24 protein-coding genes and 3 tRNA genes (2 of these 27 only partly in view) are annotated in these 57,671 nt (G+C 46.9%); 12 read left to right on the top strand and 15 right to left on the bottom strand.

All coding sequences use genetic code 11. The features are described 5' to 3' along the window. On the top strand, positions 1-482 hold the end of the coding sequence (locus TSUB_RS08745; RefSeq protein WP_159064845.1) for an Ig-like domain-containing protein. It extends 17,026 nt beyond the left edge of the window; only the last 482 of its 17,508 coding nucleotides appear in the window; the start codon falls outside the window, past its left edge; the stop codon is at positions 480-482. Positions 483-686: 204 nt separating this feature from the next. Here TSUB_RS08745 and alr read toward each other — a convergent pair whose 3' ends face one another. From alr to TSUB_RS08730, 3 genes are all read right to left on the bottom strand, one after another. Further along, a complete protein-coding gene (gene alr, locus TSUB_RS08740) occupies positions 687-1,907 on the bottom strand; it encodes an alanine racemase (RefSeq protein WP_087018426.1) in 1,221 nt (406 codons plus the stop codon). An 81-nt stretch (positions 1,908-1,988) separates the two neighbouring features. Beyond that, positions 1,989-3,623 carry a methyl-accepting chemotaxis protein gene (locus TSUB_RS08735; RefSeq protein WP_087018424.1) on the bottom strand — a complete coding sequence of 545 codons (1,635 nt, stop codon included), beginning with the start codon at positions 3,621-3,623 and terminating at the stop codon, positions 1,989-1,991. A gap of 472 nt (positions 3,624-4,095) precedes the next feature. Beyond that, on the bottom strand, positions 4,096-4,944 hold the full coding sequence (locus tag TSUB_RS08730; protein WP_087018422.1) for an SDR family oxidoreductase: 849 nt from the start codon (positions 4,942-4,944) through the stop codon (positions 4,096-4,098). 107 nt (positions 4,945-5,051) lie between these two features. On the opposite strand from TSUB_RS08730, the gene TSUB_RS08725 reads away from it, so the two are divergent. The 6 genes from TSUB_RS08725 (at position 5,052) to TSUB_RS08700 (ending at position 9,068) form a co-directional block, all read left to right on the top strand. Continuing rightward, on the top strand, positions 5,052-5,951 hold the full coding sequence (locus tag TSUB_RS08725; RefSeq protein WP_087018420.1) for a LysR family transcriptional regulator: 900 nt from the start codon (positions 5,052-5,054) through the stop codon (positions 5,949-5,951). Positions 5,952-6,533: 582 nt separating this feature from the next. Continuing rightward, positions 6,534-6,740 carry a hypothetical protein gene (locus TSUB_RS08720; RefSeq protein ID WP_159064844.1) on the top strand — a complete coding sequence of 69 codons (207 nt, stop codon included), beginning with the start codon at positions 6,534-6,536 and terminating at the stop codon, positions 6,738-6,740. A 212-nt stretch (positions 6,741-6,952) separates the two neighbouring features. Beyond that, positions 6,953-7,576 carry a class I SAM-dependent DNA methyltransferase gene (locus TSUB_RS08715; RefSeq protein ID WP_087018416.1) on the top strand — a complete coding sequence of 208 codons (624 nt, stop codon included), beginning with the start codon at positions 6,953-6,955 and terminating at the stop codon, positions 7,574-7,576. A gap of 2 nt (positions 7,577-7,578) precedes the next feature. Beyond that, entirely contained in the window at positions 7,579-8,076 is a 498-nt protein-coding gene (locus tag TSUB_RS08710) for a hypothetical protein (protein WP_087018414.1), read from the top strand. A gap of 247 nt (positions 8,077-8,323) precedes the next feature. After that, entirely contained in the window at positions 8,324-8,548 is a 225-nt protein-coding gene (locus TSUB_RS08705; RefSeq protein ID WP_159064843.1) for a hypothetical protein, read from the top strand. A gap of 76 nt (positions 8,549-8,624) precedes the next feature. Next, on the top strand, positions 8,625-9,068 hold the full coding sequence (locus TSUB_RS08700) for an exoribonuclease R (protein WP_087018410.1): 444 nt from the start codon (positions 8,625-8,627) through the stop codon (positions 9,066-9,068). Between the two features lie 45 nt (positions 9,069-9,113). On the opposite strand, the gene TSUB_RS08695 is transcribed toward TSUB_RS08700, so the two are convergent. After that, positions 9,114-11,099, bottom strand: a complete 1,986-nt coding sequence (locus TSUB_RS08695) for a tetratricopeptide repeat protein (protein WP_087018408.1) — start codon at positions 11,097-11,099, stop codon at positions 9,114-9,116. 441 nt (positions 11,100-11,540) lie between these two features. Here TSUB_RS08695 and TSUB_RS08690 point away from each other — a divergent pair, with 441 nt between their 5' ends. Beyond that, entirely contained in the window at positions 11,541-13,106 is a 1,566-nt protein-coding gene (locus TSUB_RS08690) for a hypothetical protein (protein ID WP_087018406.1), read from the top strand. A gap of 61 nt (positions 13,107-13,167) precedes the next feature. Here TSUB_RS08690 and TSUB_RS08685 read toward each other — a convergent pair whose 3' ends face one another. The 8 genes from TSUB_RS08685 to TSUB_RS08650 form a co-directional block, all read right to left on the bottom strand. Then, positions 13,168-13,734 (bottom strand): hypothetical protein, encoded by a 567-nt coding sequence (locus TSUB_RS08685; protein WP_087018492.1) that lies wholly within the window; start codon positions 13,732-13,734, stop codon positions 13,168-13,170. Positions 13,735-13,887: 153 nt separating this feature from the next. After that, complete coding sequence (locus tag TSUB_RS08680) at positions 13,888-16,491, bottom strand: ATP-binding protein (protein ID WP_087018404.1); 2,604 nt, start codon at positions 16,489-16,491, stop codon at positions 13,888-13,890. Positions 16,492-16,576: 85 nt separating this feature from the next. After that, on the bottom strand, positions 16,577-18,709 hold the full coding sequence (locus tag TSUB_RS08675) for an ATP-binding cassette domain-containing protein (protein ID WP_087018403.1): 2,133 nt from the start codon (positions 18,707-18,709) through the stop codon (positions 16,577-16,579). Continuing rightward, positions 18,702-20,282 (bottom strand): ABC transporter transmembrane domain-containing protein, encoded by a 1,581-nt coding sequence (locus TSUB_RS08670; protein WP_087018402.1) that lies wholly within the window; start codon positions 20,280-20,282, stop codon positions 18,702-18,704. Before TSUB_RS08670 ends, TSUB_RS08675 begins: the two co-directional genes overlap by 8 nt. Continuing rightward, entirely contained in the window at positions 20,275-21,597 is a 1,323-nt protein-coding gene (locus tag TSUB_RS08665; protein WP_159064842.1) for a TolC family protein, read from the bottom strand. Before TSUB_RS08665 ends, TSUB_RS08670 begins: the two co-directional genes overlap by 8 nt. Before the next feature lie 31 nt (positions 21,598-21,628). After that, on the bottom strand, positions 21,629-23,809 hold the full coding sequence (locus tag TSUB_RS08660; protein ID WP_087018398.1) for a response regulator: 2,181 nt from the start codon (positions 23,807-23,809) through the stop codon (positions 21,629-21,631). A 2-nt stretch (positions 23,810-23,811) separates the two neighbouring features. Next, complete coding sequence (locus tag TSUB_RS08655) at positions 23,812-25,152, bottom strand: HlyD family type I secretion periplasmic adaptor subunit (protein ID WP_087018396.1); 1,341 nt, start codon at positions 25,150-25,152, stop codon at positions 23,812-23,814. 15 nt (positions 25,153-25,167) lie between these two features. Beyond that, positions 25,168-25,497 (bottom strand): Hpt domain-containing protein, encoded by a 330-nt coding sequence (locus tag TSUB_RS08650; RefSeq protein WP_087018394.1) that lies wholly within the window; start codon positions 25,495-25,497, stop codon positions 25,168-25,170. Positions 25,498-25,665: 168 nt separating this feature from the next. Here TSUB_RS08650 and TSUB_RS08645 point away from each other — a divergent pair, with 168 nt between their 5' ends. Together TSUB_RS08645 and TSUB_RS08640 are read left to right on the top strand one after the other, a co-directional pair. Then, positions 25,666-52,623: a tandem-95 repeat protein gene (locus TSUB_RS08645; protein WP_087018392.1), complete on the top strand. Its 26,958-nt coding sequence runs from the start codon at positions 25,666-25,668 to the stop codon at positions 52,621-52,623. Positions 52,624-52,704: 81 nt separating this feature from the next. Further along, complete coding sequence (locus tag TSUB_RS08640; protein ID WP_221274510.1) at positions 52,705-54,414, top strand: response regulator; 1,710 nt, start codon at positions 52,705-52,707, stop codon at positions 54,412-54,414. A gap of 113 nt (positions 54,415-54,527) precedes the next feature. Here TSUB_RS08640 and TSUB_RS08635 read toward each other — a convergent pair. From TSUB_RS08635 to TSUB_RS08625, 3 genes are all read right to left on the bottom strand, one after another. Next, positions 54,528-54,603 (bottom strand) — tRNA-Val (locus tag TSUB_RS08635). 47 nt (positions 54,604-54,650) lie between these two features. Then, a tRNA-Val gene (locus TSUB_RS08630) sits at positions 54,651-54,727 on the bottom strand. 35 nt (positions 54,728-54,762) lie between these two features. Further along, positions 54,763-54,839 (bottom strand) — tRNA-Val (locus tag TSUB_RS08625). 247 nt (positions 54,840-55,086) lie between these two features. On the opposite strand from TSUB_RS08625, the gene TSUB_RS08620 reads away from it, so the two are divergent. Then, positions 55,087-56,880, top strand: coding sequence for a sensor domain-containing diguanylate cyclase (locus TSUB_RS08620; protein ID WP_087024958.1), 1,794 nt, complete (start codon positions 55,087-55,089; stop codon positions 56,878-56,880). Positions 56,881-56,894: 14 nt separating this feature from the next. Further along, positions 56,895-57,671, top strand: partial view of a glycerol kinase GlpK gene (gene glpK, locus TSUB_RS08615; RefSeq protein WP_414718377.1) — the 5' portion only. 726 nt of this gene lie beyond the right edge of the window; the window shows 777 of its 1,503 coding nt (coding positions 1-777); it begins with the start codon at positions 56,895-56,897; its stop codon lies beyond the right edge, outside the window.

Here is a 57,671-nt window from a genome sequence, read left to right as displayed (position 1 = left end):
CCTCTTCACTGGCAACGAGCTATACCTCAGATAACACAGGCACGCTGTTGTCGTTCGGTGTTGGTTACCAGTTTAAACCCGATTTAGGATTGACACTTCGCTATATCGATATGGGAGAGGGCAGTGCAACATTGCGCCAAGCAACGGCATCGCCAGAGGTATACCATCAGCGCGTGTCCGAGGTTTCACCCTTATTAGTGAGTGGCGTCGGACTCGATGTTGGCTATACCTTGTTACGTTACCATGGCTGGTCTGGGGCGTTGACCTTGGGGGCGATACGCTGGGAGGCAGACATTGACAGTGATTATCAAGGCACGCACTTATCGACACGCTATAAAGGTGTGGACCCGTATTTAGGGTTAGGGATTGACTACACCATTAATGAAGAGTGGCAGTTAGGCGTGCAAGTTTCACGCTACTTTATTGAGCATAATGATGTTGATAGTGCGATTTTGAGTCTGAAGTATACGTGGGCAGATTGAACCCACTGACGACTGGCTGACCTGACGGTGTGCTGCGCTAGCGAATGACCGATACGCCTTTTTGTATCCCCTAGCTTATTAACGATGCGAGAGGATAGCATCATGAGCGTATCGGTCTTGCTCTTTGATGTGAAGTCAATAAGCTGTCACAAAAGTCGCGAGCCTAGAAACATTGCTTCATGGAAGCTTTGCTTTGGTCTCCACTTATTCGACATAGTGTCGTGGGTTTGAATTCCCCCAAAGTGTGTATATTTCTGGGAAAATCATATCCGTGTGTGTTTCTAGCTCGCTGATCGTCACGGCATTCTCTTTTTGTTGACCAAAGAGCACCACTTCTGTATCAGTGGAAATTCCCACGATATCCGTCACATCGACCATGGTAGTATTCATCGAAATTTTTCCCACAATCGGTGCACGTTGGCCTTGAATCAGTACCTCACCTTTATTGCCCAAGCTGCGGTTATAACCGTCAGAATAACCAAGGGGAAGGTTAGCAAGTACAGTATCGCGCTTGGTGACAAATACGCTGTCATAGCCCACGGTGCTGCCTGCCGGCAAGCGATGAAGAGACGCTACTTTGGTTTTATAGCTCACAATACTTGGGTATTCAGGGTGCCCAGGTAGATCGCCATAAAGTACGCCTCCTGGACGAACCATATCAAATTGGGCTTCAGGTACATTCAGTGAGGTAAACGAGTTAGCGGCATGCAGTGTGACATCATCACGGTCGAGGTCTGAGTGTTCAATAATCCATAGCGCACTTTGCTCGAACTGCTGCGCTTTGTCTCTGATATAGTCAACCTCATAGTTTGGGAAGTGGGTCATGATACCCACGACGTCGAGGTTATCTAACGCAGTGATGGCAATCGCGTGTTGTTGCGCAGTAGTGGTCGACATGTCGAGGCCATTGCGCCCCATACCACCAGAATTCAACGCTAAATGTACAGCGATGTCTGTGCCGTGCGCTTCAGCAATATTGGCAATACGCTGCGCTTTTTCAAGCGAACCGACGAGTTCTTCAATGTCGTAGTCGATGGCTGCGGCAATCTCCGCATCACTCGCAGCGCGAACGCGCATCAGTTGGCCGTTAAACCCTGCCTCACGAACGATGCGTGCCTCTTCATTGCTGGTAATCGCAATACAAGGAATGTTGTGCGCCAAAATAGTTGGCATTAGCCCTTGAATGCCATTGCCATACGCGTCGGCTTTCATCACGGCACAGATCTCCGTACCGGCATTCACATGGCTTTGGAACCGCTGAATGTTATCAGCAAACTGAGACAAACTGACTTCAAGCCATGCGTTACTTGTACTGTGTACTTGGCTGTGTTGGCCTTCGATACCAGACAAGAGTGGGGCACTGATAGCACTGGTTGTCAGTGTGGCAGCGAGTGCAAAAGCGACGGCGGTGAGTTTGGTTTTCATGAATAACTCCGTGTTCCCTTATCAAAGTGAGCGATAAGGGAGTTGTTGACAATATCTTAGGTAACGCGGTTTAGACTGAGGTTATTTCAGCCTGAATTTATTGACAGATTGCTGCAGTGACTCAGCCAACATGTCGAGTTCGGTACAGGCGTTGGCGGTGGTTTGCGCCCCCGAAGCGACTTGTTGAGAAGAGTGCTGCATGTTTTCAACTTGTGTGGTCAAGCTGCTGACCACACTGGACTGCTGGCTACAGGCACTCGCAATCTGCGTGCCCATGTCAGAGATGTCGGTGACCGCGGTCTGCACCGCCGCCATGGTTTGCTGTACTTGCTGGCCAACTTCGAGGCAACGTTCAGTGCTGCGTTGACTATCGATTGATACCGCTTTGACACTTTGTGTACTGGCTCGAAATGCTTCAATGATGGTGCTGATTTCGCCTGTTGATTCTTGAGTGCGCCCCGCGAGTGACCGTACTTCCGAGGCAACAACGGCGAAACCTCGACCACTCTCGCCGGCGCGCGCTGCTTCTATCGCGGCATTGAGTGCGAGTAAATTGGTTTGCTCTGCAATGTCTTGAATCACATCGACAAAGACATGAATTTGTTGCGAGCGTTTTTCGAGTTCTGCGACCGTCTCATCGGAACGGCGGTTGTATTGTGCGACTTCTTCCATCGCGGTGACCATCGACGCGACTTGTTGATTACCTGAATCGACGAGGGTCATTGCTGAATGTGTCCCTTGCGCCGCGTTTTCAGTGTTTTTTGAAATATCTGAGATGACCGCATCCATCTCGGTCATTGCCACAGACACTTGGTGAGTCTCGTTTTGCTGTGAATGCATATCTTGCGCAGATTGACGCGAGACAGCGCTGACTTGGTTAATGGAACTATTGAGTTGTGTGACTGCGTTCGCGATATGTTCAATAAGCTGCTTCAAGTTGCTTTGCATTGTATCCACAGCGCTCGCTAAGCGGCCAAGTTCATCTTTGCCGAGTTTGTCTGTATCGATTGTCGAGGAGAGATCACCATGGGCAATGCGATTTGCCAATCCAACAACTAAATTGAGTGGGCCGCAGATAGCTTTGGTCAATAAAATAGTGGCTGCTAACATAATGAAAAGCATGAAGGTATTACTTACCCATGTCTTTGTTTCAAGATCACTGATTTCACCAATAATACTGTTACGATTGCCCTGCATTGCCTCATTTAAAATTCTAATAAGGGTTGTAAATGACACATTCATACTGTCCGCAGTTTCTTGATTATTTACCACTAATCTTTGCGCTTCAGTTTTACTGTGTGTCATCAATAAAGATTGATATTTTTCACTGAGTTGCAAATAGGTGCCCCAATCAGCCATTAAACGATTAAATGTCTCTTGTTCTTCACCGGGCCATACCGTTCGACCATAGGTGTTGAGAGCTTGTGTTAGTGCAACTTTCTGTCTGTCGTTTTGGCTGATTTCATCGATCAGCTCACTGTGAGAATCGAAATTTTTCAATAGCTTATATTGAGACAGTCGTAGTGTGGCAAACTGGTTCTGTAGTGATACGACAGACATGACTGCAGGCAAGGTGTCATCGGAATAATTGATAAGTTCATCGTGGATTTTTTTTAATCCACCAAATGAAAAGAAGGCAAAAACGAGGTTAATTACAGCGATGAGTGCAAACGTTATGGTTAGTTTTTTTCTCACAGCTAAGTTACGAAAAAACATGTGATCCTCTGATTATATTTTTGGCTTTTGTTTATCCTTAATGCTGTCTAGTTCTCCGATCCATGAGGTGGGTGATTCTATACCAATAATTATATTAATAAATAGTTTGAAATATTTTGTTACATCTTGCGTGGTGGTTTTTACGATGATTTTTTTATTCACTTAGGAAGTATTTAAAACGGAATTTCCTTAGCCATTAAATATCGTCTTTGATATATCTTGATATGTGAATATTGGCACTATTCCTACTGGTGTTGACATCATCTAAGCCGGAGCGTGAATATTTGATGTCCATTTCAGTGAACATAACGATTTTGTTATTAAGTTAGGTGTACCGTAAGTTGATGAGTAAAGTGACTAATGAAATTCTTCAACTGGTTGATTAATCGCCATGGTGACTTGAGTCTACAAAGTGACACTCTTGAGTACAGCGAGTATCGAAACACTCGCTGCGCGTTGGGGCGTCATGGTTTTACTGTGTGGCGGAAATGGATGACTCTAGTATCCATTGATCGACATTGGTTTGCGTGCAAATGCTGTGAGCACCTCTTTTTTCGCCATGTTTCTCATAATGGGTGAGCAAGTCGGTGATATCTCTAAGCGATTCGTCGCGAATTACCCAGCTTAGGAGATTGGCTAACCAAGCGGGCATGCTTTTGAGCGCCAAATCATGTTGCTGCGCATATTTCTCTAACACGGCCCGCATTGGCAGAGCATGAGGGCCATAAATTGTCAGGCGCTGATTACGGCATTTCGAGTCTTGGTAGGCCTTACTGACTTCTTTCGCGTAATCTGCGGCGGCTATCCAGGGTATTTCTCTCTTTGAGGCGCCGATTTGCACCAAATTGTCTTTTTGAATAAACAGAGGGATTGATTCGAGAAACCAGCTTGGTAAAAACGCGAGATAGGGGTGACCGCTTTGCTTGAGTATTTGCTCACCCTCCCATTTGTAGCGGTTATCCCAGCGGCTACTGAACTCAGGATATGCTGAGGCATTGGAGATCATCGATATCAAGGTGTCAGGTTGATCGCGTAATGCTTCGACAACATTTTGGGTGCCGACGACATGGTTGGCGTAATAGGTTTTTTTACTCTGACCACTGAGGTTTAAGTGAACGGCATCAATGTCATGCAATGCGGCTTTGAGGCTGTGGACATCGAAGATATCTGCCTTTGCGTACTGAAATTTCTCTCCGAGTGTTTGGCGTGCTTTTTGTGGATTGCGGCTGAGTACGCGCACATTATAACCATCAACCAAGAGCTGCTTGGCTACAGGTGCACCCAACATGCCTGTCGCACCAATAATAGCGATGTTTTTCACGAAACTGTCCTTCTTCTTTTGATGTGTTTAAGAGAGCATAGAGGGGTTCTACTCATGTTATTAGTGGGTTAATATGGGTTTAAATAGTGCATAAATGGGATAAATGTATGGACATTGAAGCGGTCGTTTGGTTTGAAGCTGTAGCAAGATTCAATTCTTTTGCGGCTGCTGCCCGTTTTCTACGTCAGCCAAGCAGCAATGTGAGTCGCCGTATTGCCAAACTAGAGCGCGAGTTAGGCTATAAGTTAATGCAACGGAGTACGCGATCGTTAACCTTGACTGAGCAAGGCCGCCAATTGTTACCCATGGCAGAAAAATTGGTCGAAGTGAAAGCGCAGGTAGAGGATTGGCATCAAAGCCAGCAAGATGAACCCGCGGGCTTATTGCGTGTGACTGCTCCCGGCAGCTTTGCGCGTGGCCCTTTGAATGATTGGCTCATTGCTTATCGTAAAAGCTTCCCGAAAGTAAAAACAGCAGTCATCCATAGCAATGACTATTTAGACTTTCATCAACATCAACTCGATGTTGCCTTTCGACAAGGGCCACTCGCAAGCTCCAACCTGATTGCCAAGCGGTTGTTCAGTATTCAATATGGTCTGTTTGCTAGCCCCGACTGGTTAGCAACGCAAACGGTAATTAAAACGCCTGACGATATATTGGACATGCCACTTATTTGCCTCAGTGTGAAAGGGCAAACATTACCTTGGTATTTTCAAGGCCAGACGCTTCATCCCAAAGCCCCTGAAATGCTCTTTGATGCCTCTGAGCAGTGCATCAGTGCCGCGATTGCGGGGTTAGGATTGGTTTATTTAAATCGCTATGAAGTGAACGCAGCGATTGAAGCGGGCGAGCTAGTCGAAGTGTTGCCTGAACATAAAGCGCATCCCGTTGACTTTTACATGGTCTATACCGAGCGAGAGTTTCTTTCCAAGAAAACAAGAAGCTTCCTGCAGTTTATTGAAAAGAAGGTGAAAGCGTTTGAGATGGCGGAAGGGTTGATATTGTAATTGGCCAAAAATTTTATGAAACAAACGTGTTTGTTATCGTCATGCTCAGATACTCATCGTATTTTTTCCTACATTAATCTGCAATATAAAACAAAGCCTTTCAGTTGTCGGCGCGCTATGCTGTGATGCTCAAACATCTTGAAGTGTCTTGAATATACCTTTTGTCTAGCGTGAGTTTTTGCGTGCGGTAGCTATGCCGTAATTCAACATTATTCAGGATAAGGGAGGCGTTAAAAACGCGACTTACCCATTATTTATTGTTGCCAAAAAGTGTAGGGATTAACCATGTTTACCATTTCACAATCAGTTTTAACGATTAGAAAGGATATTATAGTCAGCGTGCTGGTTTTACTGCTATCGTCGCAACTTTACGGGGGATACGTGGCGGCTTTTGCTGGTACTTTCTACCTAGTTCCTCGCATCGTACATAGTTTGTATTGTGTGATAAGGAAGCGTGTATCAATAGGCGTTGAGTTGTTTCGGTTTTCGGTTTGGGTGATTGCCTTGTCGCTGTGTTTTTCGATTCATCAATATCGCGGTTGGAAGATGCGAATATACGCCGACGAGGTTGTGATGAGGATAATGGACTATAAAACGCTCAATGGTGAATATCCTTCCAGTATCGAAACTGTTGGTATCACAATACAGCAATTACAAGATAATTTAGGGACATCGTATTACAGTTTGCATGATGAAAAGGCAACATTAGTTTATGTCGTGCCATATATCGGTTTTGATACTTATCACTATGACTTCGAGAAAAACGTCTGGGTATACTTCTACAGTTAATGGTCTCTTTGATATTTCGGAAGGGTGATGTTGTAGTTGGCCAAAAAGTTTATGAAAAAAACGTGTTGATTGTCGTCATGCTCAGATACTCATCGTATCTTTTATTACATTAATCGACAATAAGAAGCAAAGCGCTTCAGTTGTTGACGCGCTATGGTGTGATGCTCAAACTTCTTGAGGTACGCTATTTGTTGCGAAAAGGAACAAGTTAAATGGATGGCTACTTTGATAGTATCGCTGACAAATGGGAACAGTGCCCTGATAAAATAAACCGAGCACGAGCCACCGCTGATAAAATTCATGAGTTGGCCTTCGATAAGGCAGAAACTATCGTTGATTATGGTTGTGGAACTGGACTGCTTGGGTTGCAACTTTGCTCGTCTTTTAAACATGTTACCTTGGTTGATGCTTCAGAAAACATGCTGAAGATTGTAAATAGAAAGTTGTCTGATAGTGAAATTAAAAATGCTGATACACAGCAATGTACCCATTTAGCTGAACTGAAAGGTAAATATTCCATTATCGTAACTTCAATGACGTTGCACCATGTCGCTGACGTTAACGCATTCTTTGAACAAGCTTTTCAATGTTTGTCGACCCAAGGCCGCTTAATCGTTGCCGACTTGTACCTGGAAGATGGTTCGTTTCACGCACACAATCCGAAATTCAATGGCCACAACGGTTTTGACCCGGTTGCCTTGTCTAAAGTGGCTGAGCGTATTGGGTTTCCTGACATTACCATCGAACCGTATTACAACATTATTCAGGATAAGGGAGACGTTAAAAACGCAACTTACCCATTATTTTTCTTTGTTGCCAAAAAGGGCAGGGATTAAACATGTTTACTCTTCCACAATCGGTTATAACGATTAGAAAGGACATTATAGCTAGCCTGCTTGTTTTGCTGTTATTGTCGCAACGTCTCATGGGATTCCTGGCGGTTTTTACTGTTTTCTACTTAGCCCCTCGCATCGTACAAAGCGTGTATTATGTGATACGAAAGCGTGCGTCGTTACGCGTTGAGTTGTTTCGGTCTTCGGTTTGGGTGATTGCCTTGTCGCTGTGTTTTTCAATTCATCAGTATCGCGATTGGAAGATGCGAATATACGCCGACGAGGTAGTGATGAGGATAGTGGATTATGAAACGCTTAATGGTGAATATCCTCCCAACATCGAAGCACTTGGGACAACAAATAAGAGTTTGACAGAGAACTTAGGATTCTCAGGGTATACCTTGTTTGATGAAGGCCCAGTGCTATTTTACAGTGTTCCATATATCATTTTTGATACTTATCACTATGACTTCGAGAAAAATGTCTGGGTATACCATGATTGACGCCCTGCTTTAGCTCTCATGTATCCTTCGTTGTTACAAACGTAAAGATAATAGGCAGTATGTGATGGAAAGAAAGATACAAGTTTGTATACGAAAAATGGTGCTGGGAAGTGTCATCAATCTAATCTCTGTGACAATCTACCTCTGGTGGATCCACACCTTTAGCCCCTCACTTTTCATATTGCTCTCTGTTTGTGCGTTGGCTGTAAGTTGTCGCCTCTTCCTGCACTACTGCGAACGATCTCGATTGGATATTGTTATACGGGAAGACACTTTGTATCTCAATGGGTTTGCTACGGAAACCGTGCTGGTTACGCCGAGGTTATCAAGCCAGTATGTGCTGATTCATTACGCGGCGGGTCAGTTTGAGGAGCGCATTAGATTGAATCAATCGATGGTCAACCGTGCGGATTGGGATGCATTACTTAAGTTAGCCAAAATGGCGCATTGCGGCGATAGGGCTGATGGGTAAGCTTCCCACTAAGGTTGCTATTTTGATGGTTCGACCTAGAATAGGCGGCCCAAAATAAGACTAAAGGCAATGTACAATGGAACGCGATTATCAATACAACTGCTTACTGACCATGCCGCGCCATGAGCTTGAAGAGTTCAGTCTGCGTATGATTGGCCGCATGGTGCCAGAAGAGACCATGACTGAGTTGTTCACCTTTGAACAAGAAGAAGTTGAAAATGATGATCGCCTGCGCGCTGCTCAGCTTGATGCCTTGTTACGCATGTCTGCTATCGCATTGAGCGAAGTCCAACAAGCGTTTGAAGATTCAAACAATGCCAATCAAAATACTGTTCGTATGACCCGTTTATTGCTGTGGCACTTTTATGCGGTTTCTTTTCGTCTTGAAGAGGCGGTGAGCTTAGAAAAGCACTGTGAAATGGTAGAAGCCCTCGTCGTGGATGCACCGAAAGATGTCTTTAGCTGGGTCAAAACCTTAACCGAACTGCTGCATCAATACGCCAAAGAAGCCGAAGCGTGATATTGAACATCGATAAGCGATAGAAGTGCCTGTCGTTATGCGCCGTTAACTGGCCGGCTCAGCTAAGACATATCCAAGCGATTCATAGACTTGTGCCATGGCGTCTTTGTCATTAGAGATTGCCATGGCTTCAAGCAAGAAACGGTTGGCGTCTTTATCGCTCTCGTTGTAATGCAAACAGATGCCGTAATTAAAGAGAACGATGTCATAGTCTTGTTGGATTCGTTCAGCGAACATCTTATTTGTTTCGTCGACGTCATCACCGTCTGCTTCAATGCTGTTCACGTCATCGAGGTGTTGAATAAGTGCTTCGTAGAGGGCTTCAGCGTTGTCATACATGCCTAGATTCATTAAGAATCGTGCAACGAGGATCGTCGCTCGGTATTGATCCGTGCCTTCCCCATGTAGCGCGTGGCTAGCGGCATGAAAGCCAAACTCATTAAATTTGAAGTGTGCGCAGATTTCAGCGATGTCTTCATAGGCTTTACCGTTTAGGTCAGCTTGGTTTGATTCATTGAAGAGTGCTTCCATCAGTGCGTAACTTTGCTCTGATATTCGTGTTAAAACCGTATCGTCTTTGCTGAGTGATAGTGCTGTCCTGAAATGGCTGAATGCGAGTGGATACTGCTCAAGTTGTCCATAACAGAACGCGATTTCTGAGAGTAAATCATCGTGGTTCTCTTTGTGCTTGTTGGCGTGCGCGTAGTATTTAAGTGCTTCTTCAAAGTTGCCAAGCGATTGATGATACCAACCCACATTGTTGTAAACACGATAGTTGTCTAACCCGAGCGTAATGGCTTGAATCCCGCTTTCAACTGCCTCTTCGAAACGGTTTAGCTCTCCGAGAATAAACGAAGCTTCGCAATGGGTATAGGCGTTTTGGTTATCAATCTTTAAGGACTTTTCGCAATAAGTGAGAGCAGTATCGTAGTCCTCAAGCTGATTCAAGTTCCAAATCAGATAGCGATAAAGCTCAACGCTTTCACGCTCATTGAGATCGAGCGCTTCACATTCAAAAAGAACGCAGATTGACTCAGTGTGCGCTTTATTGTCTGAGAACTGTTGACCTAAGGCGATTCTGTATTTACTTTCCTGTGGAATTTCTGCGCGCAAGGCGTCGAGAATGGCCAGTGCATCCTCGCTGTTCCACGCAAGGCGCTGAGCCTTCGCTAAACAGAGTTGCTGAGCGAAACGTTCTTCTGCATCGTTTACGGCACAGCTTTCTAATGCTGGGATAAACGCGTTGATGTAGCTAACACGTTCAATTAGGTCAACAAACCGAGTGATTGTTCTGACATCGTTCAGTGCTGCCAGAATTTCCGTGACTGCGTCATAGTTTTCAAGGGCAAAGTGGTTGCGTATTTTGGTGCGAGTGATGGAAAGCGCGAGGTTATCATTGTCGATATCAACAGCGCGAATGAGCCAACTGAGAGATTCTTGATAGTCGCCTAGCTTGTTGTAGGCGTATCCCATAGCGTCTATGGCATCGTTATCAATACGGCCTTGCTGACTGATGTAAGCAAAAAGAGACTCGATAGCGTTATCATACTGGGCGAGCTTTATCCGCAATAAGCCTTCACGAAGGTCGATGTCGGCTTGATGAGGTTCGGCTTCACGCGATTTATTTAGATAGTCGAGTGCATTGGTGTCGTCATGAGTGATGTCGTAGAGGTGCGAGATGTTGTTATACAGCCAAGCATCACGTCTTCCGAACTGCTCAGACTTCAACAGGGCAGTCAGCGCATCATGAGGATAACCCGCTTCAAAGAGTAAGTGACCAAATAACGCCGTATTATCGGCATACTCGTTATACTGAGTTGACGTATCAGCGGCGCTGATTGCGGCTTTAAAATCACCTAAATAGTAGTGTGCTTCCGCTTTTCTGAAATAGAGGTAGCTAATATGCTGAGCGTAGAGATGAACATCTTGTTCAGTAAGAATAGCTTGTAGCGTGGCATCGATCGCAACAAGCGCCTCTTTGTAATTCTCTTGGTCAAGTAACGTCTCGATTTCTTGATACGGGTTGCTCATTTCATCATCCTTGATTGCGTAATTTACCTCAGCGCACCCTCGAACCATTTCAACACTACTTTTGCTCGTGCACGCTATTTCACTCAAAGGGAACTATAAAAATAACAAGCTATTCATCTGAAGTTCAATACTGTTTAGAAAATGCGTGATACTTCTAAATTTAAGAAGGTCGTCGGCGGCATTGATGATTGTTATTTTCTACCAACAGGTGGGTTGATTTCGTGATAGTAACGCGTTTGGTTTTGTGGTGGTTTGAGTTTAAATATGCGATCAAGGTCACGTTTGAAATTATTATGTTGGTACTTGATTTCGAGGTTTCTTGGTGCGACGCGTATATGTGAGACTTAACTCTCTGAGATCGCAAAGGAATGTTGCACGCGGTTCCGAGTACATAAAACATAGTGTCTTCTCAGGTTAGGTAAAACAAGGTGGAAAAGCACTGTGATCTTTATCATTCAGCTTTTTAAGAAAAGAGGATTTGGTGGTGCATTTTGCAGATCCAATTTCTGGGTTGTGGCGGCATTTTTGGTACTTTTAAATGGCTGCGCTCATGTAAATAAGCCCACTGCCGGGGTAGAAAAACGTTATTGGATCTACATTGATACTCATGAACTTTATGATGGTGAAACTTATGCAGAGCAATACGTCACGGCATTGTTAAACTATAAGGTTATTGACGTCGACGAATCGGTGAAACTCCATATTTACGCAGAACATTTCGAGTTTGACGTGGATGGTAAAGGGTATAATAGCTTGAAGTACCGCCGTCAGGAGGAGTTTAAAACGTTAATGACCCAAGGCTTTGACGTTGATTTCAATCCTACTGATGGCAGTATTCTAGCGATTCACGGCCGCGCTACAGAACTATGGGACGAACTTCTTGATTCGCCGATGCAAAAATTACTGGACATGTTGACCGCGCCCCTTGTTTATCCTGCTTTACCTGAGAGTCTTCCTGTTATTTCTCAACAGGATGCCCTTGCTGCAACACTCTTTGGCCACAACGTTGCGATATCGGTACAAGCGAATGATGCGAAGTATGTGTCAGGTTTGGCCAAGGGAAAAGGGGTAGTAGGGCAAGTAACAACACGACACGATTCGACTTGGATTGAACAACTTTCTTTGATCGTTGAAGAGAGCGATGCAAGTGACTCGTTGACATGCACAATTCACACTTATGTTATCAGGCCTGCAAACTTACCCGCTGTGTTAATGGATAACCGTTGGATACTCCGCTATCAAGAGACGATTAACTGGTTCGATATTAGACCGATAGCACAAGCGATTATGGATGCCGAAGAGAAGGCAGATTCATCAATATTAAAACGAGAAATAGGTGAGATTCATTTTGATGATCGTGACGGTGAGCTGACCCTTGCTTACCAGCATAATTTGGAAAGCTTACAGAGCCTTTCGTTGGCGTTACGTGATATCGAGCTGGTTACGGAAAATAATGAAGCGGTCAATTTAACCGCCTTAGCTGGGATAGATCAACATTTCACCAGTGCAGACACTAGCTATTTCCCTGTGCGCGTGTATGGTTGGTCGAGCCGTCCGTTTGACAGGCAAATTAGTAATATAAGTGCGACATTAGACTATTTTCCAAGTGAGTTAACACAGACAAGTTTTCAGTGGCAACCTGATGTTGTAGAGCAGCATATTGACGTAGCAGGGTTAAATCTTAAGATTGTAGCTACTGAAAGAAAAGGGGAATACTTATTAACCTACTCACCGGCATCAGGGAAATGGGTCGAGCCCTATTTTGAAGGGTTAAATGGCCAATACTCTTTTGTTATTGGGACTTACGATATTGACGGTCTAACGCATGAGCAAAGTGTTCAATTATCTAAACTTAATCAAGATGGACTCCAAATAGCGAGTGAACCGGTGCGATTTGGGTATTTGTTCAAGCTTTCTGAAGTGCCAGAACAGGTCTCTCTGTTAATTCGTGAGCGAGCCACTCAGCCTAAAACATCGAATAAGGTCACATTCAATAGAATGGATTAAGGGCACAGAGCAAAGCAACCAAGTTTGCTTTGCTCTGTTAAACCGCCATTCTGAAAGCGTGTTACACCAGCGTTATCTCACCTTCATGTGCGTTAAGCAGCATTTTCTGAATATTGAATCCACAAAGCATTAAAACGAGGCACCAGTTAAGAAAAGGCAGACGACCATTTTCTAAGCTCTGCTCTAACTGTGCTGGTTTCCATTGAAAGGTCTCGCAAAGGCTTTCAATTGTCATTCCTGTGAAGGCGTTTTCGCCAATGATCCGTTTGAATTCTTTCGCGTTTGGCATTTCAAACTGCTGGTTGTTTTTGAAAGCAGTTGGTTTAAAGGCGCGCATCACTTTTCGCGCATCGACCTCAAGAGGCTTACCCTGATTGTGAATGTTGGGTCGATTAACGAGAGCAGCAAGAAAACACCATACTGGGTATGGTACCGTTGAGATTATCTCGGGCTCACGCTTGTAGCGAGAGGTCCACTCAGAGAGCTTCTTTTCCGGTAAGCCCGTTAAACGCGCGATAGTGGCTGCATCGTACCCATGCTCTTTGAGTAAGTTGATGATTTCTGCCACTTCAGCCACAAATGGTTTGCTCCAGTGCTGGGCTGGGGCGAAGGTCGTTTCTCTGATCATAGGTAACTCATGGTCTGGCTCATGCGCTTGCATGGCGGCTGGGTAATAGGTCGAGGTGCGCAAGCTTATGCCAACAGGATCGAGATGTCCAATGAGGATAGCGAACGCGAGGGTAGCGCTATGAGAACAAAGCGTGCATTCAGTGTTAACCGATCAAATGGCTAGCGATTCCAGCTTGCGCATTAAAACTTCAGTTTTAAAGGGCTTAAGCACATAGTCATCCATGCCTGAATCCAAACAGCGTTGGATGTCGTCGTCGAGTACACTCGCAGTGAGCGCTATGATAGGGAGCCTTTTGAGTTGAGAGTCCTTCTCTATTTCACGAATGATGGTAGTGGCAGTAAATCCATCCATGACTGGCATCATGCAGTCCATTAACACAAGCGAGTAAGTGTTACCTTCTCTTATTTTGTTAACCGCCTCCTCGCCGTTGTTCGCCACATCAAAATGAAAGCCTTCGTTACGAAGAATTAACGTTGCGACTTTTTGATTGATAGGGTTGTCCTCTACAAGCAGGATTGGGGCCAGTGACAACAGTTCATCCGTTTTATTTTTGTTAGCCAGCGATGGTGCTTTGTCTTGCAATGCTTGCTTGACGGCCTCAAAGAACCGAGAGCCTAATAGTGGATAAGTGACGATACCCGCCAGATTATCACGGGTGTGATCCTGCTTGCGATGTTTGTCTTGGCACAAGATCACGTTCACATTTGGTTGGGTTTCACATTGAGCGAGCAAGGGTTGAATTTTGTCTTCATCATCAGAAACGATGAAAAGAACCGCGGTTTCTGCATCGATTTGACCGACATCAGTAATGAGCGTGGGTTTTAATCCCCAATAGAGGCACTCTTTTTCAATTGAATCAAAGAATTCACTTTGATGATCTATGAGGTAATAGCGTGCTGTTGGTAGTAAACTTGATTCTTGTTTAGCTACCTTCACTTCCGTTTCTATTGAAAAAAAGAATCGACTTCCGGCACCTTTTTCTGACTCCAGCTTGAGTTCACCTCCCATCATCGCAACAAGCTGCTGGCATATTGCAAGGCCTAGCCCAGTGCCGCCAAATTGACGCGTTGTGGAGTCGTCTTCTTGCGCAAAAGGTTTGAAAATCTTTTCTTTTTTGGATTCTTCAATACCTATTCCCGTATCGATCACGGAGAAGTGGAGGTTCACCCTGTTTTCATCTAGATGGTCATAGGTTGCTTTGAGCGTAACACTACCTTGTTGGGTGAACTTCACCGCGTTGGATAGCAGATTCATCAGCACCTGTCTGAGGCGGTGATCATCCAGTTGTAGCGTGTGGGGGAATCCGTCTTGAATGTCTATGTGTAAATCAATATCAGATTCTTTTACTTTAGGAAAAACAATGGTTGCCATGGCAAACATCACTTCACGGGCATCTGTTTCGATAGGGGTAATGGTAAGGTTACCCGACTCAATTTTAGATAAGTCGAGGATATCGTTAATCAGCACGAGCAAAGTCTGGGAAGATGTTTCGATTGTCTTTAAATAATCAAACTGTACAGGGTTTAATTGCGTTTGAGAGAGCACATTTGACATGCCAATGATGCCGTTGAGCGGAGTTCTGATCTCATGAGACATGTTAGCAAGGAAGGCACTTTTAGCGGAGTTCGCTTTCTCAGCTTGCTCTTTGGCTTGGAGTAACCGCTGGCTCGTTTCAAGCCTATCTTGAATAACGCTATTGAGTTGATAGGCAAACAAGGAAAATTCATCTTTGCCATCAATGACAAGCTTTCTTGGCATGATATAGGTGTCTTCACTTGACAGCGCTTTCATCGCACCGATTGTGCGCGCTAACTGCTTGATAACTCGTGATGATACATTTCCGCCGACGATGATTAAGACCGTTATGATGCAAGCTGCCAGCAGTGAAAGGGCGATAGCGGTGTATCTTGCCATCACGCTAGTGCGATGGATTTGATATTCAAGTTGATGATTAATGGTATCGACAATGTTATCTATTTCATTAAACCGGACATCGAAATAGTGAATTCGCTCGCGTATGTCTTTAGGTGAAATAGCATCATTGAGAATGTTCTCGCGTAAGTCATAAGTATTGAGGACGTCTTCGCTTCCAAAAGCAGAACGTAATAAATCAACTTGTGTTTCTGTTGCACTGATAAACAGAAATCGGTCAATGATCTGTTGTTGATAAGCAATGGTTTGATACAGCTGAGCGCGAGTATCTGCGGCTTCACCAGAGGCGATAAGGTGAATCAGCCAGCTTTCATGTTGGGAATGTATTTGTAGCGCAATGAGTTGATGCATGATCGCAATTTGTTGGTCGACATCAGGTTGGCCACTTAATGGAACGCGCTTTTCTGTTAGGGTGATTTTGTGATCAATTAAGCTGAAAACCCAACTCGACCAGTCGAGGATCCCCTCGCGGCCAAATGAGGAGACTTCATTGAGGGATTGACTGAGCTCATCAATTGAATCTAAAAAGGATTGGTCTTCCTCACTGATTTGCTTTTGTATTTCCGAAAGATGCTTTCGCGCCTCTGACAGGGTTTCAGGAGCGATGGGTTTGTCCTCTAGCACGTTGGTACGAATGCGATGCAACGCTTGCGACATATCTGAAATCGCATTGATTAAATGTATGTTTTTATCGATTTCTTCTAGCACTACCGCCTGTTTAATTTGATGGATGATGGTAACGCTACCTATCAATGCAAGCAAAAAAATGGGGACGGCAACGAGAAAGATCAACCTAGCTTTGATAGACGTTTTATTGAGCATAAGAACTTTACTTTAATTATGAAATCAGTTGCATTTTAGGTCATATGCAGAGCAAGGGCGAGGAAAAATCATTTTACTGAAACGCTTATGCTTGGATGACTTTATCGGGCGCACCATAGAATTTCTGGCTGCCATCTTTGTCAAGCAACAGACAGTGGGATGCATTGGCAATCAGGTTCTTGTCGGATGTGACATAGATAACCGTGGAGCTAGCAAATTCTTCGTGAAAGAGTTTGGAGAAGAAACGGCTGAATTCATGCTCGACACCCAGTAAGGGTTCGTCAATTAAGATGATATTGTTGCTACTCCCGCTTAACCCGATACAAAAGCGCAATAACTGCAATGCACCGTTCGGTAGCATGTTTATTTTGTTATACGTTAACACGCTGTCGATCCCCTGAGTGAACCAGCGCTGCAACCCAAGAGAATGAAACAATTGCGTGACACGCTCTCGGCTACAGTAGCCGTTATAAATTATGGCGTTGTAATAAATACTGCTATCAAAATAGTGGATCTCTAAGGGAATATAGTTAACGGACTTGCGGTATCGATAGTTATTGAACTGTTTAATGTTCTGACCATCCACATAGAGTGCACCTTGGTAGCGCTCTTCGATGCCCGCTAAGATCGAGAGTAATGTTGTTTTTCCTGTCCCTTGCGCGCCTGATATTGCGACTTTGTCGCCCGGGTTGATGTTAAAAGAGAGGTTGGTGAGGCCAATGGGTGCCCCAGGGTATCGATGGCTGATGCCGGCCAAACTCATGTGGCCCGCAAAGGACTGTATTGGTGGGCTTTTTTCTAATCGCGATGAGTCATCATTCAAAGACATCAAGGCGTTGATTTGATTAGCCGCAGCGACGATCGATTGATATTTGGTTAACGAATTATAGATGCCCATGATGGGGCCAAGTGCTTTCCAGACAAGGATAACAATGGCTAACATTGACCCCGCATCAGCGGTGCCGCCCATCACACCGTATACGGCGGTCACAATACTGGTTGTCCCTATTACCTGTATGAGACTTTGCCCGATGGCTTGAATTTTACCGTTGGTGACGGCGACTTGTTTCGCGTCATCAATACTTTGATCGACGGCAGCAGAGAAGCGGGCTTTTAATACCCTGACAACGGGCAGTCCTTGTATAAAAGGAATACCACGCAACAACTCATTCCATTGGTATGAGACCATGGCGTTAGCACGCGAACTTTTGGAGGTCGCTTGCGCATAAAAATAGCGAGATATCATACAAAAGCAGAGCATCACGGCGATGCCGGCGATGACGGTCAAGGCGGCCGTGCCAGACATGGCCAGAATAGCAACCACAAACACCACCACGAACGGGAGGTCAAAGTAGCTTAAGGTTGATTCAGCCGTAACGAGCTTGCGAAACTGGTCGATATCTTTTAAGCGTGCAATTTGTGAAGAGACCCCAGCTGTCGATGTCATGGAATAGGGTAACCAGAGGAGTTTTCCAATCACCTTGGCAGAAATAAAGTGGGCAAGATCTTTGCCTGACGTATTTAGGATCCGCATTCGGAAACGTTTGAAATAGAACTCGATGATCGCGACGAGAATGGCAAAGCTTGTTATCCAAAACAGTGTTGACGTTGAACTCGCCGTTAAGGCGAAGTTGTAGACACTCATAATGAAAAAGGGTTGAAGTGTGCCCAATAAGTTAATGATCAAACTAAGAATGACCAGTGAACGTATCTCGTCATTGTATTTGTAGAAAGCGTATTTCAACCAGTTGCTTTTATCTTGGGATTCTGGCGGTGGTTCACGAAATATTTGTGAGTAGATTGTCGTGGCGCAGATTTCGCAACGGGTGTTTAACTCATCTTGCTCAAAATAGTTGTCGTTTTGATAGTCATAAAGAAATAGGGTGTTATCACGTTTGGCTAGCGCAATCGCACTGATATTGTTAAAGGTAATTAAACAGGGAAATTGGTCATCTTGGATACGAGAGAGTGAATCAAATTGCTCAATATGGCAGCGATAGCCGAGTTTAGATAGGGTTGCGTGAAAGCTATCGAGGTCGGTATTTTTGTTGATATAGGCGTCGCTCAAAATGCTCGCCGTACCTTCCCATTTTAAGGTAATGAGCAGATAAGCGAGACCGCGAAGTATGGGTGACATATGGGCTTGATCAAGAAAAGCATGATCTGAAAAGTCGGCGAGACGCGCTTCAACATCTGAAAAATCAATCATGTTATTCATGGGTAAGCTCCATCTCAAAGGTGTGCGTGACGACATCAACGGCGGGTGGGGTAATTTTGTTGGAGATCAAAACAAACAGTTTCTGTCGGCAACGTGGAATACAGACATTGAGCAAGGCATCTTCAAACTTTTTGTCGTGTACCATGTCGATATCATCAATGATGATGACGCGTTTACTGCTCAGTAAAGCGCGAATGATGAACAGGGTAAACATGACCTGTCGTGAAAATGGAATCAATGCGGTTGAAGAGAGGTCAGTGTAAAAGCCGTTTTTGAGTTCATCGATATTGGTACGGATGTTCAGTGCTTCACAGAGCGTAATAGCGCTTTTGTTGAGTTCCGGACGAAATGAGGTGAGGTTATCGATGATAGTGCCATCAATGAATTGGCTGTTGGTATCTACCGCGATCACTGTGTTGCGAATATGGTGATAGTTAAAGTGATGGATCTCGGTATTGTTGATGAAAATATCGAAAAAGCCGGTATTGGTTTCCATCGAAATATGTTTAGCGAGAAAACTTTTTCCACTAGAAGATGGCCCTTGAAACAGGTGTACTTTGCCAATGTTTAAATCGATTTCTCTGTCTGAGGAGATATGGATACGCTCAATATTGATGATTTCGTGTTCGTAGTTGCTCTCATTTTCCAGTTCGATGATCTCTTCGACTTCTTTTAAGCGAATATTGACCATCTTCCAACGACTAATAAATCGCATGACTTGTTGGTAAGGTGAAAAATAGCGGTTAGTGAGGAGTATTACGGCAGCCATGACCCCTTGGCTGATTTCTAGATTGATGGTTGCCATGGCACAGACGACAACGACAACAGCGACGGAAAGCTGTTGAATGAACGCAAGAATAAGATTGAATGACGCATCGATAGATTCAAACTCCACGCTCTTATCTTCACGGTCTTCGACGATCACATCCATATAGTTTTCAACACGATACTCCATTGAACGAGATTTAATGGCTAGCGGGTTGGAGACAATCTCTATAACACGTGAGTTGGCTTCCGATTCGATGTCATTGCGAAGTTTGATGAGTTTGACTCGCCGATTAGAAAGATAAAGCGCAGCGATAAGAAGGACGATCGACGCAGCAATGAGTACCATTCCCGCTTTCGCGCTGATTAAAAAAATCAATGCTACGGTAACGGCTGAAGTAAAAAGGTTTATCCATGCTTTGATCGATTCGCCACTATGAAAGTCTTTTATCTCTGGTATTGACGCGACACGTTCGAGTAGCGAGCCAATGTTATGCTGTTTGTAGCGGCTAAGATCAGTCTTACACACAGCATTAAATAAGCAGTCAATGATCCGCTTTTCAGTACGAGAGGCAATTCGAGAGACTAATGATTCTTCACTTTTCTTAATGAGGTAGTCGACCACTATCGAAGAAAGAATGATGATGTAGAGAAAAATCAGCGAATTAGTGGATGAGTTTGGCAGTATTCGGTCGAATATGATCAGTATCGAAAAAGGTAGTACGAGTCCCAGTAGGGTAGTGACAAGCGTGGAGATAGTGATGTACACCGTATCCCAACGGTGAATTTTAGGGATGAGATTACTCATTCTCAAACCCCGCGATCACGTCGGTGATAGCCGCTTTTTGTTGGCGCGCAATCATGGACGCATTGAGTGTTTGAATTGTACTGAAGTTTAGGCTACCTAACAGGGTGTAGAGCTTTATTTTCTCCAATTGATAGTTGTAGAGGTTATCGTTATAGTCGCGAATACTCGAGTAGAGCTTAGTCTCGGAAGAGAGCACGTCGGTGAGCGTGCGCGTACCTAAGCTGTAAGCTCTTTGAATGCCTTGAAAGGAGTTATAGTTAGCTATCACAATTTGCTTAAGGGCTTCATTGGCTGCGACAAAGTGGTTTAATGCCTCAATGATGTTTCTTAGCTCAGTCTCATTGTTATGAAGCGATTCTCGTAAGGTCACTTGTTCATTTTCTAGCTCCATCATGGTCTTCTTTAAGGTGGCAATGTTCGAGCCGCCCGCGTATATCGGCATGTTGAAATTTAGGGCATAAACGACTTGATCGTTTTTGCCTGTATCGGGCAAGACCATGCCTGATTCATTGTTGCTGTCGTCATGACTGTAGGAAACAGAGGCACTTAAGGTAGGGGCAAAGCTGCTTTTGGACTCTCTGAGGTCGGTGCGTTTTTTCGCAATTTGAATTCTCGCAATGATCAAATCGAGGTTGGTGTTGTTCAGTTGGTTAATCAGTTTATTCTGTTCCGCGATTGATATGGCTTGAGGGGTAAACTCTCCGGGAATATCAAAAGTGGGTTCAAGATGGGTGTAGGTCAGGTCATAGATTCGTGCGAGCGACTTGCGCATGTCGCTTTCTATTTGTAGTAGACTGTTTTCGATTTTTATCTTCTGTGAACGTACTTCATAGATCTCATTGGCCGCTGTATTACCGAGTTCAATGTTTCGCGTTACTTGCTTTAGTCGCTGTGTTGCTGACTTTAATTCTAGTTGTGTCGATTCATACTGCGAGCGGGTTTTTAAATAACTGATATATTCATTGGCTAGTTGAGAGAGGGTCGTTTGCGTTTTTTGTTCTAGCTTAATAGCTTCTATGTCTATATTCATTAAGCTGTTCTTGTATTTAAAATACGTCGATGCATTAAAGATTGTTTGGCTCAATGAGATGCTGTAGCCATGAGATTGGTACTTATTTTTTACATCCGCACCGACGACTTGATCTTTGTAACTGCTGTTGTAAGTGGTGTTTGCTGACAGTGATAGTGATGGTAGTAGTCCAGACCGCGTGACATCAGCATCGTATTCCGCTGCCGTTATCGCACCATTAGCAACATAGATCCCCAGATTTTTTTCAAGTAACACCGTTGCCGCGTCTTCAAGGCTAGATGCCATTGACGCAGTAGGTAAGAGAAAAAGTAAAAGGCTAACTAATTTTCTGTAAAGCCGCATACTTTTTAATGACCTTGAAAATCTGTTCTGCGTTGTAAGGTTTACTAATGACATAGTCCATCCCTGCGTCAATACACGCTTTATGTTCACTATTACTTGAAAGTGCCGTTGCTCCGATGATAGTCACGGCGCTTACGCGTTCATCTGCTTCAAGTTGGCGAATGCGTTTTGTTGCTTCAAATCCATCAAGTCCGGGCATAATGCAATCCATAAACACAATATCGAAAGCTTGTTCTTGGATAATTTTTACTGCTGATAGCCCATCATTGGCACACACACAGTCGTACCCTTGTTTTGTGAGCATTTGCTTGAGAATAAACTGTTGTACTTTGTCGTCCTCGACAATAAGTAGCGGGCGGCTATCGGCTTCTTGTTGGTCTTCGACTTCTGTGAGTACTTGTTCTACTTTTTGCGCAAACTCGATTGTGGTGAAAGGGTGTTGAATGATTTTATCAACCATTTCATAACCCTCTTCAAAGGGTTGAGGATCCGAGATGGAGAGGATCAATTTAGTATGACCTGCTTTTTCTAATCGAGATTTGAGGGTCTTACAAAACGAGCGTAACTTAATGCCGTTCATCGTATCTGAAATAATGATCGCATCTAATGTCTGAGCGCTTTTTAAAGTGCGGAATATCTCGTTAGGTGTGCGCACCACGCTGGTGGTGATTTTGAGGTCATCGAGGACTTGATTAATGATACTGGTTTGAATGTTGTCATCACCACATATCAACACGCGTTTATCTGCGAACTGGTCGTTGGTACTGAAGTAGCGTTTCGGTGTGGTTTCGATGGAGATCGAAAGCATTTTTCCAGCAGATGACGTAGACCAGAGCTGTTGTGGTGCATGGCGATGGTCGATGAGCTGAACCGCTGCATTGTTGGTCCCGTAGCTTTCAGTGGTGGATTGCCAATTTATTGCTTGAAGTTGAGCATAAGAAAAGGCCGCGGAGGTTAAGAACGTGAGCTGAAAGCTGATGCGGATCGACTCTATACTTTCACTTTCTTCCAATTGACAGGTGAGCAATGCGCTGCTGTGTTCAACGCTTTGAATCGCATTGGAAAAACTTAATAGCAGAGACCAAAAAATTTTGGTGAAATTGCCTTGCGCGAATTCAGGAAGACCGACGGGTAAGTAACAGTCAAACGAGCAGGCATTTTCTTTTGCTTTGTGAGAAAGGTTAACACCCAGGCCAATGAATAACTTACCAATATCGATGATTTGGCCGCCATCGTGAGCACCAACAGAGAGTAGCTTATTATAGTTGTCGGCAAGATCAGAGAGTGCATCGGTGGCGGTGGTAATGTCTTTTGCGAGGACAACGCTCGATTCATCCGTTTCTTGAATAAGGAGTTTTACGCCACCGTTAATGGTATTGCTGATACTGCGAATCTCATAGCCAATAAATCCATAGAGTTGGCGAAAAATATCTTCATTTCGGCGCGATGCTTCAACTTCAGTGAGTAGTTTATTGAACGATGTATAGATCCCACGTTCAACAGGCGTAATTTCAGAATCTATCGTATTGTGAGCTATTTGTTCTGCGTCACTTTCACTGCAATGATGTGACATTGAAAGTAACGAGCGTTCTAGTCTTTTTTGTTCACGATTGGCGAGCTGTGTATAGTGAAACAGCAGGGTGATTAGCGAAACAAAGAGCGCCAAAATGCAGAGGCCCAGTAGATAAACGCGATGAAGTAGATCTGTGACATTGTCATGCGATTCACTCTCTGCGTTTTCTCGCAATGTGGCAGCGAGGAGCGCTATCTCATTGGTTAAGTAGTTGGTTTCCAATAATAAAGTGGGGCGATCTCGGGTATTGTTATAGCGGATTATGGCGAGCTTTAGCATCTGAAAAGCGCTGCTGCCAACCGTGCTTAGTGATTTTTTTTCATTAGCGATGGCTGATTCAACGGCTTTTAAACTGGCTTCGACGTTTTCGATTTCCTTGGTGATTTCACACACACTTTGGTCGCAGGCAAGGAGCTGAGAGATAAGCCGATGATTATCTGCAAGGTTGGCCTCTATTGCCGTAGATAAATCACTTTTAGAAACTTGTGTCTGTTTTTCGACGGTCAACAGTAAAGCGGCCAAGACGATGGCAACACCGATAAGGAGGGTAAATAAGGTGACGAGTACAATACGACGATACACAATCACCTCTCGTCAAAGGAGTCTTCAATCGCGGACATGACAGGTTTCATCGCGTAATCGATCACTTTACGGTCGCCTGTTTTGATATCTGCCGTGAACTCCATGTGCGGAGAGAGATTGTATTTAACACCAGCACGTTCTAAGTAATCGGTTTGTAGTGCAATTTTAGCGATGTAGAACTCTTCTTCTTCTTCTTCATAAGATGTGCGAGAAATAGAATAAATGGTGCCCTCGATAAACCCATACTTAGCAAAATTATAAGTATCGAGTTTCACTTTTACGGTTTGGCCTATTTCGATAAATCCGAGATCTTTGCGCGAGATTTGCGCTTCGCCGTGAATGTTGTTTTCTATCGGTGAAATATCCGCAATACTATCGCCGGGTGATATCACTGCAGAAATGTAATTGTAGTTAACCTTATCTATGATGCCATCAACAGGTGAGAGCACGGTCAAGCGATTAACTTTATCCGCGAGTTGGGGCACTTGCTCGAGTTTGAGTGCGAGATCTTTTTGATTCTGATTGAGCCGAGCAAAGTATTCTGAATTGCGGTTGTAGCGCAAATCCTCAAGTTGAATCTCCATTTTTTGCAATTGAAAATTCTCATTCATTATACTTTCGTGAAGGTTTTCAATTTCTCTCACCATGTTGCTCTCTTGCACTTTCATGTTGAGTACTTCTAGGTAGGACGCCATCTCTTCTTTGTAGAGTGTGTTTTTTATCGTTAGCTGCTCGCGTATGAGAGCGAGTTGAGCGTTAGAGCTTTTAACGCGTCGTTTCATCGAACTAATGAGTGTCGTTTTATGCTCGATGTCATGAATAATCAGCGCTTCATTTGATGTGTTTTTTTGGCTCTCTTTTTCCCATGCTTGTTGATACTTGTTGATTAATTCAGGGGTAACGCCGTCGATGGTGTCGAAAACAGGCGCGCGATTATCTATCAGGGCATGGAACTTCTCGATTTCTAGTGCAAGATTCACAATTTCAAGGTTGTTTGTGGCAAGTTGAGACTGGCGATCAAGGGATGTGATGGTGGCGATTTCTTGGCCCGCATAGACAATATCGCCCGGTTTGACTAGGAGGCTTTCAAGCATGCCGCCTTCGAGGTGCTGGACTTTTTCGACATCGCGTTCAAGCAGAATCTCTCCTCGCGCTGAAACGACAATATCGATAGTGGCTTGGGACATCACTATGATGATGAGGATAGTAAAGATGAAGGCCGATAGCAGTACTTTTTGTGTGAAGGTGACATGTGATTGTGTTGAAAATTCGGGACGCGAAATACCGTCTTTCTCATCTTTGTGAGAAATAGCGTGTTTGATTGTTTCTTCGAGCGTCGCCATATTCTTAACCAATCTTTATATAGTAAGCTGTTGGTTTAGTTGATCTTTTATTTTTCCTAACCCGGTAATAGCGGATTGTAAAAGGTCAGGGTTAGGCAGTTGACCACTTTTAGTGAGTACTTCGATGTTATCGAGTATTTCGGCGGTTTCGGATTCGCACATAGATCGCAACGCACCTTTTAGGGTATGTACGGTATGGAACATGTTTTCAACGTCGCCGGTGTCTAGTTGCTGTATTAAAAGTTGCTCATCACTTCCATGCTCTTCGAGGTACATGCCAATGATGGCGTGAAGAATGTCATCATCTCCCCCTGTGATTCCTGCTAGTTCTTCAAAATTTATCATTTTCCAACCTCGTATATCCCTACCTGGAATTTTTTCAGCGTTTCAACTGATGTATTGCACATTATCTTTTCCGTTAATGCCTACAAAAAATAGCACAAAATCGATTGCAACCAACATCATATGCACTAAGTTTAGTAGTGTTTAAACTTATTTCAAAGGGACAAGGCGATGGCTGACAACAACGACAATCAGAACCCACTCAACGATGCAAAAGAGAATATTGTAAGCCGCGACGGTGCCACTGACTCGACTTCTGCCCAGGAACGACAGAATCAGCAAAATACAGCGGCGAGTACAGTTGCAACGGGCGCTGAAACGTTGCAGGACGACATCGCTGCGGGTGGAGCGCCTGGAGAAGAGTCGGGTGGCGGTAGTGGGAGCGATGCGGCTTCAAGCCAAGGAGGCGGTGGGACGGCCGCTTCATCAGATTCGTCGAATGCGAGTGATAGCAACGCTCAGTCAAACGTTGTCCCAAGTAGTGCTGCCGCGGGTGAAGATAGCGGTGTTCCAGACAGTGGTTCATCTGGTGGTGGTAGCGCGCCGCAAAATGTTGGTGGTGATAGCCAAGAGGCTGCGTCCGGTGAAAGTGAAGGTGATACGAGCGCTGAAGCACAGAATCAAGCTGGTGGTGTTGCATTAGGTAGCAACCAAGAAACGCCAACCTTAGACGAGTCGGAATTTGATACAGAGACGGTGAGTGAAACGTTTGAAGTCAATGTCGAAGATGCACTTGATCCTTCAGTGGCCGTTGAAGATGATTTTGACACAGAAACCGTCTCTGAAACATTTGAAGTCAATGTTGAAAACACGAATGATGGTCCAGAAGCAGAGGATGTTTCATACACCATTGAAGAAGATGGCTCGTTAACCTTTACAACCGAACAATTGCTTGCTGGTGCAAGTGATATTGATGGTGATGATCTTTCTGTTGAGTCGGTGACTTATTCTGGCACCGAGGGTATATTTACTGATAATGGCGACGGTACTTTTACATTCGCACCAAACGACAATTTTAGTGGTCATGTCGATCTTAGCTTTACCGTTTCTGATGGTACTGAAACAGTCGATGCAAATATCGACATTACCGTGCTTGAAGTTAATGACCCGCCAGTGGCAGGTAGTACCACTTATACGGTTGATGAAGATAGCGTTTTAACGTTAACAGCCGAGCAGTTACTAGCGAATAGTTCGGATGTCGAAGGCGATGTGGCTGTAGAGAATGTCAGTTACTCCGGTAGCGACGGCATCTTCACTGACAATGGTGATGGCACTTACAGCTTTGCACCGAACGAAAACTTCGACGGTGATGTCTCACTTGAAGTCACCGTGGTGGATGAAGATGGCGCAACGGCGGAGACCACCGCTGGCATTGATGTATTACCACTCAACGATGTACCAGTCTCCGGTGACTTGGCCTACAGCGTTGATGAAGACGGTTCCATCACCCTTAGCCAAGAGCAGTTGTTGTCACAAGCCTCAGATGTGGAAGGGGATACCTTAACCGCTTCAAACCTCTCGGTTGATGGCAATGCCGAAGTCACGGTAAATGACGATGGCAGTTTCACCATTACCCCAGACGCGAACTTCAATGGCGACATCGATATCAGCTTTGATATCTCTGATGGCACGGATACGGTCGTCGCGAATGCCGACCTCACCGTTAATCCTGTCAACGACTTGCCTTCAGCGGAAGATCAAGCCTTCACCATGAACGAAGATAGCTCGCTGACCTTTACTGATGCGCAGTTGCTTGAGGGTTCAGCAGACATCGATGGTGATGACCTCTCTGTTGAATCTGTGTCGTACACGGGCGATGAAGGTGTGCTCACCGAAAACGGTGATGGCACTTATACCTTTGCGCCAAACGAGAACTTCTCTGGCGATGTCGATATGAGTTTCACGGTCAGTGATGGCACTGATACGGTCGACGCCAGCATTGATATTGCTGTGGGGGAAGTGAACGATCCGCCAGTGGCAGGAAGCACCAGCTATCAAGTCAATGAAGACAGCGTCATCACTATCTCTAACGAGCAGTTGCTTGCCAACAGCAGCGATGTTGAAGGTGACGTCGCAGTAGAGAACGTCAGTTACTCCGGCAGCGACGGTATCTTTACCGACAATGGTGACGGTACGTATAGCTTTGCCCCGAACGAAAACTTCGATGGCGATGTCAGCCTTGATGTCACTGTGGTGGATGAAGATGGCGCAACCGCCGAGACCACGGCAGGCATTGATGTCTTGCCACTCAATGATTTGCCAGTCTCCGGTGACTTGTCCTACAGCGTTGATGAAGATGGTTCCATCACCCTTAGCCAAGAGCAGTTGTTGTCACAAGCGAGCGATGTGGAAGGAGATAACCTTACTGCCTCAAATCTTTCGGTTGATGGCAATGCTGAAGTGACGGTTAATGACGATGGTAGCTTCACGATCACTCCTGATGCGAACTTCAACGGTGACATCGATATCAGCTTTGATATCTCCGACGGCACCGACAGCATTGTTGCCAACGCTGATTTGACCGTTAACCCAGTTAATGACTTGCCTTCAGCGGAAGACCAAGCCTTCACCATGAATGAAGATGGTACGCTGACCTTTACTGATGCGCAGTTGCTTGATGGCTCAGCGGACATCGATGGTGATGACCTTAGCGTCGAATCTGTATCGTACACGGGCGATGAAGGTGTGCTCACCGAAAACGGTGACGGTACTTATACCTTTGCGCCGAACGAGAACTTCTCGGGCGATGTCGACATGAGCTTTACCGTCAGTGATGGTACGGATACGGTCGATGCCAGCATTGATATTGCTGTGGGTGAGGTGAACGATCCACCAGTGGCGGGTAGCACCAGCTATCAAGTCAATGAAGACAGCGTTATCACCATCTCAAACGAGCAGTTGCTCGCCAACAGCAGCGATGTTGAAGGGGATGTGGCTGTAGAGGATGTTAGCTACTCTGGCAGCGACGGTATCTTCACTGACAATGGCGACGGCACTTATAGCTTTGCCCCGAACGAAAACTTCGACGGCGATGTCAGCCTTGATGTCACCGTGGTGGATGAAGAAGGTGCAACCGCCGAGACCACGGCAGGCATTGATGTCTTACCACTCAACGATGTGCCAGTCTCGGGCGACTTGGCTTACAGCGTTGATGAAGATGGTTCCATCACTCTCAGTCAAGAGCAGTTACTCTCGCAAGCGAGCGATGTGGAAGGGGATGACCTTACCGCTTCGAATCTGAGCGTTGATGGCAATGCCGAAGTCACGGTTAACGACGACGGTTCATTCACCATTACCCCTGATGCGAACTTCAACGGCGATATTGATATCAGTTTCGATATCTCTGATGGCACGGATACGGTCGTCGCGAATGCCGACCTTACGGTTAATCCGGTCAACGACCTACCAAGTGCTGAAGATCAAGCCTTCACCATGAACGAAGATGGCACGCTGACCTTCACCGATGCGCAGTTGCTTGACGGCTCAGCAGACATCGATGGTGATGATCTCTCGGTTGAATCTGTGTCGTACACGGGCGATGAAGGCGTGCTCACTGAAAACGGTGATGGCACTTATACCTTTGCGCCGAACGAGAACTTCTCTGGCGATGTCGACATGAGCTTCACGGTCAGTGATGGCACGGATACGGTCGATGCCAGCATTGATATTGCTGTGGGCGAAGTGAACGATCCGCCAGTGGCGGGTGCGACGTCGTACCAAGTCAATGAAGACAGCGTCATCACTATCTCTAACGAGCAGTTGCTTGCGAACAGCAGCGATGTGGAAGGGGACGTCGCTGTAGAGAATGTCAGTTACTCCGGCAGCGACGGTATCTTTACCGACAATGGTGACGGCACTTACAGCTTTGCGCCGAACGAAAACTTCGACGGCGATGTCAGCCTTGATGTCACTGTCGTTGATGAGGATGGTGCAACCGCTGAGACCACCGCAGGTATCGATGTATTACCACTCAACGATGTGCCAGTCTCCGGTGACTTGGCCTACAGCGTCGATGAAGATGGTTCCATCACCCTCAGCCAAGAGCAGTTGTTGTCACAAGCCTCAGATGTGGAGGGGGATAACTTAACCGCTTCAAACCTCTCTGTTGATGGCAATGCCGAAGTCACGGTTAACGATGATGGCTCATTCACCATTACCCCAGATGCGAACTTTAATGGTGACATTGATATCAGCTTTGATATCTCTGACGGTACCGACAGCATTGTCGCCAATGCCGACCTCACCGTTAATCCAGTCAACGACTTGCCTTCAGCGGAAGATCAAGCCTTCACCATGAATGAAGATGGCACGCTGACCTTCACTGATGAACAGTTGCTTGACGGCTCAGCAGACATCGATGGTGATGATCTCTCGGTTGAATCTGTAAGTTATACCGGCGATGAAGGTGTATTGACCGAAAACGGTGACGGTACTTATACCTTTGCGCCGAACGAGAACTTCTCGGGTGATGTCGACATGAGCTTCACGGTCAGTGATGGCACGGATACGGTCGATGCCAGCATTGATATTGCTGTGGGTGAGGTGAACGATCCACCAGTCGCTGGCGCGACGTCGTACCAAGTTAATGAAGACAGCGTCATCACTATCTCTAACGAACAGCTGCTCGCCAACAGCAGTGACGTGGAAGGGGATGTATCGGTTGATAACGTCAGTTACTCCGGCAGCGATGGTATTTTCACCGATAATGGTGATGGCACCTACAGCTTTGCCCCGAATGAAAACTTCGATGGCGATGTCAGCCTTGATGTCACTGTTGTTGATGAAGATGGCGCAACGGCGGAGACCACCGCAGGCATTGATGTCTTACCACTCAACGATGTGCCAGTCTCCGGCGACTTGGCTTACAGCGTCGATGAAGATGGGTCAATTACCCTCAGCCAAGAGCAGTTGTTGTCACAAGCCTCAGATGTGGAAGGGGATACCTTAACCGCTTCAAACCTCTCGGTTGATGGCAATGCCGAAGTGACGGTCAATGACGATGGCAGTTTCACCATTACCCCTGATGCGAATTTCAACGGCGACATCGATATCAGCTTTGATATCTCCGATGGTACCGACAGCATTGTTGCAAATGCCGACCTCACTGTTAATCCAGTCAACGACCTACCAAGTGCTGAAGATCAAGCCTTCACCATGAACGAAGATGGTACCTTGACCTTCACTGATGCGCAGTTGCTTGATGGCTCAGCTGACATCGATGGTGATGACCTCAGCGTTGAGTCGGTGAGTTATACCGGCGATGAGGGTGTCTTGACTGAAAACGGTGATGGCACTTATACCTTTGCGCCGAACGAGAACTTTTCGGGCGATGTCGACATGAGCTTTACCGTCAGTGATGGCACGGATACGGTCGATGCCAGCATTGATATTGCTGTGGGTGAGGTGAACGATCCGCCAGTGGCGGGTGCGACGTCGTACCAAGTCAATGAAGACAGCGTTATCACTATCTCTAACGAGCAGTTGCTTGCGAACAGCAGCGATGTTGAAGGGGATGTATCGGTTGATAACGTTAGCTACTCTGGCAGCGATGGTATTTTCACCGACAATGGGGATGGTACGTATAGCTTTGCCCCGAACGAAAACTTCGATGGCGATGTCAGCCTTGATGTCACTGTGGTGGATGAAGATGGCGCGACTGCTGAGACCACAGCAGGCATTGATGTCTTACCACTCAATGATGTGCCAGTCTCTGGTGACTTGGCCTACAGCGTTGATGAAGATGGTTCCATCACGCTCAGCCAAGAACAGTTACTCTCGCAAGCCTCAGATGTGGAAGGGGATGACCTTACCGCTTCGAACTTGAGTGTTGATGGCAATGCGCAAGTGACAGTCAATGATGACGGCTCATTCACTATCACCCCTGATGCGAACTTTAATGGTGACATCGATATCAGCTTTGATATCTCTGATGGCACGGACAGTATTGTTGCCAATGCCGATCTTACGGTTAATCCGGTCAACGATCTACCAAGTGCTGAAGACCAAGCCTTCACCATGAATGAAGATGGCACGCTGACCTTCACCGACGAGCAGTTGCTTGATGGTTCTGCCGACATCGATGGTGATGACCTCTCTGTTGAATCTGTGTCGTACACGGGCGATGAAGGTGTCTTGACGGAAAACGGTGACGGCACCTATACCTTTGCGCCGAACGAGAACTTCTCTGGCGATGTCGACATGAGCTTCACGGTCAGTGATGGCACGGACACGGTCGATGCCAGCATTGATATTGCTGTCGGTGAGGTGAACGATCCGCCAGTCGCGGGCGCGACGTCGTACCAAGTCAATGAAGACAGTGTCATCACTATCTCTAACGAGCAGCTGCTTGCTAACAGCAGCGATGTGGAAGGGGACGTCGCTGTAGAGAATGTCAGTTACTCTGGCAGCGACGGTATCTTTACCGATAATGGTGACGGCACTTACAGCTTTGCGCCGAATGAAAATTTCGACGGTGATGTCAGCCTTGATGTCACTGTTGTAGATGAAGATGGCGTAACCGCGGAGACCACTGCAGGCATTGATGTCTTACCACTCAATGATGTGCCAGTCTCCGGCGACTTGGCTTACAGCGTCGATGAAGATGGTTCCATCACCCTTAGCCAAGAGCAGTTGTTGTCACAAGCCTCAGATGTGGAGGGGGATAACTTAACCGCTTCAAACCTCTCGGTTGATGGCAATGCGCAAGTGACAGTCAATGATGACGGTAGCTTTACGATCACTCCAGATGCGAACTTCAATGGCGATATTGATATCAGCTTTGATATTTCGGATGGCACGGATACGGTCGTCGCGAATGCCGACCTCACGGTTAATCCAGTCAACGACCTACCAAGTGCTGAAGATCAAGCCTTCACCATGAACGAAGATGGCTCCTTGACCTTCACTGATGCGCAGTTGCTTGAGGGTTCAGCAGACATTGACGGTGACGACCTCAGCGTTGAGTCGGTGAGTTATACCGGCGATGAAGGTGTCTTGACGGAAAACGGTGACGGCACCTATACCTTTGCGCCGAACGAGAACTTCTCTGGCGATGTCGACATGAGCTTCACGGTCAGTGATGGCACGGACACGGTCGATGCCAGCATTGATATTGCTGTCGGTGAGGTGAACGATCCGCCAGTCGCGGGCGCGACGTCGTACCAAGTCAATGAAGACAGTGTCATCACTATCTCTAACGAGCAGTTGCTTGCTAACAGCAGCGATGTGGAAGGGGACGTCGCTGTAGAGAATGTCAGTTACTCCGGCAGCGACGGTATCTTCACTGATAATGGCGACGGCACCTACAGCTTTGCCCCAAATGAAAACTTCGACGGCGATGTCAGCCTTGATGTCACTGTGGTGGATGAAGAGGGCGCAACGGCGGAGACCACCGCAGGCATTGATGTCTTACCACTCAACGATGTGCCAGTCTCTGGTGACTTGGCCTACAGCGTTGATGAAGATGGGTCAATTACTCTCAGTCAAGAGCAATTGTTGTCACAAGCGAGCGATGTGGAAGGGGATAATTTAACCGCTTCAAACCTCTCTGTTGATGGCAATGCGCAAGTGACAGTCAATGATGACGGCTCATTCACTATCACCCCAGAAGCCAACTTCAACGGTGACATCGATATCAGTTTTGATATCTCTGACGGTACCGACAGCATTGTTGCCAATGCCGACCTTACGGTTAATCCTGTCAACGACTTACCAAGTGCTGAAGACCAAGCGTTCACAATGAACGAAGATGGTACGTTGACTTTCACTGATGCGCAGTTGCTTGAGGGTTCAGCAGACATCGATGGTGATGATCTCTCTGTTGAATCTGTGTCGTACACCGGCGATGAAGGTGTCTTGACCGAAAACGGTGATGGTACTTATACCTTTGCGCCGAACGAGAATTTCTCTGGCGATGTCGACATGAGCTTTACCGTCAGCGATGGCACGGATACGGTCGATGCCAGCATTGATATTGCTGTGGGTGAGGTGAACGATCCGCCAGTGGCGGGCAGTACCAGTTATCAAGTCAATGAAGATAGCGTGATTACCATCTCCAACGAGCAGTTGCTTGCCAACAGCAGCGACGTTGAAGGGGATGTGGCCGTTGATAGCGTTAGTTATAGCGGCAGCGACGGTATCTTCACTGACAATGGCGACGGCACTTACAGTTTTGCGCCAAACGAAAACTTCGACGGTGATGTCTCACTTGATGTCACCGTGGTGGATGAAGACGGTGCAACGGCCGAGACCACAGCAGGCATTGATGTCTTGCCGCTCAACGATGTGCCAGTCTCCGGTGACTTGGCTTACAGCGTTGATGAAGATGGTTCCATCACCCTTAGCCAAGAACAGTTACTGTCGCAAGCCTCAGATGTGGAAGGGGATGACCTTACCGCTTCAAACCTCTCGGTTAATGGCAATGCGCAAGTGACCGTCAACGATGATGGCTCATTCACTATCACCCCAGATGCGAACTTCAACGGTGATATCGATATCAGATTTGATATCTCTGATGGCACCGACAGCATTGTTGCCAATGCCGACCTTACGGTTAATCCGGTCAACGACCTACCAAGTGCTGAAGATCAAGCCTTCACCATGAACGAAGATGGCACGCTGACCTTCACTGATGCGCAGTTGCTTGAGGGTTCAGCAGACATTGATGGTGATGATCTCTCGGTTGAATCTGTGTCGTACACGGGCGATGAAGGCGTGCTCACTGAAAACGGTGATGGCACCTATACCTTTGCGCCGAACGAGAACTTCTCGGGCGATGTCGACATGAGCTTCACCGTCAGTGATGGCACGGATACGGTCGATGCCAGCATTGATATTGCTGTCGGTGAGGTGAACGATCCGCCAGTGGCAGGAAGCACCAGCTATCAAGTCAATGAAGACAGCGTCATCACTATCTCTAACGAACAGTTGCTCGCCAACAGCAGTGACGTGGAAGGGGATGTATCGGTTGATAGCGTCACCTACTCTGGCAGCGACGGTATTTTTACCGACAATGGTGACGGCACTTACAGCTTTGCCCCGAACGAAAACTTTAATGGCGATGTCAGTCTTGATGTCACTGTAATCGATGAAGAGGGCGCAACGGCGGAGACCACCGCAGGTATTGATGTCTTGCCACTCAACGATGTGCCAGTCTCTGGTGACTTGGCCTACAGCGTTGATGAAGATGGTTCCATCATCCTCAGCCAAGAGCAGTTACTCTCGCAAGCCTCAGATGTGGAAGGGGATGACCTTACCGCTTCGAACTTGAGCGTTGATGGCAACGCGCAAGTGACCGTTAACGACGACGGCTCATTCACTATTACTCCTGATGCGAACTTCAATGGTGACATTGATATCAGTTTCGATATCTCCGACGGCACCGACAGCATTGTTGCCAATGCCGACCTCACCGTTAATCCAGTCAACGACTTACCAAGTGCTGAAGATCAAGCCTTCACCATGAACGAAGATGGCACCTTGACCTTCACTGATGCGCAATTGCTTGAGGGTTCAGCAGACATTGACGGTGACGATCTCAGCGTTGAGTCGGTGAGTTATACCGGCGATGAAGGTGTCTTGACGGAAAACGGTGACGGCACCTATACCTTTGCGCCGAACGAGAATTTCTCGGGTGATGTGGCTATGAGCTTTACCGTCAGCGATGGCACGGATACGGTGGATGCGAGCATTGATATTGCTGTGGGCGAGGTGAACGATCCGCCAGTCGCGGGCGCGACTTCGTACCAAGTTAATGAAGACAGCGTCATCACTATCTCTAACGAACAGCTGCTCGCGAACAGCAGTGACGTGGAAGGGGATGTGGCTGTAGAGGATGTTAGCTACTCTGGCAGCGACGGTATCTTCACCGACAATGGCGACGGTACTTACAGCTTTGCCCCGAACGAAAACTTCGACGGTGATGTCTCACTTGATGTCACTGTCGTTGATGAAGACGGTGCAACGGCGGAGACCACGGCAGGTATCGATGTATTACCACTCAACGATGTACCAGTCTCGGGCGACTTGGCCTACAGCGTTGATGAAGATGGGTCAATCACTCTCAGTCAAGAGCAATTGTTGTCACAAGCCTCAGATGTGGAAGGGGATAATTTAACCGCTTCAAATCTCTCGGTTGATGGCAATGCGCAAGTGATCGTCAACGATGATGGCTCATTCACTATCACTCCAGATGCGAACTTCAACGGTGATATCGATATCAGATTTGATATCTCTGATGGCACCGACAGCATTGTTGCCAATGCCGACCTCACCGTTAATCCAGTCAACGACTTACCAAGTGCTGAAGACCAAGCCTTCACCATGAATGAAGATGGTACGCTGACCTTCACTGATGAACAGTTGCTTGAGGGTTCAGCAGACATTGATGGTGATCACCTCAGCGTCGAATCTGTGTCGTACACGGGCGATGAAGGTGTATTGACCGAAAACGGTGATGGTACCTATACCTTTGCGCCGAACGAGAACTTCTCTGGCGATGTCGACATGAGCTTCACGGTCAGTGATGGCACGGATACCGTCAATGCCAGCATTGATATTGCTGTCGGTGAGGTGAACGATCCGCCAGTCGCGGGCGCGACGTCGTACCAAGTCAATGAAGACAGTGTCATCACTATCTCTAACGAGCAATTGCTTGCGAACTCTTCGGATGTGGAAGGTGACGTCGCAGTAGAGAACGTCAGTTACTCAGGCAGCGACGGCATCTTCACCGACAATGGCGACGGTACTTATAGCTTCGCCCCGAATGAAAACTTCGATGGCGATGTCTCACTTGAAGTCACCGTGGTGGATGAAGAGGGCGCAACGGCGGAGACCACCGCAGGTATTGATGTCTTGCCACTCAACGATGTGCCAGTCTCGGGTGACTTGGCCTACAGCGTTGATGAAGATGGGTCAATTACCCTTAGCCAAGAGCAGTTGCTCTCGCAAGCCTCGGATGTAGAAGGGGATAATTTAACTGCTTCAAACCTCGCAGTTGATGGCAATGCGCAAGTGACCGTTAACGACGACGGCTCATTCACTATTACTCCTGATGCGAACTTCAATGGTGACATTGATATCAGCTTCGATATCTCCGATGGTACCGACAGCATTGTCGCCAATGCCGACCTTACGGTTAACCCAGTTAACGACTTACCAAGTGCTGAAGATCAAGCCTTCACCATGAATGAAGATGGCACGCTGACCTTCACTGATGCGCAGTTGCTTGAGGGTTCAGCAGACATCGATGGTGATGACCTTAGCATTGAATCTGTGACGTACACGGGCGATGAAGGTGTACTCACTGAAAACGGTGATGGCACCTATACCTTTGCGCCGAACGAGAACTTCAGCGGCGACGTCGACATGAGCTTTACCGTCAGTGATGGCACGGATACGGTCGATGCCAGCATTGATATTACCGTGGGTGAGGTAAATAACCCGCCAGTGGCGGGGGCAACGTCATATCAAGTAGATGAAGATGGTGTCATCACCATTTCTGACGGACAGCTGCTGGCGAATTCTTCCGATGTGGAAGGGGATGTCTTTGTTGATAGCGTGAGCTATGGCGGGGATGATGGCACATTTACCGACAATGGCGACGGCACCTATAGCTTCGCACCGAATGAAAATTTTAATGGCGTTATTAACCTCGAGGTCACTGTTGTTGATGAAGAGGGTGCGAGTGCAGATACAACCGCCGGAATACAGGTGATTGCCGTCAATGACGCACCTGAAACATCGGGTATTACTGCTCAGGTCGATGAAGATAACACCATCACCATTTCGCAAGAGCAACTGCTAGCTAATGCTTCTGATATCGATGGTGATTCACTAACAGCGATTAACCTAGAAACCAATGATCCAAATGCGACGGTAGAGTTGAATGAAGACGGCAGCTATACCATTACTCCTGCTGAAAATTTCTATGGTGAAGTAGAGTTCACGTTTGATGTGACGGATGGCGAGGACATAGTCGCAACTCAACTAGACCTAACCGTCAATCCGGTTAACGATGCTCCCGACGCGGGTGAAGAGATCTTCATTCAAGCGGAGGAAGATCAGACTGTTGGCGTTTCATTGCGAGAAGAACCCACGCTGCGTCTAGATCAAGCGCCAGAACACGGCATTATCGAAGCTAACCTCAATGATGAGTGGGTAGAGCTGGATGTCGGAGTAGAGATCCCAATTGATACTGAAGTCCGCTTTGTCGCAGATGAAGAAGCATTGGCAAATGGTACACACACAACACAGATAGGCACTTTTGATGACAATGCGAGTGTTGATGACTGGGGTGTTGAAGTGGATTCCCATACTCGCGAGTTTACAGATGGTGATCTAACTGTCACGGTGCAAAGTAATGATGGTCCTTTAGGGGCGTGGAACGGCAATACTCATATTGGACACGGCATTGGTGATAACGACAGACAGGGCTTAAGTGGAGACGAAAAACTTACCATTTCCGTCGAAGGGCAAGATATCAACGAAATAAACCTTCACCTGGATGGCGTGGGTGGCTGGTTTATGGAGGAGTCCAAGCACTTTACTGAAGTCGAAATCAAAGCCTTTAATGATGACGGTGAACTCATCGATTCGATGACTTATCACAAAGATGACCGTCATAGCTATGAGACTGATTATACCCTAACAGTTGATGAACCCGTTTCTTATTTTGAGTTGGGGACAATTCAAGGTAACGGCACTTATGTCGTACAGAACATGACAGTGTCACAAACTTGTCCAGATGAGGCCATTTTCACATCCTTGGGTGTTGACGGGACCGAAGTCACTGAAACCGTGTCACTCAACCTGCACCAAGGCGACACAGAGATAGACTTAACAGCAGATTTGCCAAGCTTAGAAGTCGATGGTGAAGCGGCAAATCAGTTTGCGTCAGTTGTGATTACGGAAGAAGAGTTACTTGCACAAGCTACGGATATTGATAGTGACGAACTTGATATAGAAAACCTCGAACTCGTCGGTGAAAACGCTGAACACGCGACACTCACTGACAATGGTGACGGTACTTGGACAGTAACTCCAGAAGCTGATTTCCATGGTGAAATTGAGTTAGGTTACCAAGTCACTGATGGTGAGTTGACTGACAGTAATATCATCAATATTAACTTTGAATCGGTGAATGACGCCCCTATCGTTTCTGGTCCTATTGTTCTGAGTACGGATGAAGATAACTCTATTACATTGACGGACGAGGATTTACTGGCAAATGCCACTGATATTGAAGGTGATGACCTTACTATCAGCGAGGTGAGCTATGGTGGTGATGATGGTCAGTTAACTGACAACGGTGATGGCACATATACCTTTGTTCCCAACGAAAATTTCAATGGTGAAGTGGACCTCGATTTTGCCGTTTATGATGGTACAGATATAACTGACAATCATATTGACCTAACTGTTGTGCCTGTCAATGACGTCCCTGACCCAGGGGCTAGCCTATCTGCAGAAATGTTGATGAACGGTACCATGGTCATTGAAGCGAAAGACTTACTCGCGAATGCCTCGGATGTTGACGGCGATATTCTTCATATCGAGAACCTACTACTCACTGATCAAACACAAGGTTCCCTTGTCGACAATGGCGATAACACTTTCACTTTCACTCCCGCTGAAGATTTCTCTGGTGACGTTAGTTTGAGCTTCGATGTGAGTGATGGTTTGGCGAGTGCGTCGAACACGATGGACATTGAAGTTGTATTAACCAACGAAGGGCCAGACGTTAGCGGCCCTATTGAAGCGACGGTTGAGGAAGATGGGACCATTACGTTAACGCAAGAGACATTACTTGCGAATGCTTCAGATGCAGACGGTGACGATCTTGCCGCGACCAACCTAGTGACTAATGACCCAAATGCGGCAGTTGTGCAAAATGATGATGGCAGCTTCACAATTACGCCATCTCAGGACTTTAATGGAGATATCGACTTTACCTACGATGTCACTGATGGAATTGAAACCGTTGTCGCTGATCTAGCGCTGACTGTCACCCCGGTTAATGACCTGCCTGATGTACCAGATCTTGTGTTTAATACCCAAGAAGACGAGGCGTTAGTGGTCACCGAAGAGCAGTTGTTAGCGCAAGCAACGGATATCGAAGGGGATGATCTCTCCGTTGTTAACTTAACCTCAAATGACCCGAATGCGACAGTTGAAGACAATGGTGATGGGACGTACACCATAACACCAGCTCAAGATTTCTATGGGCAAGTCGAGTTGAGTTTTGACGTCAGTGACGGTACTGACGTTGTTGGTGCCAATATCGATCTCAATGTGGAATTTGTTAATGATGCTCCGCAAGCCGAGCCGGTAAGCGCTGAAGTGGAAGAAGATGGCACTATTCTCGTCACTCAAGAGATGTTGTTAGAAAATGCCACTGATGTTGACGGCGATTTCATTATTGCAGAAAACTTGGCAACGAACGATCCCAATGCGACTGTCGTTGATAACGGTGATGGTACCTTTAGTGTGACGCCGTCACCGGATTTCAACGGTGAGATTTCCTTTAGCTATGATGTGAGTGATGGCGAGGCATCGACGCAGACGTCACTGAATTTAAGTGTGACGCCTGTTAATGATACGCCTGTTGGTGAAGACCAAGCCTTTACGATGAACGAAGACGGCACATTGCTCTTTACTGACGAGCAACTTCTCGCAGGCGCATCAGATATAGACGGAGACACGCTATCGATAGAAAGTGTGTCATATAGCGGTGAAGATGGTGCGCTTGTCGCAAATGGGGATGGAACCTATACCTTTACACCTACGGAACATTTTAGTGGCGAAGTGCAGTTAGACTTCACGGTTACTGATGGTATTGAGACCGTTGCACAGACTCTTGATGTTAATGTTGAAGCGATTGCAGACCGACCAGATTTAGAGATCACGGATGGTGAGGGCAATGCGATTCCAGAATCAGGCATTGTGACTGACCCCGATGAGTCAATCGAGTTAAACATCAGTGCTGCCTTGGTCGACCAAGATCTTTCTGAAACCTTAACGGTAGAAGTTGGCGGGGTGCCAGAAGGATCGGTAATCAGTTACGATGGCGATGCAGTCCTTGATGCGCAAGATAACGGCTTAACCAGTTACGCCGACTCCGAAGTCACTGTAACCTTCCAAGGTGAAGGTGCCGGGTTCCTCAATACAGTCGGTTACTACAAAGTCGATGAGAGCGGTGAAATAAAAGACGTTGAGCTTGTTTATGAAAACGCTTCTCAGGGCGCAGATGGCGACTTGGTACCCGGTGAATCGTCATTTACCTTTGACTTAGAAGAAGGCGAGAGTTTTAACCTCTTTATCGTGCCAAATGGTTTTAGTCATAATGATTTCGATGCAATGGAGAACGGCCAGTTTGTTTTCCGAGATCAAGACGGCAATCCGGCGACCATGGACTCGACCGACCCTCAACTTATTTTTGTAGGAGAGGATGGGAGTGAAACGGTTGTACAAGGCCAATTTGGTGATGCTGTTTTCCATGGTGGAACAAGTGAAAACTTGAACCAAGATGGTATCGAGCATACTCGTACGTCTTTAAATGAAGATGGAGAAATCGTTTACGGTATCGAGGACCTCTACAATGGTGGAGATATGGACTTCGATGATTTCAATTTCACGATTGATATGGGTGAAGTGAACACCCAAATCTACCAAGGTGAAATTGAAGTCGGTGAAAGTGGTGCATTTACATTGCCAACAGTCGCCATTGATCAAACCATAACACTCGATTTGCCTGAAGACTTTAGTGGTGAGTTTGATATTGTGGTCAATGCCACAGCGACAGAACTGTCCAATGACGATCAATCTGCCAATGTCCAAACGATTCATGTAGATGCTCGCGAACATGCGCCAGAATCAGACTCTGTTTCTGCTCAAGTGGAAGAAGATGGTTCTATAACGATCACTCAAGAAGCGTTGTTGGCTAACGCCACCGATTTGAATGGCGATGACCTTACAGCAACAAATCTTTCAACTAATGATGAAAATGCCACTATTCAAGATAATGGCGATGGTAGCTATACAATTACACCATCAGCGGATTTCAATGGTGATATTGAGTTTACATTTGATGTGACTGATGGTGAATTCACTGTTGCTACCGACCTGAATCTTACAGTCACACCAGTGAATGATGCTCCTGAAGCACAAGATCAAGCCTTCACCATGAACGAAGATGGTACGTTGACCTTTACTGATGCGCAGTTGCTTGACGGCTCAGCAGACATCGATGGTGATGACCTTAGCGTCGAATCTGTATCGTACACGGGCGATGAAGGTGTCTTAACGGAAAACGGTGACGGCACCTATACCTTTGCGCCGAACGAGAACTTCTCGGGCGATGTGGATATGAGCTTCACCGTCAGTGATGGTACGGATACGGTCGATGCCAGCATTGATATTGCTGTGGGTGAAGTGAACGATCCGCCAGTCGCTGGCGCGACGTCGTACCAAGTCAATGAAGACAGTGTCATCACGATTTCTAACGAGCAGTTGCTTGCGAACGCTTCGGATGTTGAAGGGGATGTAGCCGTTGATAGCGTTAGTTATAGCGGCAGCGACGGTATCTTCACTGACAATGGCGACGGCACTTACAGTTTTGCGCCAAACGAAAACTTCGATGGCGATGTCAGCCTTGATGTCACCGTGGTGGATGAAGATGGCGCAACGGCGGAGACCACAGCAGGTATCGATGTCTTGCCACTCAACGATGTGCCAGTCTCGGGCGACTTGGCCTACAGCGTCGATGAAGATGGGTCAATTATCCTCAGCCAAGAGCAATTGTTATCACAAGCGAGCGATGTCGAGGGAGATGACCTTACTGCTTCGAATCTGAGCGTTGATGGCAATGCTGAAGTCACGGTAAATGACGACGGTTCATTCACTATCACCCCAGATGCGAACTTCAATGGCGACATCGATATCAGCTTTGACATCTCCGATGGCACCGACAGCATTGTTGCCAATGCCGACCTTACGGTTAATCCAGTCAACGACTTACCAAGTGCTGAAGACCAAGCCTTCACCATGAACGAAGAGGGTACGCTGACCTTCACTGATGCGCAGTTGCTTGAGGGTTCAGCAGACATCGATGGTGATGACCTCAGCGTTGAATCTGTGTCGTACACCGGTGATGAAGGTGTCTTGACGGAAAACGGAGACGGTACTTATACCTTTGCGCCGAACGAGAACTTCTCTGGCGATGTCGACATGAGCTTTACCGTCAGTGATGGCACGGATACGGTCGATGCCAGCATTGATATTGCTGTGGGTGAGGTGAACGATCCGCCAGTGGCAGGAAGCACCAGTTATCAAGTCAATGAAGATAGTGTCATCACCATTTCTAACGAGCAATTGCTTGCGAACTCTTCGGATGTTGAAGGCGATGTGGCTGTAGAGAATGTCAGTTACTCAGGTAGCGACGGCATCTTCACCGACAATGGAGATGGTACCTACAGCTTTGCGCCAAACGAAAACTTCGACGGCGATGTCTCACTTGAAGTCACTGTGGTGGATGAAGATGGCGCAACTGCTGACACCACCGCAGGTATTGATGTCTTACCACTCAACGATGTGCCAGTCTCCGGTGACTTGGCTTACAGCGTTGATGAAGATGGGTCAATTATCCTCAGCCAAGAGCAACTGTTATCACAAGCGAGCGATGTCGAGGGAGATGACCTTACTGCTTCGAATCTGAGCGTTGATGGCAATGCTGAAGTCACGGTAAATGACGACGGTTCATTCACTATCACCCCAGATGCGAACTTCAATGGCGACATCGATATCAGCTTTGACATCTCCGATGGCACCGACAGCATTGTCGCCAATGCCGACCTCACCGTTAATCCAGTCAACGACTTACCATCGGCTGAAGACCAAGCCTTCACCATGAATGAAGATGGTACGTTGACCTTCACCGACGAGCAGTTGCTTGAGGGTTCAGCAGACATCGATGGTGATGATCTCAGCGTTGAGTCGGTGAGTTATACCGGCGATGAGGGTGTCTTGACTGAAAACGGTGATGGCACCTATACCTTTGCGCCGAACGAGAACTTCTCGGGCGATGTCGATATGAGCTTCACCGTCAGTGATGGCACGGACACGGTCGATGCCAGCATTGATATTGCTGTGGGTGAGGTGAACGATCCGCCAGTGGCGGGTAGCACCAGCTATCAAGTCAATGAAGATAGTGTCATCACCATTTCTAACGAGCAGTTGCTTGCGAACGCTTCGGATGTTGAAGGGGATGTGGCTGTAGAGAAGGTCAGTTATTCCGGCAGCGACGGTATCTTTACCGACAATGGCGATGGCACCTACAGCTTTGCCCCGAACGAAAACTTCGACGGCGATGTCAGCTTTGATGTCACCGTGGTGGATGAAGAGGGCGCAACGGCGGAGACCACCGCAGGCATTGATGTCTTACCACTCAACGATGTGCCAGTCTCAGGTGACTTGTCCTACAGCGTTGATGAAGATGGGTCCATCACCCTTAGCCAAGAGCAGTTGTTATCACAAGCCTCGGATGTAGAAGGTGATGACCTTACCGCTTCGAACTTGAGCGTTGATGGTAATGCCGAAGTCACGGTAAATGACGACGGCTCATTCACTATCACCCCAGATGCGAACTTTAATGGCGACATTGATATCAGCTTTGATATCTCTGATGGCACGGATACGGTCGTCGCGAATGCCGACCTCACCGTTAATCCTGTCAACGACTTACCAAGTGCTGAAGACCAAGCCTTCACCATGAACGAAGATGGTACGTTGACCTTCACCGACGAGCAGTTGCTTGAGGGTTCAGCAGACATCGATGGTGATGATCTCAGCGTTGAGTCGGTGAGTTATACCGGCGATGAGGGTGTCTTGACTGAAAACGGTGATGGCACCTATACCTTTGCGCCGAACGAGAACTTCTCTGGCGATGTGGATATGAGCTTTACCGTCAGTGATGGCACGGATACGGTCGATGCCAGCATTGATATTGCCGTCGGTGAAGTCAACGATCCACCTGTGGCGGGTAGCACTAGCTATCAAGTCAATGAAGACAGCGTGATTACTATCTCCAACGAGCAATTGCTTGCGAATAGCAGTGATGTTGAAGGCGATGTATCGGTTGATAACGTCAGTTACTCCGGCAGCGACGGCATCTTTACCGACAATGGCGATGGTACTTACAGTTTCGCACCGAACGAAAACTTCGACGGCGATGTCTCACTTGAAGTCACTGTGGTCGATGAAGAGGGCGCAACGTCGGAGACCACCGCAGGTATTGATGTCTTACCACTCAACGATGTGCCAGTCTCCGGTGACTTGGCTTACAGCGTTGATGAAGATGGGTCAATCACTCTCAGCCAAGAGCAATTGTTATCACAAGCGAGTGATGTCGAGGGAGATGACCTTACCGTTTCGAATTTGAGCGTTGATGGCAATGCCGAAGTCACGGTTAACGACGACGGCTCATTCACTATCACCCCAGATGCGAACTTCAACGGTGATATCGATATCAGCTTTGATATCTCTGATGGCACCGACAGCATTGTTGCCAATGCCGACCTCACCGTTAATCCAGTCAACGACCTACCAAGTGCTGAAGATCAAGCCTTCACCATGAATGAAGATGGTACGCTGACCTTCACTGATGCGCAGTTGCTTGAGGGTTCAGCAGACATTGACGGTGATGACCTCAGCGTCGAATCTGTGTCGTACACGGGCGATGAAGGCGTGCTCACTGAAAACGGAGACGGCACTTATACCTTTGCGCCGAACGAGAACTTCTCGGGCGATGTCGACATGAGCTTCACCGTCAGCGATGGCACCGATACCGTCGATGCCAGCATTGATATTGCTGTGGGTGAAGTGAACGATCCGCCAGTCGCTGGCGCGACGTCGTACCAAGTCAATGAAGACAGTGTCATCACGATTTCTGACGAGCAGTTGCTTGCCAACAGCAGTGACGTGGAAGGGGATGTGGCTGTAGAGAATGTCAGTTACTCCGGCAGCGATGGTATCTTCACTGATAATGGCGACGGCACCTACAGCTTTGCCCCAAATGAAAACTTCGATGGTGATGTCAGCCTTGATGTCACTGTCGTTGATGAAGAGGGCGCAACGGCGGAGACTACCGCAGGCATTGATGTCTTACCACTCAACGATGTGCCAGTCTCTGGTGACTTGGCCTACAGCGTTGATGAAGATGGGTCAATCACTCTCAGTCAAGAGCAATTGTTGTCACAAGCCTCGGATGTAGAAGGTGATGACCTCACCGCTTCGAACCTGAGCGTCGATGGCAATGCTGAAGTCACGGTAAATGACGACGGTTCATTCACTATCACCCCAGATGCGAACTTCAATGGCGACATTGATATCAGCTTTGACATCTCCGATGGCACCGACAGCATTGTCGCTAACGCTGACTTGACGGTTAATCCTGTCAACGACTTACCAAGTGCTGAAGATCAAGCCTTCACCATGAATGAAGATGGTACGTTGACCTTCACCGATGCGCAGTTGCTTGAGGGTTCAGCAGACATCGATGGTGATGATCTCTCGGTTGAATCTGTGTCGTACACGGGCGATGAAGGCGTGCTCACTGAAAACGGAGACGGCACTTATACCTTTGCGCCGAACGAGAACTTCTCGGGCGATGTCGACATGAGCTTCACCGTCAGCGATGGCACCGATACCGTCGATGCCAGCATTGATATTGCTGTGGGTGAAGTGAACGATCCGCCAGTGGCGGGCGCGACGTCGTACCAAGTCAATGAAGACAGTGTCATCACGATTTCTGACGAGCAGTTGCTTGCCAACAGCAGTGACGTGGAAGGGGATGTGGCTGTAGAGAATGTCAGTTACTCCGGCAGCGATGGTATCTTCACTGATAATGGCGACGGCACCTACAGCTTTGCCCCGAATGAAAACTTCGATGGCGATGTCAGCCTTGATGTCATTGTTGTTGATGAAGATGGCGCAACCGCGGAGACCACCGCAGGTATCGATGTATTACCACTCAACGATGTGCCAGTCTCGGGCGACTTGGCCTACAGCGTTGATGAAGATGGTTCCATCACCCTTAGCCAAGAGCAATTGTTGTCACAAGCCTCAGATGTAGAAGGGGATAACTTAACCGCTTCAAACCTCGCTGTTGATGGCAATGCCGAAGTCACGGTTAACGATGATGGCTCATTCACCATTACCCCAGATGCGAACTTTAATGGTGACATTGATATCAGCTTTGATATCTCTGACGGCACGGATACGGTCGTCGCGAATGCCGACCTCACCGTTAACCCAGTCAACGACCTACCAAGAGCTGAAGATCAAGCCTTCACCATGAACGAAGATGGCACCTTGACCTTCACTGATGCGCAATTGCTTGAGGGCTCAGCAGACATCGATGGTGATGACCTTAGCGTCGAATCTGTATCGTACACGGGCGATGAAGGTGTGCTCACTGAAAACGGTGATGGCACTTATACCTTTGCGCCGAACGAGAACTTCTCTGGCGATGTCGACATGAGCTTCACGGTCAGTGATGGCACGGATACGGTCGATGCCAGCATTGATATTGCTGTGGGCGAAGTGAACGATCCGCCAGTGGCGGGTAGCACCAGCTATCAAGTCAATGAAGACAGTGTCATCACTATCTCTAACGAGCAGTTGCTCGCCAACAGCAGTGACGTGGAAGGGGATGTAGCTGTAGAGAACGTCAGTTACTCCGGCAGCGACGGTATCTTTACCGACAATGGCGACGGCACCTACAGCTTTGCCCCGAACGAAAACTTCGACGGCGATGTCAGCCTTGATGTCACTGTGGTTGATGAAGATGGCGCAACCGCTGAGACCACCGCAGGCATTGATGTCTTACCACTCAATGATGTGCCAGTCTCGGGCGACTTGGCCTACAGCGTTGATGAAGATGGGTCAATTACTCTTAGTCAAGAGCAGTTGTTGTCACAAGCGAGTGATGTGGAAGGAGATAACCTTACCGCTTCGAACCTGAGCGTCGATGGCAATGCCGAAGTCACGGTTAACGACGACGGCTCATTCACTATCACCCCAGATGCGAACTTCAACGGTGATATCGATATCAGCTTTGATATCTCTGATGGCACCGACAGCATTGTTGCCAATGCCGACCTCACCGTTAATCCAGTCAACGACTTACCAAGTGCTGAAGATCAAGCGTTCACCATGAACGAAGATGGTACGTTGACCTTCACCGATGCGCAGCTGCTTGACGGTTCTGCCGACATCGATGGTGATGACCTTAGCGTTGAGTCTGTGTCGTACACGGGCGATGAAGGTGTGCTCACTGAAAACGGTGACGGCACCTATACCTTTGCGCCGAACGAGAACTTCAGCGGCGACGTCGACATGAGTTTCACGGTCAGTGATGGCACGGATACGGTCGACGCCAGCATTGATATTGCTGTGGGTGAAGTGAACGATCCGCCAGTGGCAGGAAGCACCAGCTATCAAGTCAATGAAGACAGCGTCATTAAGATCTCGGACGAGCAGTTGCTTGCCAATAGCAGTGATGTGGAAGGAGACGTCGCTGTTGAGACTGTCAGTTACTCCGGCAGCGATGGTATCTTCACCGATAATGGCGATGGTACCTACAGCTTTGCACCAAACGAAAACTTCGATGGCGATGTCTCACTTGATGTCACCGTGGTGGATGAAGACGGTGCAATGGCGGAGACCACCGCAGGTATCGATGTCTTACCACTCAACGATGTGCCAGTCTCCGGTGACTTGGCCTACAGCGTTGATGAAGATGGGTCAATCACCCTCAGCCAAGAGCAGTTGCTCTCACAAGCGAGCGATGTGGAAGGGGATAATTTAACTGCTTCAAATCTCTCGGTTGATGGCAATGCGCAAGTGATCGTCAATGACGACGGCAGTTTCACCATCACCCCAGATGCGAACTTCAATGGTGACATTGATATCAGTTTCGATATCTCCGACGGTACCGACAGCATTGTCGCCAATGCCGACCTTACGGTTAACCCAATCAACGACTTGCCTTCAGCGGAAGATCAAGCGTTCACCATGAACGAAGATGGTACGTTGACCTTCACCGATGCGCAGCTGCTTGACGGTTCTGCCGACATCGATGGTGATGACCTTAGCGTTGAGTCTGTGTCGTACACGGGCGATGAAGGTGTATTGACCGAAAACGGTGACGGCACCTATACCTTTGCGCCGAACGAGAACTTCAGCGGCGACGTCGACATGAGCTTCACTGTCAGTGATGGCACGGATACGGTCGATGCGAGCATTGATATTGCTGTGGGCGAGGTAAACGATCCGCCAGTAGCTGGCGCGACGTCGTACCAAGTCAATGAAGACAGTGTTATCACTATCTCTAACGAACAGTTGCTTGCCAACAGCAGTGATGTCGAAGGCGATGTGGCTGTAGAGAATGTCAGTTACTCAGGTAGCGACGGCATCTTCACCGACAATGGAGATGGTACCTACAGCTTTGCCCCGAACGAAAATTTCGATGGCGATGTCTCACTTGATGTCACTGTCGTTGATGAAGAGGGCGCAACGGCCGAGACCACTGCAGGTATCGATGTCTTGCCTCTCAACGATGTACCAGTCTCCGGCGACTTGGCCTACAGCGTTGATGAAGATGGTTCCATCACCCTTAGCCAAGAGCAGTTGTTATCACAAGCCTCGGATGTAGAAGGGGATGACCTCACCGCTTCGAACCTGAGCGTCGATGGCAATGCCGAAGTCACGGTTAACGACGACGGCTCATTCACCATTACTCCTGATGCGAATTTCAATGGCGACATCGATATCAGTTTTGATATCTCTGACGGCACCGACAGCATTGTTGCCAATGCCGACCTTACCGTTAATCCTGTCAACGACTTGCCAAGTGCTGAAGATCAAGCCTTCACCATGAATGAAGATGGCACGCTGACCTTCACCGATGCGCAGTTGCTTGATGGCTCAGCAGACATCGATGGTGATGATCTTTCGGTTGAATCTGTGAGTTATACCGGCAATGAAGGTGTCTTGACGGAAAATGGCGATGGTACTTATACCTTTGCGCCGAATGAGAACTTCTCTGGCGATGTGGCTATGAGCTTCACCGTCAGTGATGGCACCGGTACGGTCGATGCCAGCATTGATATTGCTGTCGGTGAGGTGAACGATCCGCCAGTCGCGGGCGCGACGTCGTACCAAGTCAATGAAGACAGTGTCATCACTATCTCTAACGAGCAGCTGCTTGCTAACAGCAGCGATGTGGAAGGGGACGTCGCTGTAGAGAATGTCAGTTACTCCGGCAGCGACGGTATCTTTACCGACAATGGCGACGGCACTTACAGCTTCGCGCCGAATGAAAACTTTAATGGTGATTTGTCGCTAGATGTCACCGTGACTGACGAAGATGGTGCTGCTGCACAGACAACCGCTGATATTGCCGTTATTGCCGTTAATGATGCACCAGAAACGACACCTGTCTCTGCGACGGTTTCTGAAGATGGCGTAATAACGATTACCCAAGATGATCTTCTCGCTAACGCTTCTGATGTCGAAGGTGACGATTTAACCGCGTTGAACCTACAGACATCTGATCCAAATGCGACTATCGTTCAAAACATCGATGGCAGCTATACAGTAACGCCAAGCGAGAATTTCAATGGCGAGATTGAGTTTACCTATGACGTTTCTGATGGTACCGACATTGTATCTACAGAACTCAATCTGACCGTTACACCTGAAAACGACGCACCTTCTGCGCCTTCTTTAGAACTGTTAGGTGAAGAAGATCAAGTGTTAGTGATTGATCCTGCCTTCATTGAAGAGCAGTCCGAAGATCTCGATGGTGATGATGTTACCTTAACAAACCTTATTGTTAAGCAGCCACAGAATGCGACGATTCAAGTTCAGCCAGATGGCATGTATCACCTCATTGCGCCTCAAGATTTCAACGGTTTGGTTGAGTTGGCTTACCAGTTAACTGATGGCACTGAAACCGTTGAAGGTTCACTAAATGTCGATGTAATCCCTGTCAATGATGCGCCATTTACGGATGGTAATGCTCACCTAACCACTTCTGAGGATGGCGCGTTTACTTTCAATGCAGACGACATGCTCAATCTGTTTGGTGATATTGATACGGAAGATTTAGTTGTTTCCCGTGTGATTACAGCGGATGGAGAAGACGGCGGGGAGTTAACTGACAACGGGGATGGCACATGGACCTTTACGCCTACTGAAGACTTTGCAGGTACAGCAGGAATGCAAGTTGTCGTCTCAGATGGCTATGAAGAGACGACATTGGAAGTCCCTGTTTTTGTCAGACCTGTTGCCGACGGTGCTGTCATTACGACAGATCATGAGGGGCCTTTGGTGTTCTCTGAGGACTCAACAGGACACCTTGGTCTAAACGTTGATTTGCTCGATGACTCTGAGGTCTTGAGTAACTTAGTGATGACGGGCTTCCCCGTTGGCTTCGTTGTCAGCGATGGAACGAACACTGTCGAGATTACACAAGAGGGCCAATACATTGATATTGATGATTGGGACATCAGTGACTTGGCGTTGACGCCACCCGAAGACTTTAGCGGTAACTTCTTCATTACCGTAACAGCAACCACCGTCGACTATGGGGACGAAAGTTCGAGCATTCTTACTGACCCATCAGAAAGCTATGCTGACTTCAAAGTAGAAGAAGGCGAAGAGATTATCTTAACTGCCGACGACTTACTTGAGATGGCTGAAAATACAGAACCGCAAGATGGCGACAACGTCGAGTTTGTACATCTTATGGACGACAGTCAGGGAAGCCTAATCGATAACGGTGATGGGACATGGACGTTTACACCGGCAGATGGCTTTACGGGTGATCTTGACTTTGCTTACGTGATTGAACGCGATGGGGAACTGATTGATGAGCAAAGTTCCATTGGTGTTGTGCCTCAAGGTGAACTTAACCCTGAGAACCAAGCACCAACAGTCGATGCCATAGCTGAAGCAAGCATTGATGAAGGGGAAGCGATCACATTCACTGCTGAAGAACTACTGGCACAAATCTCCGACCTAGATGGCGATGCGATAGACCTCGAGTCAGTGCAATTGATTTCTGGACAGGGGCTGTTTGAACATAATGATGACGGCACTTATAGCTTTACGCCAGCAGAGGGCTTTAGTGGCCAAGCTCAAATTGGCTTCGTAGCATCGGACGGAAGTGAAAGTGTTCGAAGTGTCGTTAATATCGAGGTGGGAGAAGCCGGGGTCGAGAGCACGCCGCTCTTACCAGATGATGATGGTGCAATTGTCGTGAGTAGAGAAGACATTATGGCGGCAATGAATCTGTCAGGCGATGTCAATTTCGATGACGTGGATTACAGTGGTGACCAAGGTACCTTGATTGAGAACGATGAGGACGGCTGGACATTCTGGCCAGACGACGATTTCGCAGGGGACTTAGCGCTGGATGTTGGGGTTGATGGAGCGCAGCCAATAGAGGTTAATTTGGATGTACTGATGGAGTCTCAACAAGCACCGGAAGCGACGATAGCAACCGTAGATGACGAGGAGCCGCAAGTACAAGCTGAAGCTAACACGGCTGAGGATGTCTCTGATGTCGAAGATACTGCCGATATAGAAGCAGCACCTGGTGATGAAGTTCGAATCGCTATCCCAGACGAGGTTGTTGGGAATGATGCGGTGGAGTCGGTCGAAATCACAGGGCTACCAGACGGGGCAGAAGTGTCTGGTGCACTAGAAGTCGATGGATCTCACATGGTGAGTGGAGACCTTTCTCAGCCGTTAAAAGTCACGTTTGATAGCGAGTTCCAAGGCAGTAGTGATGTTGAATTTACCGGCCTAGATAGCAACGACATCGCAGTAGACGGCGCTAGCGCAACGTTGACGATAGACGTAGATGAGGCGCATGAGATGAAGACCACTTCGGCAACTGATGACCAGTCCAGCTACAACAGCGATTCAGATTCAAGCGGCGGTGGCGATTGGACGTCGTCGGATCAATCAGATGTCGGTGTCGATGTTATGGATGACAGCGCCAGCTTTGACCAAGATGCTGGTTTAGGTAACAACCAAGATCATGGCCAGTTTGACGATAACTTCTAACTGAGAGTGGGGTAGGCCATCGCCTACCCCTTTTCAGTGGAGTGACGTAGCGTGAACGTGAGGTTTCACGGAGGAGAGCGAATGACGCAACAAGATGTCGATTGGGAAAGCTTAAGCGTGTTAGTTGTTGATGACAGCAAAGTTGCGTCACTCATGTTAAAAAGCGAGCTAAACAAAATTGGAATCAAGGCGATTGATGTCGTTGAAAATGGCGATCGCGCAATCAGTAAGTGCCAAGGAAAATACTACAATTTTGTACTGATTGATTACCATTTAGAAGACAGTATCAACGGAAATGAGCTAGCGCATACGTTAAGAAGCCGTCATTTAATTGATAGAACTTGTGGTGTTATTATTATTTCTGGCGATAACAGCTCCGATGTTGTGTTAACTGTATTCTCTTACAATATGGATACATTTATTACAAAGCCGATTAGAGCAAAGGAACTTGTCGATAAACTCTATTCAATAAAGAGGAATATCGATCTTCTCACGCCCATTTATGACCAAATTGATTGTGGCCTAATTGATGAGGGGGTATCAGAACTGACGGCAATTTGCTTAAGTGATAATAGTTATAAGTTAGAAAGCGAACTTTTGAGAATTTTAGAAAGTAATGAACGTTGGAAAGATTTAGATGAATGGTTAACGATAAAAAAGCATGCTGGATTTAATCAGCGTCGAGAGTATTCAAAAGCGATTTACTTTTGGCAGATAGAAGAGAGAAGTGCAGCTATACGAGTTTTGAGAAACTTGATATCTCGTATGCCAAGATATGTTTTTGCTTATGACAAGCTCGTGGAATTTTATGAAGAGTTAGGGAAAACGCATGAAGCGCTCGACATCGCAGAGCAGTCTAGCCGACTTACGCCTACGGTGAGTCATCGTGTGTTGAACTTGTCTCGTATTGCGATGGAAGCGGGTCAAATTGAAGTGTTCCTCGTATCGGGTGGTTTACTGATTAAGAATTTGATTATTATTGATAGAAAGTGGTTTGACCCTTTAAACCGATATCTTTATCTATCTAAAAAACTGATTGACTCAGAAAATGCCACAGTGTCTCGAAATTACATTCTCTCAAAAATAAAACAGATGCAAAGCAAAGTGATGACAAAGCTTCCCTCAAACCAATTAGCCTTGTCTAAGTTGCTTTTTTATATCTATCTAGCGAGAGTTGCGATATCAGAAAATAAGAATAGTGAAGCGCATGTCCGACTCATGATAGGAATGAAGCATTTCTCTTCATCACTGCATGCATTGTCTGATGAAATACTGGCATTGTGTCTTGTTGTTGCAATTAGAACAGGAGAGCGGTGGTTTGTTGATAATTTAATAGGGGTTCTAAGTATCCGAACGCAATTAACATCTATATCTGAAGAATTGCTAAAGGATGCAAATATCGGCATGGCTGGAAAAGGGGGGTTCTTTGACTACTACGAGAAGTTGGCAGATCTACATCTTGTGCTTTTTTCTGATCCACTTCACGTGATTAAACAGGCTGATGAGTTGGCTCTTCATTATCCAGACTCGGTTGAACTCAAACTACTTAAATTATCTGCGCTAGTGTTATCGGGTAAAGACAAACCGATCCATTTCAAAAAGCTGTTACCTAAAAAAATTCCGCTGCCAGAATCGATGCATAAGTGGGCGCTTTCGATAACCGATAACGTGTCTGAACTAAAAAGTGCCCATGAAATTTTTATTGGCGAACTAGCGGATAGTTCAAAAGTGAGTTATCAATTTATGCTTACTTACGAAAAAACAACAAAAAGTGAAGCCCGTGTAGGTTGAAACTCGCAATCTAGCGTAGTGTGTGGGATTACATACTTGATAGTTAAACATGTCTAATCTGATTGCTTTTCTTAAACGCAAAAACGCCTGCTCATGAGCAGGCGTTTTGATAGTGGTGGGCGATACCGGGCTCGAACCAGTGACCCCCTCCTTGTAAGGGAGGTGCTCTCCCAACTGAGCTAATCGCCCGAATAATCGCGTTGGGATTCTCTAACGAGAGTGCGACTATTGGAATTTGGTGGGTCTAGGCAGACTCGAACTGCCGACCCCTACCATGTCAAGGTAGTACTCTAACCAACTGAGCTATAGACCCAAATTCTGACTTCTTACTAGGTTAGGTAAGAAGATTGGTACGACCGAGTGGATTCGAACCACCGACCCCCACCATGTCAAGGTGGTGCTCTAACCAACTGAGCTACGGTCGTACTGAATGTCTCTGCGTGAGAACGCAATGGATAATAGCTAGTTCACATCGCGGCAGCAAGGGGTAAGAGTGATTTTTTTCATTAAAATGAATTGTTTGTTGCAACTTTGAACAATAGGCGTAGAAATCTGCTGCAATCAGCGGAGGGAACGCCATAAAGCAACAAAGACGGAAGTCGCGAGCGTATCGGTCTATGCTTAGAACATAATTGCAGACATCTATGTCTTATTATTGATAGAGCGTTAGTTATGCAGAATAAGAACTTCAAGAAATATCGACATTTCATTATGTTCGCCCCGACGCTGGTTTTAGCGGCAATCATTATTGCTGGAATCTATGTGGAAGCGAATTTCCTCGCCAGGCAGGTACAAGAAAATACCAAAGAAGACTTGCAGCAAACGCTCCAAGTTGTAAAACAGGTGATTTTGATTGAAGAGGAACAGGCGTTCATTGGCGATGGCGCTTCATCGCGCCTTTCTTATGACCAGCAGGCGAAATCGTTAGATGAGTTTCTGAGACGGATTGCTTTTAGCACTGAGCACCGTATCACTTTGATTGATGAATCTGGCATTGTGGAGCACGATAGCAAGCTACCACTGTCGCTGGTGCCAGAGATGGACAACCATGCCAGTCGACCTGAAGTCCAGATGGCAGTTACTCAAGGGGTAGGATCTGATATCCGATTCAGTGAGACTACCGGGCAAAACTATATCTATTTGGCGAATCGGGTTGAGATCCCAGAAGAGCTTCAAAAATTCCACATTTTCCATGACAGTGCGTACATCGTGATTCGCGCATCAATGCCGATAGAAAACCTTCAGCAACTGATTGTCGAGTCACTCTCTTGGGTCATTCTTTCTGGCGTTGTTATATTGGTCATTGTCATGATCAGTAGTGTGCTGTCTCTTTTTGCGATGAAGAAGTTTGTGGAGCGTGATAAAGAAGAGCTTGCTGCGCATGTGGAATCACAAACCAAGGAATTGCGGATTCTGCAACACATGGGCAGCTTACTCGGTGCATGCTCATCGATGGATGATGCGGCCGAGGTGATTCGTGCCATAGGCATTCAATTGATTCCAAATGCCAAATCTGGCGCCATTTCTTTGATTAAATCTTCGCGTAATCAATTAAATAATCTCGTGGAATGGGGCGAACCTTGGCCGGGTCACAAGAACTTTAGTCCTAATGATTGCTGGGCATTGCTGCAAGGCCATGTCCATCACTCGCAAAGCGCTGAAGTGGATGTCCGTTGTCGTCACTATCACAGCGATGAAGAGATCTATTTCTTCTGTCACCCACTAATGGCACAAGGGGAAACGCTGGGCGTTTTGCATCTGGTTTTTGAACAGGAAAGTGAAATCTTGCTGAGCGAGTCCAATGCCGCGACGTTTGCTGAACAAATAGGCCTGTCGTTGGCTAATATCCAGTTGCGCGATGATTTGCAGTATCAAGCCTCTCGCGATCCACTCACTGACCTTTATAATCGCGCCTTTTTGCTTGATCAGTTGGCAAAAACCTTAGGAAGCGCGATGCACGATAAAGGGGAGTTTGTCGTCATGATGCTAGATGGTGATCACTTTAAACTCTTTAATGACAAGTTTGGCCATGATGCAGGGGATTTCGTTCTTAAGCAGCTAGCGAGATTGTTTAACGAGGTCATCGGTGACGAAGGGATAGTGTGCCGCTATGGTGGCGAGGAGTTTTCGATTCTTTGTCCGTTGGCGACTTACGCAGAGGGGAGTCAACTTGCCGAAGATGTGCGAAAACGTATCGCCGATGAAAACTTTATTTATCGTGGCCAGAGTTTAGGGAGCGTCACTGTCTCAATTGGTGTTAGCGGTTATCCTCAAGATGGGCGAAGTGCGGATGCCTTGCTAAAAGCTGCGGATAACGCCCTTTATAGCAGTAAGGAAGCGGGAAGAAACCGCGTCTCTTTAGCGACGCCGCTTCAAGATATTGAGTCAAGCATTGAGAGCAGCGCACCTTTACCGCTATACCCTTCAGTCACGTCACACGATAAAGAGAAGGAACACACAGCTTGAGCCAAACTGAGTCAATAAAGCAGTATATTGTTGCCCTCGATCAGGGTACGACGAGCTCGCGGACACTGGTTATTAACGCTTGCGGAGAGATAGTCAGTAGCGCCCAGCGTGAGTTCGAACAGCGATATCCTCAAGCGGGGTGGGTTGAACATGATCCGATGGAAATTTTCGCGACTCAAAATGCGACCATGATCGAAGCGTTAAGCAAAGCGGGTATTGCCAGTGATCAGGTTGCGGCCATCGGCATCACCAACCAGCGTGAAACAACTGTGGTATGGGATAAAGCATCTGGAAAACCGATTTACAATGCGATTGTCTGGCAGTGCCGTCGTACCGCAGATCGCTGCGAAACGTTAAAAGCCACACTGGGCGAAGCGACGGTGAGAGATAAAACAGGCCTAGTTTTAGACCCCTATTTTTCAGCGACCAAACTAGAGTGGATTCTTGATAATGTACCACAGGCACGCGAACGTGCAGAACGGGGGGAGTTACTGTTCGGTACAATCGACACTTGGTTGATTTGGAAGTTAACGCAAGGGCGTGTTCACGCAACAGATTACACCAATGCTTCTCGTACAATGTTGTTCAACATTAATACGTTGCAGTGGGATGATGAGTTGCTGTCAGCGTTGCGCATTCCAAAATCCATGATGCCTGAAGTAAAAGCCAGTGCCGCTGAGTTCGGGCAAGCGAATATCGGTGGTAAAGGTGGAACACGTATTCCTATTTCGGGTGTTGCTGGTGACCAACAAGCAGCGCTATTTGGGCATCTTTGTACCGAGGCAGGTCAA

Origin of the sequence: Thaumasiovibrio subtropicus, from assembly GCF_019703835.1 — a bacterium.
GTDB lineage: Bacteria > Pseudomonadota > Gammaproteobacteria > Enterobacterales > Vibrionaceae > Thaumasiovibrio > Thaumasiovibrio subtropicus.
This window is presented reverse-complemented; position numbering and strand designations above follow the sequence as displayed.

What these genes read in the sequence shown, in the direction of transcription:
- alr (WP_087018426.1), bottom strand. Translation starts at nt 1,907, where the DNA reads ATGAAAACCAAACTCACCGCCGTCGCTTTTGCACTCGCTGCCACACTG.
- TSUB_RS08735 (WP_087018424.1), bottom strand. Translation starts at nt 3,623, where the DNA reads ATGTTTTTTCGTAACTTAGCTGTGAGAAAAAAACTAACCATAACGTTT.
- TSUB_RS08725 (WP_087018420.1), top strand. Translation starts at nt 5,052, where the DNA reads ATGGACATTGAAGCGGTCGTTTGGTTTGAAGCTGTAGCAAGATTCAAT.
- TSUB_RS08720 (WP_159064844.1), top strand. Translation starts at nt 6,534, where the DNA reads ATGGACTATAAAACGCTCAATGGTGAATATCCTTCCAGTATCGAAACT.
- TSUB_RS08715 (WP_087018416.1), top strand. Translation starts at nt 6,953, where the DNA reads ATGGATGGCTACTTTGATAGTATCGCTGACAAATGGGAACAGTGCCCT.
- TSUB_RS08710 (WP_087018414.1), top strand. Translation starts at nt 7,579, where the DNA reads ATGTTTACTCTTCCACAATCGGTTATAACGATTAGAAAGGACATTATA.
- TSUB_RS08700 (WP_087018410.1), top strand. Translation starts at nt 8,625, where the DNA reads ATGGAACGCGATTATCAATACAACTGCTTACTGACCATGCCGCGCCAT.
- TSUB_RS08695 (WP_087018408.1), bottom strand. Translation starts at nt 11,099, where the DNA reads ATGAGCAACCCGTATCAAGAAATCGAGACGTTACTTGACCAAGAGAAT.
- TSUB_RS08685 (WP_087018492.1), bottom strand. Translation starts at nt 13,734, where the DNA reads ATGATCAGAGAAACGACCTTCGCCCCAGCCCAGCACTGGAGCAAACCA.
- TSUB_RS08680 (WP_087018404.1), bottom strand. Translation starts at nt 16,491, where the DNA reads ATGCTCAATAAAACGTCTATCAAAGCTAGGTTGATCTTTCTCGTTGCC.
- TSUB_RS08675 (WP_087018403.1), bottom strand. Translation starts at nt 18,709, where the DNA reads ATGAATAACATGATTGATTTTTCAGATGTTGAAGCGCGTCTCGCCGAC.
- TSUB_RS08670 (WP_087018402.1), bottom strand. Translation starts at nt 20,282, where the DNA reads ATGAGTAATCTCATCCCTAAAATTCACCGTTGGGATACGGTGTACATC.
- TSUB_RS08665 (WP_159064842.1), bottom strand. Translation starts at nt 21,597, where the DNA reads ATGGCATCTAGCCTTGAAGACGCGGCAACGGTGTTACTTGAAAAAAAT.
- TSUB_RS08655 (WP_087018396.1), bottom strand. Translation starts at nt 25,152, where the DNA reads ATGGCGACGCTCGAAGAAACAATCAAACACGCTATTTCTCACAAAGAT.
- TSUB_RS08650 (WP_087018394.1), bottom strand. Translation starts at nt 25,497, where the DNA reads ATGATAAATTTTGAAGAACTAGCAGGAATCACAGGGGGAGATGATGAC.
- TSUB_RS08645 (WP_087018392.1), top strand. Translation starts at nt 25,666, where the DNA reads ATGGCTGACAACAACGACAATCAGAACCCACTCAACGATGCAAAAGAG.
- TSUB_RS08640 (WP_221274510.1), top strand. Translation starts at nt 52,705, where the DNA reads ATGACGCAACAAGATGTCGATTGGGAAAGCTTAAGCGTGTTAGTTGTT.
- TSUB_RS08620 (WP_087024958.1), top strand. Translation starts at nt 55,087, where the DNA reads ATGCAGAATAAGAACTTCAAGAAATATCGACATTTCATTATGTTCGCC.